Origin of the sequence: Paraglaciecola algarum (assembly GCF_021532655.1) — a bacterium.
Classification (GTDB): Bacteria; Pseudomonadota; Gammaproteobacteria; order Enterobacterales; family Alteromonadaceae; genus Paraglaciecola; species Paraglaciecola algarum.
On record NZ_JAKGAS010000002.1, the window covers coordinates 173014 to 230684 of the forward strand.

At 38.9% G+C, this 57671-nt stretch carries 43 protein-coding genes (2 of these 43 only partly in view); 29 read left to right on the forward strand and 14 right to left on the reverse strand.

The window, feature by feature from the left end; all coding sequences use genetic code 11:
- On the forward strand, positions 1–90 hold the 3' end of the coding sequence (locus L0668_RS04295; RefSeq protein WP_235310846.1) for a M16 family metallopeptidase. The gene continues 2802 nt to the left of window position 1, outside the view; the window shows 90 of its 2892 coding nt (coding positions 2803–2892); its start codon lies beyond the left edge, outside the window; the stop codon is at positions 88–90.
- 97 nt (positions 91–187) lie between these two features.
- On the opposite strand, the gene L0668_RS04300 is transcribed toward L0668_RS04295, so the two are convergent.
- The gene (locus tag L0668_RS04300; protein WP_235310847.1) at positions 188–1384 is read right to left on the reverse strand and encodes an aldo/keto reductase; all 1197 of its coding nucleotides are present in this window, start codon (positions 1382–1384) and stop codon (positions 188–190) included.
- A gap of 355 nt (positions 1385–1739) precedes the next feature.
- Here L0668_RS04300 and dusA point away from each other — a divergent pair, with 355 nt between their 5' ends.
- The 13 genes from dusA to L0668_RS04365 all read left to right on the forward strand — a co-directional run bounded on the left by dusA (position 1740) and on the right by L0668_RS04365 (position 14792).
- Positions 1740–2768 carry a tRNA dihydrouridine(20/20a) synthase DusA gene (gene dusA, locus L0668_RS04305; RefSeq protein ID WP_235310848.1) on the forward strand — a complete coding sequence of 343 codons (1029 nt, stop codon included), beginning with the start codon at positions 1740–1742 and terminating at the stop codon, positions 2766–2768.
- 591 nt (positions 2769–3359) lie between these two features.
- A complete protein-coding gene (locus L0668_RS04310) occupies positions 3360–3641 on the forward strand; it encodes a hypothetical protein (protein WP_235310849.1) in 282 nt (93 codons plus the stop codon).
- Between the two features lie 11 nt (positions 3642–3652).
- Complete coding sequence (locus L0668_RS04315) at positions 3653–3805, forward strand: hypothetical protein (RefSeq protein ID WP_235310850.1); 153 nt, start codon at positions 3653–3655, stop codon at positions 3803–3805.
- Between the two features lie 431 nt (positions 3806–4236).
- Entirely contained in the window at positions 4237–4896 is a 660-nt protein-coding gene (gene pspA / locus L0668_RS04320) for a phage shock protein PspA (RefSeq protein ID WP_235310851.1), read from the forward strand.
- A gap of 87 nt (positions 4897–4983) precedes the next feature.
- Positions 4984–5184, forward strand: a complete 201-nt coding sequence (locus L0668_RS04325; RefSeq protein ID WP_235310852.1) for a PspC domain-containing protein — start codon at positions 4984–4986, stop codon at positions 5182–5184.
- A 48-nt stretch (positions 5185–5232) separates the two neighbouring features.
- On the forward strand, positions 5233–5565 hold the full coding sequence (locus L0668_RS04330; RefSeq protein WP_235310853.1) for a hypothetical protein: 333 nt from the start codon (positions 5233–5235) through the stop codon (positions 5563–5565).
- Between the two features lie 107 nt (positions 5566–5672).
- A complete protein-coding gene (locus L0668_RS04335; protein WP_235310854.1) occupies positions 5673–6122 on the forward strand; it encodes a copper chaperone PCu(A)C in 450 nt (149 codons plus the stop codon).
- 9 nt (positions 6123–6131) lie between these two features.
- On the forward strand, positions 6132–7124 hold the full coding sequence (locus L0668_RS04340; protein WP_235310855.1) for a DUF2333 family protein: 993 nt from the start codon (positions 6132–6134) through the stop codon (positions 7122–7124).
- Between the two features lie 3 nt (positions 7125–7127).
- On the forward strand, positions 7128–7886 hold the full coding sequence (locus L0668_RS04345; protein ID WP_235310856.1) for a TIGR04219 family outer membrane beta-barrel protein: 759 nt from the start codon (positions 7128–7130) through the stop codon (positions 7884–7886).
- A gap of 98 nt (positions 7887–7984) precedes the next feature.
- Positions 7985–9805, forward strand: coding sequence for an assimilatory sulfite reductase (NADPH) flavoprotein subunit (locus L0668_RS04350; protein ID WP_235310857.1), 1821 nt, complete (start codon positions 7985–7987; stop codon positions 9803–9805).
- Positions 9805–11532, forward strand: coding sequence for an assimilatory sulfite reductase (NADPH) hemoprotein subunit (cysI, locus tag L0668_RS04355; protein WP_235310858.1), 1728 nt, complete (start codon positions 9805–9807; stop codon positions 11530–11532). The genes L0668_RS04350 and cysI overlap by 1 nt, the downstream gene beginning before the upstream one ends.
- A complete protein-coding gene (locus tag L0668_RS04360; RefSeq protein ID WP_235310859.1) occupies positions 11510–12256 on the forward strand; it encodes a phosphoadenylyl-sulfate reductase in 747 nt (248 codons plus the stop codon). Before cysI ends, L0668_RS04360 begins: the two co-directional genes overlap by 23 nt.
- A 298-nt stretch (positions 12257–12554) precedes the next feature.
- Positions 12555–14792: a bifunctional diguanylate cyclase/phosphodiesterase gene (locus L0668_RS04365; RefSeq protein ID WP_235310860.1), complete on the forward strand. Its 2238-nt coding sequence runs from the start codon at positions 12555–12557 to the stop codon at positions 14790–14792.
- A gap of 58 nt (positions 14793–14850) precedes the next feature.
- Here L0668_RS04365 and L0668_RS04370 read toward each other — a convergent pair whose 3' ends face one another.
- Together L0668_RS04370 and L0668_RS04375 are read right to left on the reverse strand one after the other, a co-directional pair.
- Positions 14851–16383, reverse strand: coding sequence for a methyl-accepting chemotaxis protein (locus L0668_RS04370; protein WP_235310861.1), 1533 nt, complete (start codon positions 16381–16383; stop codon positions 14851–14853).
- Between the two features lie 212 nt (positions 16384–16595).
- Positions 16596–17249: a YitT family protein gene (locus L0668_RS04375; protein ID WP_235310862.1), complete on the reverse strand. Its 654-nt coding sequence runs from the start codon at positions 17247–17249 to the stop codon at positions 16596–16598.
- A 406-nt stretch (positions 17250–17655) separates the two neighbouring features.
- Here L0668_RS04375 and L0668_RS04380 point away from each other — a divergent pair, with 406 nt between their 5' ends.
- From L0668_RS04380 to L0668_RS04410, 7 genes are all read left to right on the forward strand, one after another.
- A complete protein-coding gene (locus tag L0668_RS04380; RefSeq protein ID WP_235310863.1) occupies positions 17656–21345 on the forward strand; it encodes a DUF1592 domain-containing protein in 3690 nt (1229 codons plus the stop codon).
- 10 nt (positions 21346–21355) lie between these two features.
- Positions 21356–22723, forward strand: a complete 1368-nt coding sequence (locus L0668_RS04385; RefSeq protein WP_235310864.1) for a DUF1552 domain-containing protein — start codon at positions 21356–21358, stop codon at positions 22721–22723.
- A 36-nt stretch (positions 22724–22759) separates the two neighbouring features.
- Positions 22760–24079 (forward strand): L-fucose:H+ symporter permease, encoded by a 1320-nt coding sequence (gene fucP, locus L0668_RS04390; RefSeq protein WP_235310865.1) that lies wholly within the window; start codon positions 22760–22762, stop codon positions 24077–24079.
- A gap of 35 nt (positions 24080–24114) precedes the next feature.
- Positions 24115–24639 carry a sigma-70 family RNA polymerase sigma factor gene (locus tag L0668_RS04395; RefSeq protein WP_235310866.1) on the forward strand — a complete coding sequence of 175 codons (525 nt, stop codon included), beginning with the start codon at positions 24115–24117 and terminating at the stop codon, positions 24637–24639.
- Positions 24629–26308 (forward strand): LamG domain-containing protein, encoded by a 1680-nt coding sequence (locus L0668_RS04400; RefSeq protein ID WP_235310867.1) that lies wholly within the window; start codon positions 24629–24631, stop codon positions 26306–26308. Before L0668_RS04395 ends, L0668_RS04400 begins: the two co-directional genes overlap by 11 nt.
- Before the next feature lie 104 nt (positions 26309–26412).
- Entirely contained in the window at positions 26413–29295 is a 2883-nt protein-coding gene (locus L0668_RS04405) for a M16 family metallopeptidase (protein WP_235310868.1), read from the forward strand.
- Positions 29296–29427: 132 nt separating this feature from the next.
- Complete coding sequence (locus L0668_RS04410) at positions 29428–29652, forward strand: hypothetical protein (protein WP_235310869.1); 225 nt, start codon at positions 29428–29430, stop codon at positions 29650–29652.
- Between the two features lies 1 nt (position 29653).
- On the opposite strand, the gene L0668_RS04415 is transcribed toward L0668_RS04410, so the two are convergent.
- The 3 genes from L0668_RS04415 to fadB all read right to left on the reverse strand — a co-directional run bounded on the left by L0668_RS04415 (position 29654) and on the right by fadB (position 35015).
- Positions 29654–31591 carry a putative bifunctional diguanylate cyclase/phosphodiesterase gene (locus tag L0668_RS04415; RefSeq protein ID WP_235310870.1) on the reverse strand — a complete coding sequence of 646 codons (1938 nt, stop codon included), beginning with the start codon at positions 31589–31591 and terminating at the stop codon, positions 29654–29656.
- 91 nt (positions 31592–31682) lie between these two features.
- Positions 31683–32846, reverse strand: coding sequence for an acetyl-CoA C-acyltransferase FadA (fadA, locus tag L0668_RS04420; RefSeq protein ID WP_235310871.1), 1164 nt, complete (start codon positions 32844–32846; stop codon positions 31683–31685).
- Between the two features lie 15 nt (positions 32847–32861).
- Positions 32862–35015, reverse strand: coding sequence for a fatty acid oxidation complex subunit alpha FadB (gene fadB, locus L0668_RS04425; RefSeq protein WP_235310872.1), 2154 nt, complete (start codon positions 35013–35015; stop codon positions 32862–32864).
- Between the two features lie 285 nt (positions 35016–35300).
- On the opposite strand from fadB, the gene L0668_RS04430 reads away from it, so the two are divergent.
- The 6 genes from L0668_RS04430 (at position 35301) to L0668_RS04455 (ending at position 43917) form a co-directional block, all read left to right on the forward strand.
- Positions 35301–37211: a lytic transglycosylase domain-containing protein gene (locus L0668_RS04430; protein WP_235310873.1), complete on the forward strand. Its 1911-nt coding sequence runs from the start codon at positions 35301–35303 to the stop codon at positions 37209–37211.
- A 75-nt stretch (positions 37212–37286) separates the two neighbouring features.
- Positions 37287–38606, forward strand: coding sequence for a Xaa-Pro dipeptidase (pepQ, locus tag L0668_RS04435; protein ID WP_235310874.1), 1320 nt, complete (start codon positions 37287–37289; stop codon positions 38604–38606).
- 187 nt (positions 38607–38793) lie between these two features.
- On the forward strand, positions 38794–41094 hold the full coding sequence (locus tag L0668_RS04440; RefSeq protein WP_235310875.1) for a carbohydrate binding family 9 domain-containing protein: 2301 nt from the start codon (positions 38794–38796) through the stop codon (positions 41092–41094).
- A gap of 118 nt (positions 41095–41212) precedes the next feature.
- Positions 41213–42148, forward strand: a complete 936-nt coding sequence (locus L0668_RS04445) for an SPFH domain-containing protein (protein WP_235310876.1) — start codon at positions 41213–41215, stop codon at positions 42146–42148.
- A gap of 3 nt (positions 42149–42151) precedes the next feature.
- The gene (locus L0668_RS04450) at positions 42152–42607 is read left to right on the forward strand and encodes an NfeD family protein (RefSeq protein WP_235310877.1); all 456 of its coding nucleotides are present in this window, start codon (positions 42152–42154) and stop codon (positions 42605–42607) included.
- A gap of 170 nt (positions 42608–42777) precedes the next feature.
- Positions 42778–43917, forward strand: coding sequence for a hypothetical protein (locus L0668_RS04455; RefSeq protein ID WP_235310878.1), 1140 nt, complete (start codon positions 42778–42780; stop codon positions 43915–43917).
- A gap of 37 nt (positions 43918–43954) precedes the next feature.
- On the opposite strand, the gene pmbA is transcribed toward L0668_RS04455, so the two are convergent.
- Positions 43955–45280 (reverse strand): metalloprotease PmbA, encoded by a 1326-nt coding sequence (gene pmbA / locus L0668_RS04460; RefSeq protein ID WP_235311214.1) that lies wholly within the window; start codon positions 45278–45280, stop codon positions 43955–43957.
- Between the two features lie 119 nt (positions 45281–45399).
- Here pmbA and yjgA point away from each other — a divergent pair, with 119 nt between their 5' ends.
- Positions 45400–45939, forward strand: coding sequence for a ribosome biogenesis factor YjgA (yjgA, locus tag L0668_RS04465; RefSeq protein ID WP_235310879.1), 540 nt, complete (start codon positions 45400–45402; stop codon positions 45937–45939).
- 5 nt (positions 45940–45944) lie between these two features.
- Complete coding sequence (locus L0668_RS04470; protein WP_235310880.1) at positions 45945–48392, forward strand: Ig-like domain-containing protein; 2448 nt, start codon at positions 45945–45947, stop codon at positions 48390–48392.
- Positions 48393–48497: 105 nt separating this feature from the next.
- Here the strand turns inward: L0668_RS04470 and tldD are convergent, their stop codons facing one another.
- The 7 genes in view from tldD to mreC are tightly spaced (at most 44 nt apart) and all read right to left on the reverse strand, a layout consistent with a single transcriptional unit that may run on beyond the window.
- On the reverse strand, positions 48498–49940 hold the full coding sequence (gene tldD / locus L0668_RS04475; RefSeq protein ID WP_235310881.1) for a metalloprotease TldD: 1443 nt from the start codon (positions 49938–49940) through the stop codon (positions 48498–48500).
- Entirely contained in the window at positions 49933–50760 is an 828-nt protein-coding gene (locus L0668_RS04480) for a carbon-nitrogen hydrolase family protein (protein WP_235310882.1), read from the reverse strand. The genes tldD and L0668_RS04480 overlap by 8 nt, the downstream gene beginning before the upstream one ends.
- On the reverse strand, positions 50753–54682 hold the full coding sequence (locus L0668_RS04485; protein WP_235310883.1) for a YhdP family protein: 3930 nt from the start codon (positions 54680–54682) through the stop codon (positions 50753–50755). Before L0668_RS04485 ends, L0668_RS04480 begins: the two co-directional genes overlap by 8 nt.
- 44 nt (positions 54683–54726) lie before the next feature.
- Positions 54727–56190 carry a ribonuclease G gene (gene rng / locus L0668_RS04490; protein ID WP_235310884.1) on the reverse strand — a complete coding sequence of 488 codons (1464 nt, stop codon included), beginning with the start codon at positions 56188–56190 and terminating at the stop codon, positions 54727–54729.
- Positions 56180–56749: a Maf family protein gene (locus L0668_RS04495; protein WP_235310885.1), complete on the reverse strand. Its 570-nt coding sequence runs from the start codon at positions 56747–56749 to the stop codon at positions 56180–56182. The genes rng and L0668_RS04495 overlap by 11 nt, the downstream gene beginning before the upstream one ends.
- A gap of 2 nt (positions 56750–56751) precedes the next feature.
- Positions 56752–57228 carry a rod shape-determining protein MreD gene (gene mreD, locus L0668_RS04500; protein WP_235310886.1) on the reverse strand — a complete coding sequence of 159 codons (477 nt, stop codon included), beginning with the start codon at positions 57226–57228 and terminating at the stop codon, positions 56752–56754.
- A protein-coding gene (gene mreC, locus L0668_RS04505; RefSeq protein WP_235310887.1) for a rod shape-determining protein MreC crosses the window boundary here: on the reverse strand, positions 57228–57671 show its 3' portion. It continues 414 nt past the right edge of the window; the window shows 444 of its 858 coding nt (coding positions 415–858); the start codon falls outside the window, past its right edge; its stop codon occupies positions 57228–57230. The genes mreD and mreC overlap by 1 nt, the downstream gene beginning before the upstream one ends.

A 57671-nucleotide genomic window follows, 5' to 3' on the forward strand; every position in this document is an offset into this window, starting at 1 on the left:
GTAGTGGGAGATAAAGCAAAAGTATTCGATAGTCTTAAACCATTGTTTAAAAACATCGTTGAATTAGATCCTGAAGGAAATCCTCTATAAAGTTGGTCGAATAGTCCCAAAGATTTAAAGCCAGTGCACAACATGCACTGGTTTTTTAGTGTCTATATGGTAATTATTTACTGGAATTAGTATTAACTTAAACTGTCAGTGTTTCTGCTTTTTTGCCCATGATTTTAATGTTGTCTGCAAACATCTCTACGGTTTCCATTTGAGCGACACAGCAGGATAAGTTTGCGTTTTGTAAGGCCCATAAGTAGGATTTAGCAAATTTAGATAAGCTCGGATCTGGGAGCGTAGTGTTGAGTTTTTTTAACCTCCAACTGTCTTCATTCTTCCATTCTGGTTGGTCTTCCATCCATAAGAGTCTTGCTACTTTCATGGCCACCATACCTAGTCCAGCTTCTTTAGCTTTATATATCAGATTTTCTAGCGCCGCATGATTTGCAATATTGTAAGCAAACATAGTCGCGTCATAATACCCAACCTCAATGGCTTTGGATAAATTACCTGCCACATCATTATGAAATGAAACTGCGGAAGCGCGAATTAACCCTTTTTGTTTAAACTCAGAGAATAACTCTTTAAGCACTTCATCATCCATCATTTCGGGCATAGCAATGCCATGTGGGCAGTGTAAAACGTCTACATAATCCGTTTTCAGGCGTTTTAATCCACTTTCTAATAACCCATAAGTGTGTTTTTTAATCTTAGACTTCCATTCTGATTTGAAACCATATTCTTGCTTAAGCACATGGTAATAATAGGCTTCAAAGACCTGCTTACTTTGCCCATCCCAAAAGTCCATGTGGTAACCAGGTTTTAATACACCTCGGTATTCAATCATTTGATCCGCTTTTTTTCTTAATGCGTCTTTTTTGCCTTGTGGCAGACCTTTGTCAATATCCCTAAGAACGCTATGTAAATAACCACCATAATGACTTAATTTGGTCGACAAAAATATTTTTTCACGAATACCTTTTTGGGCTATGTAGTTACCTAAGTTTGATTCGACTTGCCCTTGAGTGTAGGCAGCTGCGGTATCTAAGTAATTGACTCCTCGTTCAATTCCATAGTCCAGCACTGGGTAAAAAGATTCGTTTTTATAAGGATAGGTACCCACTACTAACTCGGATACCATCATTCCAGTTTTGCCTAACATGCGGTAGTGAGCGCCCGACTGTTTATTTCGCCACTCTGGTTGAATAGCAGGTATAGGCGATTTTTTATTCTGCGGTTCTGATGCAGAAAGTAATCCGGGGGATAGAGCTAAGCCAACCGAAGCTGCAGCAGTCTTTTTAAAAAAGTCTCTTCGAGAATTGTCTTGGTTTGCCATGGCTTGATTCCTCATCTTTACAGCTGCAGTTATATTACGCTCAATCCTATTCTTTGAATACTGTTTATTGTAAATAATGTGTAATTTCGGGTTGATCATACAAGCTGTCAGAGGGTAGATTTTCATTTTGCCAAAGTATTGTTCTCATTGATCACCAAATCATTAAGAGATACTTTTAGTTGAGCCAAGATTTATATATAGCCTATAGCCAAAATATGTCCGAAATACTATAGATTAGAGGCTGTTTATCATTGGTGTATGTTGTCATTAAGGCTAATTTCATCCTGGTTGGTATTGAAATTTAAAATCAGCTAAAATGCGCGCCTTTTCTAATCAGCAAATATTAAGGCTACAGATGGCTTCACCAATTAATCGCACTATTTCTGTCGCGCCTATGCTCGATTGGACAGATAAACATTGTCGTTATTTTTTGCGACAAATATCCCAACATACTTTGTTATACACAGAAATGGTCACTACAGGTGCGATTATTTTTGGTAAAGGTGATTACCTTGCTTATAACGATGCCGAACATCCTGTTGCTTTACAGTTAGGTGGTTCTGATCCTACTGACATGGCTAGGTGTGCCGTAAAGGCGCAAGAGTATGGTTATGACGAAGTGAACATAAACGTTGGTTGTCCATCTGATCGGGTACAAAACGGTCGTTTTGGTGCGTGTTTAATGGCTGAGCCTGAAACCGTCGCTCAATGTATAAAAGCCATGCAGGCTGAAGTGGATATTCCGGTAACAGTGAAATCAAGAATTGGTATTGACGATATGGACGAATACCGGGACTTAACCAATTTTATTGATGTGGTGGCCGATGCTGGTTGTGAGATTTTTACCGTGCATGCCCGTAAGGCTTGGCTTAAAGGTTTAAGCCCCAAACAAAATCGTGATGTACCGCCTTTGATGTACGACAGGGTGTATCAGTTAAAGCAAGAATTTGCTGATCTACACATTAGCATCAATGGTGGGGTAAAAACCTTAGATGACACAGCAAATCACCTTCAACACTTAGATGGTGTAATGATTGGCCGCGAGGTTTACAGCAATCCATATATTTTAGCTGAAGTTGATCAGCGTTTTTATCAAGGTACTACATCCACTGCCACTAGGCCTGCAAAAACTCGCGTTGAAATCGTTCAAGCTATGTTGCCTTACATTGAACAACAAATTGAACTAGGTGCACGACCATGGCATGTAGCTAGGCATATGTTGGGGTTGTTTCAAGGTCAACCTGGTGGGCGTATTTGGCGCCGGTATCTAAGCCAGAATGGCACTAAGCGGGACGCAGGTATTGAACTATTAACTGATGCCTTGGATACGTTATTGGAAGCACAAGCTCAAGCAACAAAATTTCAATCTGAGATGTTGCCTTAAAAGGGCGGTATCTATAAATAATACCAATCCACCTTAATATGTGAGCGCTCAGAATGTATCCAGCGGATTTTGATTAAGGCGTCGCTGTGCAGTAATGGTTGTTCCCTTTCAAATAGCGAGAACCAGCTCTTTTTTAAAAAATAGGCGCAAAAGTCGCTGGGGCATTCCTATCAGGCGAGTTTTAAAAGGGTTTGCTCTGTGTTGCATGACCTCGAAAGAGAACTAGTTGTCTTCTAATAAAGAGCTATCAATCATGCGCCTTGATTAAACCCTTTTAAACTCTCGCTGAGTGACTACATATTAAGGTGGATTGGTATAAACTCCCTCATAATTACTGCTTAATTCCTAAGATCCTGCTTGGTATAAATTCTCATTGGTAAATTTGACCACAGGTTGGTTAAAAAAGCCACTTTGTTGGGTTTGTACTAAATGTAATATTTATATTTCTCAAAATGAAAGAATAAAAACCTAATAAAATCAACTGCATATAGGTTTTTTAAGAGTTGGCACAACTATAGCAATGGATACTGCGTATTAACAAATAACTGCCAAAATGGTTTGGCAGCACACACAAAACACAAGGAATATATTATGTTTGCTAAATCTAAAATCGCCGCCGTTGCTTTAACTTTTGGTCTTGTTGCCAGCACTAGCGCTCAAGCTGTGGATGTTTCATTAGAAACTTATGTGACCAAATTAGTTAATCAGGCTATGACAGTTGCTCAACAAGAATTGCAAAATAGCTTAACTGAATCAGTGGTTAATACGGCTCAGAAAGTGAATTTAACTGAAGGTAAAGTGGTTAAAACTCGGGTAACTATCACTGACATAAAACAGAATAAAGTTGAGGTAGCTAAAGTATCAGCTGAATAAGGAGGTGGTGTATGTTTTATCAATCATCTTTGTTAGTTTTATTACTTATGCCAGTCATGACCTATTTAGCCGGTGCCCTTGCTTTTAGTGCGTTTCAATCAATACGCAAAAAGCCAGCACCAGCTGGTTATGCAAATTCTATTCGTTATCGAAACGGTCTCTAATTGTTGTATTGACCGTTTTTTGTTTTATCTGTTGTTACATTCTCTTCTACACATCAAATTATTATCAAGCCTTTAACCGTTGGGTTTCTTACACCCTTTTTACTTCATGATTTCACTCAAACTTTTCTATTATTTTTTATGCTTCTAGCCATGATGCTATTTGTGAATTCTCTTTAAACTGCTTGGATTTGTTTCACTTATCCGTCTTCTTTGGCGCTTTTTATTAATATCCATATTTAGGTTAAATTCACCAATACAGTGGTTAATTTCACTAAGTGGTCAATTTGGTGGAAATCAAGGAAGTATAAAATAACCTTATAAAACAGTGTTTTAAGCTTGTTTTTGAAGTTGGCACACGACTTGTAATAGTTCTGGTAGTGCTGGAATAGCCCAGCAGTAAAACTCATTAATAATCTTTTGGAGGAATCAAAATGGGTATGTTTTCAAGAATGTCGGACATAGTACAAGCAAACATTAATGCGATTTTAGATAAGGCCGAAGATCCAGTTAAAGTGGTTAAGCTTCTAATTCAAGAAATGGAAGAAACTTTGGTTGAATTACGTTCAGTCGCCGCTTCTAACCTTGCTGAAAAACGTCATGTTGAACGTCAAGTTTCTAAGCTGCAGCAACAAGTTAAGGATTGGCAATCAAAAGCGACCTTAGCTATGGAGAAAGACAGGGAAGACCTAGCTAAAGCGGCACTAGTTGAAAAACACGCTTGCCAGCAAAAGTTAACTTCGCTTACTGAAGAAATGGCATTAGTCGATGAGTCATTATCTAAGTTGCAAGCCGATACAGGTAAACTTCAAGATAAGTTGGTTGAAGCAAGAGCTAAACAAAAATCGTTAATCATTAGAGAGCGTTCAGCGTCAGTACGTATGACAGCTAAAAATAAAACTCACTCAATAAAAATTGATGATGCCATTGTTAAGTTCGAGCAATACGAACGTCGAATTGATGATTTAGAAGCCCAAGTTGATGCCTATGACTTAGTTAATGAGTCCCAAGGTTTAGATGCTCAGTTCAAAGAACTAGAAAATGAAAGTTTAATTGAACAAGAGTTAGAAGCATTGCGTAAAAAAGTGGCTTAGATCCACTAGTTGCTAGTGGCATGAGCTTTAGTCACTAGCGACTCTTTTTTGTAATGATTATTGAATCGGATTTCTAAGGAGAATTCTATGAGACGTTATGTTGAAGTAAATAGATTATATAAAGATGCTACTCACCGTAAAATTTCCGGCGTATGTAGTGGTTTAGCCAGACATTGGGATGTACCAAGATTAGTAGTGCGAATTGCCGCTGTTGTATGTTTGATCGCGCTACCTGTGGTAACTGCCGTGGCTTATGTCACCGCGACTCTGTTATTACCCAATAGATAACTATGATTCATTTATCGAACCAAAGGATCTGAAACAAAGGAAAAACTCATGTTTAAGAATTTAATCTTGGCCATTTTGATAGCGATAGTACTGACTTCATGTTTTGGACACATAGCCACCCAATGGTTTGATTGGAGCATGTCTTTGGCTGATCAAGATATTGAGCCGCTAATTGCAATTTTGGCTGTAACAGGAGTAGTGGTTATGTTAGTTATTATTGGTTTTATTGTAGCCATTAGTATATTTGGTGCGGTACTTTTAGGTTTATTCGCTGCTGCCGTGGGATTGTTTATTGCAGGAATAAGTGTGTTCTGGCCTGCTATTTTATTTGCGTTAGTGGTTTATATGTTGGTTAAGGATAGAAAAGAGCCTGCTTATTAATATTGGTAATTAATTGACCAATTAGCGCAATATAATAGAGTGTTCTAGTAGTAAGTTTTTGAAATTTGCTGAATAATCACCTAAAGAATTTTATTGATTGAGTGATTATGTTCCGCATTGCAATATTAGTGTTAAGTTTATGCTGTAGTCTTTTATACGCTTCTGTATCTCAAGCTGAGTTGTTAGTGACCCAAGCGACTGTAAGGTTATTGCCTCCTGGCGTGCCTAATACCTCGGCATATTTTACCATTGAAAATACATCACAGCAGGCTGTATATTTAACTGGCGCAGAAGCTAATTTTGTCGATAAAGCAGAGATACATAATCACGTTCATGATAACGGAATGATGAAAATGCAACAACAAGCTGAGGTGAAAATCGAGGCGGGGAAAATTGTAAAATTTGCCCCGGGAGGATTGCACCTAATGTTATTTGGATTAAAACAAACATTAAGCGAAAATCAGCTGCTAGAATTGTCTATACACACAAAAAGTGGACAGAAAATTAGTTTCCAAGCTCATGTAAAGCCACCTATGGCTCACAAACATCATCATTAAGAGATTAAAATGAAACAGTATATTACGCCTAAATGGCTTATTGGTTACATTAGTATATTTATCGTATTTTTGTGGATATTGTCGTTTATTTGGAGTTTTGAGCCAGATACCTTTGAACCTTTTGCTGTAGCGAATCAGCAGGCAACTCAAAATCAAGAGCAGGTTGTAGCCGGTTACACTATTACCACGAGTTTAATTACCGTAGCCGAAACCTTATTGAATAAGTCTGGGGGGTATTTGTCGAATGATGTTTTACCACCGAGTGTGATGATGGATAATATGCCAAGTTGGGAGTTTGGTGCATTAGAAATGACTCGGGACTTAGCCCTAGCTATGCGTAAAGACTTTAGTCGCTCACAAAGTCAATCCTTAGAAAATCCATTTTTAACCAAAGCGCAACCTCAGTTTAATATCGATAGTTTAAGTTGGTTGTTACCTTCAGCAGAATCAAAATACCAAGAAGGCATTGATAACCTGATTGCCTATAGAAGTAGTCTGTCTAATCCTAGTCAGCAACAGGGGCAATTTTATGCCCGGGCTGATAATTTACGAGATTGGTTAAAACAAGTTGAAAAACGCATGGGGAGTTTATCTCAACGTTTAAGTACAAGTGTTGGCCAAGATCGTTTAGACACCAGTTTGGCTGGCGACGCCCAAGCCCATCAATCAACACCTAGCGCCAAGGTATTAAGTGATAAAACTAGCTGGTGGAAATTAGACGACAACTTTTATGAAGCAAGAGGAGCAAGTTGGGCCTTATTGCATTTCTTGAAAGGAGTGGAAGTTGATTTCTCCGACGTACTCGACAAGAAAAACGCTCAAGTTAGCCTACAACAAATTATACGTGAATTAGAAGCCACGCAGGAATCTTTGTGGAGCCCTATGGTCTTGAATGGCAGCGGCTTTGGTATGTTAGCTAATCACTCGTTAGTGATGGCAAACTATATTTCCCGTGCAAATGCTGCTCTAATCGAATTAAGTGAATTGTTAAATCAAGGATAAACAATGAAAAAAACAGCGATTACTTTAGGGATTATCACATTATGTGCCAGTTTCTCTAGCCAAGCAGATACCTTATTAGGTTTGTATGCCGGTGCACAAGGTTGGAATATGGAAGCTGATGGTGGTTTTTCAGAAGATGGCAATAACCAAACATTTGATTTTGACCAAAAAGCTAAGTCGAATATCTATGCCGCCTTCGAACATCCTATTCCGCTTATTCCCAATCTTAAAGTGCAAAAAACAGATATGGATACCCAAGGTGAAACGACGTTAAATAGTAACTACACCTTTGGTGGCAAGTTGTTTACTGCAAATTCAGACGCTACAGCTGATGTCATGCTTAGTAGTACTGACATTATTTTATATTATGAATTTTTTGATAATGACCTAATTAGTTTTGATTTTGGTATTAACGCCAAATACCTTGAAGGGGAGTTATTAGTCACGGACAAAGATGATCCTAGTTTAACTGGATTTGAAAAGTTTTCTGGTCCTGTACCTATGCTGTATTCAAAACTACAATTTGGCTTACCATTTACGGGTTTTGGTGTGTTTGCTGAAGGTAGTTTTTTGAGTATCGACGACCACTCATTAACAGATTATCAGGCTGCCATTACTTATAGTTTGATGGAAAATTTAGCTTTAGACGTGACATTTCAGTTGGGATATCGAGCCGTTAGCTTAGAGCTAGAAGATTTAGATAATATTTACTCCGATTTAGAATTTAAAGGAGCATTTGCTGGAATCGAAGTGCATTTTTAATTTCATCTGATTTGGTTATAAAAAAGTATCTTTTATTCTTTCCGGTTATGGACATAGAACGTTAATCTATAGTGGTATTAATAACGGTTAGCAATTCTATGTCTTCATCTACAAACCAAAACTTAGGGCTTACCGCTGGATTAAATGAATCTCAGTGGGCTCAAATAAATCAGGCTACTAGTGCCTTAAATTCACAACAACTTACTTGGTTAAGTGGTTACTTAGCTGGATTGGCGCAGTCTGCACAAGGCAGTCAAGCTGGTCAAATTACAGCTACACCTCAAGCCACTGCTTCGGCAAGTCAGTCATTAACTATTTTGTACGGCTCACAAACCGGTAATGCAAAATCAGTAGCTGAAGAATATAAAGCCAAGTTAGACGGCTTAAATATTCCAGCCAAGTTAGTCAATATGGCTGATTATAAAGCTAAGCAGATTAAAGCTGAAAGTCACGTGGTAATAGTGGTCAGTACTCATGGTGAAGGCGAAGCGCCAGACGATGCGGCTGAATTCCATAGTTTCTTAGGTGGTAAAAAAGCGCCTAAACTAGCTGACTTAAAGTTTTCAGTATTAGGTTTAGGTGACAGTAGTTATGAATTTTTCTGTCAAACAGCTAAAGATTTTGACGAGCGTTTAGAAAAGTTAGGTGCTACTCGAATTTTAGATCGTGTTGATTGCGATGTGGATTATGACTCTGATGCCTCTGCCTGGGCCGATAATGTTACCGCAAAAGTAGTAGAAACCTTGAGTACAGGTGTTGGTCAAGCTACTCCTGTTGCTGCGGCGGGTACTACTACAGGTAGCACTCACTATACTAAAAAAGCGCCTTTTACGGCATCATTAATTGAAAGCCAAAAAATTACTGGTCGTGATTCAGTTAAAGATATTCGCCATATTGAAATCTCGCTGGAAGATTCTGGTATCCAATATCGCCCTGGTGATGCATTAGGTGTGTGGTTTAAAAATGATGTGCAATTAGTTGATGAATTATTGGCTTCTTTGAAAATTTCCGCAGATACAACTGTTGAACTATCTGGCAAAAGTTACACTATTAAAGATGCACTAATTGAAAAGTTAGAATTAACCCAAAGTTACCCTACTTTTGCCAAAGCCTATGCTGAATTTGCCAAAAACGCTGAATTAACGGCTTTATTAGAAGATAAAGCAGCATTAAGAGAGTTTTTAGCGGTACGTCAAATTATTGATATTGTGCGCCAATATCCAGCCGAAATAACTGCTCAGCAATTTGTTGATGCTCTAAGAGGTTTAACACCTAGATTATATTCTATCGCTTCGAGTCAAGATGAAGTGGAAGACGAAGTGCACCTTACTGTTGCTTTGGTTGAATTTGAGGCCCATGGTGAATCTCACCAAGGTGGTGCGTCAAGCTTCTTATCCACTCGTTTGAATGAAGGCGGTGAAGTCAAAGTGTTCGTCGAACATAATGATAACTTCCGTTTACCGGAAGATGGTAACACTCCAGTAATTATGATTGGTCCGGGCACAGGTATTGCCCCTTTCCGTGCTTTTATGCAACAAAGAGAAGCTGACGAGTCAGAAGGTAAAAACTGGCTGTTTTTTGGTAATCCTAATTACACTCAAGATTTCTTATATCAAACAGAATGGCAACGTTTTGTTAAAGAAGGTGTCGTTGATAAAGTTACCTTAGCTTTCTCTCGTGACCAAGAGCAAAAAATCTATGTTCAACATCGTATGCTTGAACAAGGTGCTGAATTATATAAATGGCTAGAAGACGGTGCTCACCTTTATGTATGTGGCGATGCAAATCATATGGCAAAAGACGTACAAGATGCATTAGTTCAAATTGCTATTGAACATGGTGGCAAAACTGCAGAACAAGCCGAGCAATATATTAATGACTTGCGCCGGGCAAAACGTTATCAGAAGGATGTGTACTAATGAGCACTGACAACAAAAATTTTATCGTAGAAGGCAAATTAGCTGACAACGAACGTTTAAAAACCGAAAGTAATTTTTTACGTGGCACCATAGCTGAAGATTTAAAAGATGATTTAACCGGTGCATTTGTTGGTGATAATTTCCAACTAATCCGCTTTCACGGTATGTATCAACAAGATGATCGTGATATTCGTGCTGAGCGAGCTAAACAAAAGCTTGAGCCATTACAAAATGTAATGTTACGAGCTCGTTTACCAGGCGGAATTATTACTACCGACCAATGGTTAGCGATTGATAAGTTTGCTGAAGAAAAGTCTATTTATGGCAGTATTCGTTTAACTACCCGTCAAACTTTTCAGTTTCATGGTGTATTAAAACCTAACGTTAAGCCTATGCACCAAATGCTGAATTCGGTAGGCATGGACTCAATTGCCACAGCTGGTGACGTAAATAGAAACGTTTTGTGTACTTCGAACCCAGTTGAGTCAGAAGTGCATCAAGAAGCTTATGAGTGGGCGAAAAAGATCAGTGAACATTTACTGCCTAAAACTCGTGCCTATGCCGAAATCTGGTTAGATGAAAAGAAAGCAGAAAGTACTGAAGAGCCAATATTAGGTAGTACTTACTTACCCCGTAAGTTCAAAACTACCGTGGTTATTCCTCCACATAACGACATTGACGTGCATGCTAACGACTTAAACTTTGTGGCTATTGCGGAAAATGGCAAGTTAATTGGATTTAATGTTCTAGTGGGTGGTGGCTTGGCCATGACTCATGGTGATACAGCTACTTTCCCACGTAAAGCCGATGACTTTGGTTTTATTAGTTTAGAACATACCCTAGCTGTGGCAGCTGCGGTTGTGAGCACTCAACGTGACTGGGGTAATCGAGTTAACCGTAAGAATGCTAAAACTAAATATACCCTTGAACGAGTTGGTGTTGAAAACTTTAAAGCTGAAGTAGAAAAACGTTCTGGCGCTGTATTTGCTGACAGTAAACCTTATGAATTTACTAGCCGTGGTGACCGAATTGGATGGGTTGAAGGGATCGATGGTAAACATCACCTTACTTTGTTCATCGAAAACGGCCGAATTTTAGATTTTCCAGGTAAAACGCTTAAAACAGGTTGTGCTGAAATTGCAAGAATTCACCCCGGTGATATGCGTATGACGGCTAATCAGAATTTGATCATTGCTGGTGTACCTACAGAGCTTAAAGATAAAATTGAATCAATTGCTCGTGAACATGGTTTGATTGCCGATGACGTGAGCCCACAACGCATGGACTCTATGGCTTGTGTAGCCTTGCCTACTTGCCCATTAGCTATGGCTGAAGCAGAACGTTATTTGCCAAACGCAGTAACTGAGATAGAAGGTTTGTTGGCTAAACATAACTTGGCGAATGAAAGTATTATCTACCGTGTTACTGGTTGTCCAAATGGTTGTGGCCGTGCAATGTTGGCTGAAGTTGGATTGGTTGGTAAAGGACCTGGAAAGTACAATTTCCACTTAGGTGGTGATCGTCAAGGTCTGCGAATTCCTCGGATGTACAAAGAAAACATCAGTGAGCAGCAGATCATGCAAGAGTTAGATGTGTTAATTGGGCGTTGGGCTAAAGAGCGCAATACAGATGAAGCATTTGGCGACTTCTTGATCAGAGCTGAAGTGGTAAAACCGGTTGTTGATTCAGCCAAGGATTTTCACGATGAATCACAAGTTCCAGCTTAATCAAGCGCTAGGTCGAGAGTTTCCCTCGACCGCAGCGTTAAATGAGCTGAATCAAAATTTAGAGTCTCAAACTCCTGAGCAAAGAGTTGAGTGGGCATTACAAAACTTGCCAGCTAACTTTATGTTGTCGTCGAGTTTTGGCGCTCAAGCTGCGGTTATGCTGCATCTAGTGACTCAACAATATCCTGATATTCCAGTGGTATTGACTGATACAGGCTATTTGTTTGATGAAACTTATCAATTTATTGATGAATTAACTGATCGCCTAAAGCTTAATTTACAGGTTTATCGTTCTACCATTTCTCCTGCTTGGCAAGAAGCCAAAATGGGTAAAATGTGGGAACAAGGACTTGAAGGCATTGAAAAATATAATACTTTAAACAAAGTTGAACCAATGCAAGCTGCGCTTAAAGATTTAGACGTCAAAACTTGGTTTGCTGGTTTACGCCGCAGTCAATCAGATATGCGTGAAAATTTGCCTGTAGTGCAGCAGCTTAAAAATCAAATTAAGGTTTATCCAATCATTAATTGGTCCAATAGAGATGTGCATATGTATCTCAAAAAACACAATTTACCTTATCATCCTTTATGGGAGAAAGGTTATGTGTCTATTGGTGATTGGCATAGTACCCGATCATTAGAAGAAGGTATGAATGAACAAGACACGCGCTTTTCTGGCTTAAAAAGAGAGTGTGGCTTACACGAATTTGGAGACGGAATTTAACTTCTTATTCTGAGCGTATATCCAGTATACGCTCAGTTTACGTGTTGTTGTGGCAAGCTACCTTTTGAATTCACTCCCCAATTCTCCGGTTTTTATTACAAATGTTATTAAGTTTTGTGAGCTATCATTTACTCTAAATACCTTTAGTTAAATAATCGTGTGTTAAGCTCATTATTAGGTGTGACGCAGGTAATTAAACATGGTAATTTTAATTGACTTTACTGTTATTTAAAGTCACCTTTTTAAATTGCTAATATTAGGTTAAAGTAAACTTGTTACTGATGTTCATGGAAGCTAAATGAGTTCAAATAATTACGACAACGATGAGCTAATTTTCCTACCCGAGGAAAGTCAATCGGAAACCGAGACTGCCTGCTCGCAAGGAGTGTGGAATGTCTTGGTTGTTGATGATGATGAAGAAATCCATTCTGTAACAAGGCTCGCTCTTTCTGACTTAATTGTTGCAGACAAAAGATTGCACTTTATCCATGTGCATTCTGGCGCGGAAGCATTAAACGTTATTGAAAAAATGAACTCATCTATTGCCATTATCTTACTCGATGTGGTGATGGAAACTGATGATGCAGGTTTAATGGTTGCTCGCACCATGCGCGAAGAGTTAAACATTCTTGAGCCTAGAATAATATTACGTACTGGCCAACCAGGTTATGCTCCAGAAGAGCAAGTCATTAAAGATTACGACATCAATGACTACAAAACTAAAACCGAACTTACCAGAGGTAAACTGGTTACTACAATCATCGCTTCCATTCGTTCATACCAACAAATATTGTCTATCAATCAAAGCCGTATAGGTTTACAAAAAATTATTGCTTCGGCGGCTAATTTGATGGAAGAACATTCAGTTAAAAACTTTTGTGAAGGCGTCGTCACCCAAATAAGCTCGCTAATCGGTTTAGAGGCCGGTGGTGTGGTATGCGCCAAAGCGGGTTCAGTATTGGATATTGATGATGATGAAGTTTACGTTTTAGGGGCGGCTGGTGAGTTTGCAGTTTATATCAATAAGAAGCTAGAAAATTTACACAACGTGAAGATCGTTAAGTTTGTAAATAGTTGTCTTAAACTTAAACAGCACATTTTTGAAAGTGAATTTACCGTACTTTATTTAAAAAGTTCAGATTATGAAGCTGCTGTATATTTGCAAATTGGCAATAAGATTAGTGAAATTGATAAGCAACTATTAGAAGTGTTTTTATCAAGTGTATCTGTGGGATATGAAAACGTTAATTTGTTCCATCAATTACGTACTGCAGCCTTTAGAGATTGGTTAACTAAACTGCCAAACCGTAGTGAATTCATCAATATGCTAGATGAAACTAGTAAGGTCAATTTACAAAACAAAGATCTAGTTGTGGCGCTGGTTGATATTAATCATTTCGCTGATATCAATGATGGCTTAGGACAAGATGCGGGTAATAGTACCTTATTAGCGGTAACTAAACGTTTAGAAAATACCTTCGAAGATAAGATCAGCATGGCTAGGATCGGCGCAGACATCTTCGGTTTAATTGGCTCTGAAACCTATATTAACCCTGAAACTATTAATCAGTTATTTGTCATGCCATTCAAGGCTGGTGAACATACCTTGCCTTTAACTGCTTCATTTGGTTTCTCTCGATTGAACAGCAAAAACCAATCTGGAATTGAAATCTTAAAGCAGAGTAATATTGCTTTAAATCGAGCTAAAAAGAATCTTAAAACTAACTTCGAATACTATGAACCCGAGATGGAGCAAGAAACCACTTGGCGTCTTGAGATGATTCGAAAGTTAGCGATTGATTTTGAGAGCAGAAAACTTCAGTTATGGTATCAGCCTCAAGTTGATTTAGTCACTGAGCAAATTGTGGGCATGGAGGCTTTATTACGCTGGCCCACTGAAGATGGTGGATTCGTATCCCCAGCTGTATTTGTGCCATTAGCTGAGTATTCAGGTCTAATTATTGATATTGGCGCTTGGGTTATCGAAGAATCTTGTAAAAAGCTCGCAGAGCTTAATCAGCAAGGTTTTTCAGGCCTACGGATGGCAATTAACATTTCTATGCCGCAATTTAGGGATCCTAATTTTATCGAGTCGGTAAAAAATATTATTACTGACAATGGGATTGAACCGGATCGTATTGAGTTAGAAATAACCGAAAGTGTAGTGATGGACGAACCACAAATAGTAGTAGAAGCTCTACAAGAATTAAAATCATTTGGTGTTAAAGTGGCTATAGATGATTTTGGAACTGGATTTTCGTCAATGAGCTATTTACAAAAATTACCATTAGATAGACTCAAAGTAGATCGTAGTTTTGTGAATGAAATTACCCCAGGAAAATCAGCTTTTATAGTGGAAACGATAGTGACTTTGGGCAATAAACTAGGTCTTTCTACTATCGCAGAAGGTGTTGAAAAGCGCGAGCAAGCTAGTTATATGCTCAAGCTTGGTTGTGATGAAGCTCAAGGTTACCTATTTGCTAAGCCCATGCCGTTCGAGCAATTATTAGAGTTTTTAAGCGAACAAACTAATTAACTTGTTGGTAAACTCACTCAAGTGGTAAAGCTTAATAGGTTAACCACTTGAGTTATACTTATCTAATCTTCAATTCATTGGTTGAAGAGTCCACGTGTTTGTATATGTTGGCTAGCTCCTTGGAGGCTGCTTCCATTACCTTAGCTTCTAACTGTGACTGCTCACTTTGTTGGTCAATACTAGCTAAGGACTGATTAATTGCGTCAGTTTGTAATAGTTGTTCACTCATTTCCTTCTCAATTACATTATGTAAATCACTAATTTGACTAATGGCTTGATGCAAAGAATTGATAAATTCTTGTGATTGTTTAGTAGCTGCTAAGCTGACTTCGGCCTGCTCTTTACCACCTGTCATAGCTAATACAGCTTTGTCTGCTTCTTTTTGTAGCTTAGCGATATTCTCTGAAATTTGTTGGGTAGATTGCTGAGTTTTAGTGGCTAAACTGCGTACTTCATCCGCAACCACAGCAAACCCTCGACCAGATTCTCCTGCTCTTGCTGCTTCTATTGCTGCGTTAAGCGCCAATAAATTTGTTTGTTCGGCTATACCGTTAATTACGTTTACAACATTACCTATATTGTCTGTATCTGCTTTTAAGGTGGTAATAATATTTGAGGCGTGGTTGGTGGCATTAAGCATGTTATGGCTAGTGGCTAAATTATTTTTAAACATAGTCTGCCCTTCATTTGCCAATGAAGTGCAATCCCCAGCTAATACGTTAGCTTCAGAGATAGCTAGATTTACCGAGTCGTTAGAGTCAGATAACTTTTGCATGTTCACCGCAAGTTTAGTGGTTTCGTTAACTTGATTTATTAGGCCTATTTTCACTTTTTCAAAAGCACCAAACAAACTTTCGATTATGTTTCCTAGGCGTTTCACATCGGTAATGATTTCCCGTAGTACTCGGCTGAGTCCGGTTTGTATGCGGATGAAATTTTCAGCTACTTGGCCAATTTCATCTTGACTACGAATTTTAATCTGGCCAGTTAGATCACCTGAAGCTATCTGATGTGAAGCTTTGGTGACTTTCTTTAAAGGCGAGATTACTTTTTTGTTTATAAACCAACTAATACCTATAAGTATCAATATGATGACTAAAAGGGTTATGATTTGTGTGTAGAAAAAAGCGGTATTTGCTTGTTTTTCGGTTTCAACCTTGAGGCCTAAGATATGTTTATTTACGGCTTCGACAGCTAACGTTAAACTTTCTGTTGGCGCTCTGTCTATCCCCTTTACACTTTTATCTGCTACTTTTATGTCTTTATCAGCAGCAATAAATGCATCGTACCCCGCTCGATATGCCTTAATCATAGGTAAATATTCTTTAGCGAACAATTCTAAATGCGTTCTAGCAGGGTGGTTTTTATCGATGGTCTGCAATGTGTGATGGTATTTTTGAGGTATTAACTCTGCCGTTTTATTGAATCGTCCCCAGTATTTTTCAAGTTGTTTGGGATCGTGTCCACGGATCAAGGTGTTTTTCCATTCCTGCACTTGAGTCTTAAAGGTGACATTTAAATCAGATACTTCTGACATAGTAATCGCTTCTTTATTGACGGTTGCAGCGTATTCTTTCATTACTGTATTCATAGATGCAAAACCCATAAATACAGTTATTAAAATGATAGAAAGGGCACAGATTAAGAGTAATAAAAGTTTGGTTCTGATGTGTGCTCGAATTACTTGCATAGTGGACCCCTAATTGTCATTCACGCGAAGAAGAAAAACCGCGTAATAGTAGATGACATTTTTGTTACGGTAAGATGACGGTATCTAGAATAAAGTTACTTTTTGATAAAAACTTAATTGATCTGAGGCTGTTTAACTTTAAGCTTTTCATTTCTGTCTGTGTTGGTTAGGTAAGCTTGATAACGTCCCGGTTTGTGATTAACCGCAATTAGTAAATTTAAGGTGATAGCACCAGCCACGGATAGCAGCACTAAGGGCCAGTCAAACATAAATAACGAACAACTTAAAATAATACAATCAATTAACAAACCAAAATTTCCTGCTCGAATCTCAAATCGATTTTGTAGGTACAGGGCCAGTATGCCTAATCCTCCCATGCTCGATTTATGTCTGAACATGATTAGCATGCCTACACTAATTAACATACCGCCAGCCAAGGCTGAAAAAAACGGGTGAATCTCACTGATTGTGATGACCTTATGTATATTTTCAGTCATAACTGATACCAAGGCGACGGTAATGAAAGTGTTGATGGTGAAACGTTTACTAAGTCGAGTCCAAGCTATGTAATAAAAAGGTAAGTTAACGATAAAGAAACATACACCGAAGCCTAAATCAGTAATGTAATCACCTATCAGAGCAATGCCTGCCGTGCCCCCAGTTAATAGTTGATGAGATTCAAATATTACTATGCCAAGGGAAGTCAGCACGCCGGCACAAAACAGCGCCAAAATGTCTTCGTAAAACTTGTGAGATGGAAAATTCATAGAAATGCTCGCCAATAGGGATGACTCGATCGGCAAATAGCCAATTCATAGTTTAAGGTGGAACCTGTTCGGCGCGAATTTTACACAAGCGTTTGAAATTTGTTAGTAAGACTAGGATTTAAAATCACAGAGTAAGTCAGTGGTTAGTAAATAAATGTTTACAGGGTAAAACGCACTTTTTGAGTATTAATAATACTTAATTAGTGTCATCTTCTAAACCCACTAGATTATTTTACATTTTATGAATTTATTTCACATTTTATGAATTCATTTCACATTTTATGAATTCATTTCACATTTTATGAAACAATAATTTAACAAGAGACAATTTATTAAGTAGATGTTGCTATTTTTGTAAGAAATAACAGCAGGTGAATATGTTTGCTTTTTTAGTTGTGGGGTTTGTGTGTTTAACAATAATTTCTTTAAACCATTTATGCTGTTATTGATTTTAGCGCTTTGCTTGATATGCGGAGCGTACTTCGCCCCCATAGATGAAATTGCTGGGGACGGAATTTTACGCTTTTTTGGGCGATTTCATGTGTTGGTGTTACATTTTCCTGTCACTCTTTTATTACTCGCACCAATTTTATCCTTGGCTAGTAAATTCTCCCAATTTAAACAGCTAAGTGCTGCAGTTAAACCTATATGGTGGTTAGGTGCTCTAAGTGCAGTAGTCACTGTCACTATGGGATTATTACTGGCCTCAAATGAAGGTTACGCTTATACAGAAGTGCAACAGCATATGGTGGCAGGAGTCAGCGTGGCATTATTGGCACTGTATTGCACTGGCTTGGTTACTTTCGGTTCAACTTCACTTTTAAGTAAAGTGCACTACGCTTCTGCCAGTGCATTACTGACCGCCACTTTATTTATTGCCGCTCATGAAGGTGGGAACCTTGTGCATGGAGATACTTACCTCACGCGTTATTCCCCTGAACCTTTTCGTACTTGGCTAAGTCCAGAAGAAAAAGACTTAGATATAGCTCAAATAGATGATACTCATTATCTAGAAACTGTTCGTCCATTATTGACCGAATATTGTTTTGGTTGTCATGGGCCTGATACGCAAAAAGCTAATGTTAGATTAGATATTCTTAATCCCGATTATATAAACGGTGCGGATGCCGAGCACTGGCATGCGGCTTTGGATATGATCAATTCGGCAGAAATGCCACCTAAAAAGAAAAAGCAACCAAGTGATCAAGAAAGGCGCATTTTAGTTGATTGGATGACTCAAGGTATCCAATTAGCTAAAGCGGCTAAAAGAAACGAAAGTAAGCAAGTATTACGTCGTTTAACGAAAGAACAATACACCAATACCTTGCAGGATTTACTTGGTATCGAAGTAGATTTTGGTCGTGAATTGCCCGACGACCCATTGTCTGAACTTGGGTTTAGCAATAATGGTGAATTATTACAAAGCTCTACATTACATTTAGAAACCTTTGAAAAAGTCGCTCGCAGTGCTTTGGATAAAGTCATAGTAGGTGAGGAAAAACCTAAAATACATCATTACCGTATGCATTTTGGCGAAAACCTAGGAGTCAATGAGCCTCACTCCAAATCAGCTGGATACATGGATGTGCCTCTGGAAAAAGAAGATTTTTATGTAGAGCTATTAAATGTAGATGGGCTAACTGAATCGCCAGAACAAGCAATAAAAAAATATTTTAGTGCCAGTCTGCGCGGCTCGGAAATAAAACGCTTTAAAGTTCAACAAAAAGGTATCGATTTATATTCGGCTATGCCTCATCAAGAAGTCACAGAAGCTGGGAAATATGGTACTTGGAATGGTCCTTCACCAAATCTATCTATGCAGATAAAAGATCAATTTCCTACTTCAGGTGATTTTGTTGTTCGAGTAAAAGCCTCGCAAAAACAAGACTTTGTTAAATCAGTTAATTCAGTGGCGCCACTAAAAAATAGTGAGCTACAATTTTCTTTGAACCCAGATGGTTCGCCAAACATTAATAAAGATAGTCAAGTGCAACTAGATACGGCGCGTATCTCCAAAAAAACTGGATTAGTTTTCAGTGACCAAAATCCAAGGTTATTGGTAAGTGAAAACTTGACTAAAAAAATACACTTACAATCCACATTATTAACTAAAGATGAATCTCAGCAATTTTATCAAATTGATCTCGTGCACCCAGAAATAGCTTTTGGTAAACAAGTCGAACTAGAGATTAAAATTGATAAGTTACCTGCCTTTAAAACAACTTTACAGCCAACAGGTCAAGCCAAACCGGGTGAGCCTGTTATTTCAAGTCTTGCTTCTGCTCATTTATCTGAGGTGTGGCATCAAATAGAAATCAAAGCTAAAAGTGATTTTCCAGGGTATAGCGATATAGTGGTGACTCTATTACCAGAGGATCATCTAGTTGCGAAAAATCATCCAGAAAGCACTTTTTTTAATCAGGTGGGCCAAACAAACCTTCCGGTTTTGTTACCTTATTTAGGTACCAGAACTGACGATGGTATGGACTACAAAAATTTTGCAAAAGGCGCCATAGTAAGTGGTGAAGATAAACTATATACCTTTAAAGGAAGATTAGAAAACCTGCCTATTCCTAACCATGGTACTCAAGGCGATCATATTACTAGCAGTAGCTTGAAAGTAGGCGTATGGAATGACGATAAAATCAAGCATAGTGCACAAAAAGGCTCAAGTATTAATGTTGAGTATATTGAATTTGAAGCTCCTTATTTTGCTCAGTGGCCTACCCTTGAACATCAAAACATATTCTTCCCTACCGACAACCAAGATGAAGAGTATGCAAAAAATGTAATTACAAAATTTGCTACTAAAGCATTTAGAAGGCCTGTGTCTGATGATGACATTGCGCCTTATTTTGAATTGTGGCAAAACTTAAAAGCTGAGTTTCCTAGATTTGAAGATGGCATTAAAGAAACTTTAGTGGCTATTTTATGCTCCCCAAGGTTTTTATATTTGGTAGAGCCCCAAGCTGAGCAACTTGCGCAGGCTGAAAAACTTGCAAAAACACAGAGTGAAGCTTGGTATTCAAAGGTGTTAGATGTTTTATCTATAGGGGATGCGCATGCCAGTGAGAACACACCAGCATCCATTGATCAGTTTTCGTTGGCTAACAGATTGTCATATTTTTTATGGAATAGTGCACCCGATCAGGAGTTGTTAGCTTTAGCACAAAAAGGTGAATTGACAGCAAACGTTAATAATCAAGTATTACGTATGTTGCGAAATGATAAAAAGCTACAACAGTTTACTAAAGTATTTACCAGCCAGTGGTTGCGCTTAGATAGGCAGCAAGGACAAACGGTTAATGTATCTGAGTACCCAGATTACACTCGTTTTGTAAAACAAGATATGCAGTTAGAAACAGTTCAATTTTTCCAGCATCTATTACAGGAAAATAGAAGTGTACTTAATGTCATTGATTCTGATTTTGTGATCTTGAATCAAAATTTAGCTGAGTTTTATGGAATTGAAGGTGTAGTGGGTCCTGAATTTCGTCCTGTGAACACCTCCGGCAATCAAGCAAGAGGTGGATTGTTGGCCCAAGGTGCATTTTTAACTGGGCATGCAGATGGTACTCATAGTCACCCAGTGAAAAGAGCTGTTTGGGTTAAATCAAAAATACTAGGTGACGAACCCCCTCCTCCTCCGCCTAATGTACCCGAGCTTGATCCAGAAACTCCAGGCTTTGAAAAGTTAACCCTTAAACAGCAACTTGAGTTACACAGAGACAAAGAGTCTTGTCGAGATTGCCACGCTAAAATCGATCCTTACGGTGTGGTATTTGAAGGTTTCGATGCCGTTGGGCGCTCTCGAACTGAATATAAAGGCCTGCCAATAGACGTGAAATCTATCCTTCCAAATGGTACAGAAATTAATGGGATGAGCGATTTAAAACAATATTTACTTAAAGAAGAGTCAGACAAGGTTGTGTTATCAGTGATTAAACACTTGTTTGGTTATGCACTCGGTCGAGAAATCGGTTTTAGTGATGATGAAGAGTTAGAGCAAATTTTACAGCAGGTAAAAGCTGAAGATTTCCGTATGCAAAGTTTATTGTTAGCTATTATTAATAGCCCGTCTTTTAATCAAATATAAGGAGCAAGTAATGAATACTATTCGACCATTTCGATTGCCACGCCGCAGTTTTTTAAAAGGTTTAGGCGTAGCTGCTTGTTTACCTTATATGGAATGTATGGCTAATGATAAACCTAAGTTAGGTCAGCGCTCAACGCCAGCTAAACGCCTTGCTTATTTGTATACTCCTAATGGTGTTTCTGTTCCAGGGGAAGATTCTGACTTTAAAGAATGGAATTGGTTTCCTTCTGGTGAAGGGAGGAACTATAAGACCACTAAGGTATTAGAGCCCTTAAATGCATATAGAGATGATATATCCATTATTGGTGGATTAAGTCATCCTAGATCTCGCAGTTTGTTAGGGCATATTGCCGGGGATACTTTTTTAACTGGCGGTGATGTGCGCACCGAATATAAAAACAATATTTCTGTTGACCAATTTGCTGCGCAAATCAAAAAACAGGGGACTAGATATCCGTCTTTAGTTTTGTCTGCTGACGGCGGTATAGGTTTTAAATCCAGAGTCTCGACCTTATCATTCGACAATGGCGGACAAGCTATTCCCTCAGAGCATAATCACAGGAATATATTTGAGCGTTACTTTTCATTGAATGGTAAAAGCGCCAGTGTTGAAAGGCGTCGGAGCTTAGTTCGTCAGAAAAAAATGGTGGATTTGATATTAGAAGATTCCAAACGACTACAAAAGAGATTGGGCGTAAACGACAGGCATAAATTGGAAGAGCACTTATCTTCATTAAATAGCTTAGAAGAGCAAATTCAGCGTAATGAAGCTTGGCTGGACGTGCCGTTAAAAAATGTCAGTACAGATCACCTAGATTTGTTAGTGGATGCTAAAGTTGATCCTCAAGCTTACATTCGTTCTATGTATGATTTAATTGTATTGGCCTTCCAACTTGATTTAACCGAAGTGGTTTCTTATATGGTGTCTCGTGAAGATGGTATGGGATTAGGCGATGCATATCCTATTCTTGGTCTAGGTTTGACCAAAGGCCATCACGCTATCAGCCATGATAAAAGTGAAGGGCATTGGAAAGAATGGGGCCAATACGATCAGTGGATGGTGAGTCATTTCGCCTACTTTATAGAGCGAATGAAAAACACTAATGATGAATTTGGTTCTCTTTTGGATAACACTCAAATACTCTACGGTAGTGCTTGCAGTAACACTCATAATGCAAGAAATTATCCTTTGATATTAGCGGGTGGCAAAAACATGGGATTACAACATGGTAGTTATCATAAATTTACTAACGAGACACCTATGAGCAACCTGTTTGTTAATCAGTTAAAGTCAGCTGGTGTCATGACTGATAAATTTTCAGATAGCAATGATCACATGGCCGGATTAGAAAAATTGTTTAACGGCGTTAACGCGTAAGATTCAACTAATAATTATAATAACTAAGGAAATTTAATGTCTACAGAATCACCTGCTATATCTGAAAATATAACTGATAGCCCTGTTGCTAAAGCCCCCATTATTCAAAAAGGTTTATTGTTACCTTTTATTTTAATTACCGCTTGTTTTGCCTTGTGGGGCGCAGCGAACAATATGACAGACTTGTTGGTGCCAGCTTTCCAAAAGGTGTTAAGCATGAGCCAGTTGCAGTCCTCTTTTATTCAATCCGCTTTTTATGGTGCCTACTTTGTTATGGCTCTTCCTGCGGCATTTTTAATTCAAAAATATAGCTATAAAAATGGCGTGTTAATTGGCTTAACTGTATATGCAGCTGGGGCGATTCTTTGTTACCCAGCTAGTCAAGCCATGAGCTTTGAGTTTTTCTTATTAGCGTTTTATGTGTTTGCTTCTGGTTGCGCTATTCTAGAAACCGTTGCTGCACCTTACATTATGTCTATGGGGCCAGAAGAAACAGGCACTCAACGGATTAACCTAGCACAAGCTTTTAATCCTATCGGTGTGTTGATGGGGGTATTTTTGGGTAAAGAGGTGATTTTAAAAGGACTGAACACTGCTTCTGAAACCGAACGTGCTGCTATGACCACAGATCAATTATTGATGATCCAATCTCAAGAGTTATCTAATGTAGTGACCGCCTATATTATAGTTGCAGTAGTTGCATTTATATTGGCTGCTTTTATTTTTATTACCCGCTTTCCAGCTGGAAAATCTAGCGATAAGTTTGGCGAATTAAAGCAGTCTTTTAATCGCTTAAAGAAAAATGCTAAATGGAAATTTGCTATAGTTGCCCAGTTTTTCTATGTGGGCTGTCAAATTGGTGTTTGGACATACGCAATTAAATATATAATGGATAACCATGCTGGTGTAAGCACAGAAGCACAAGCTGGTGAGTATGTATTTTATGGCCTGTGTGTTTACACTGCGTTTCGTTTTATTTGTACTGCTCTTATGAGTGTTATTTGTCCAACTAAACTTTTGTCGATTATGGCCAGTTTAGCCATACTTTTAATTAGTGTCGCCATTTTTGTAGGTGGCGAAACTGGTACCTATGCACTACTTGCTTGCTTCTCGTGTATGTCATTAATGTTTCCAACTATTTACGGTTTGGGATTAACTGGTGTAGGTGAAGATAGAAAATTAGGTGGTTCGTTTATCATCATGGCTATATTAGGTGGTGCGATCTTAGTACCGCTGCAAGGTTGGATTATTGATACCACTGGCAATGTGAACACTAGTTACATCTTACCTTTGGTTTGTTTTAGCATAGTACTTATTTTTAGCTTTTTTGTGCGTAAACAAGACTCAGCAGCCTAATCTAAAGTCGCTATGTTAGTGGATAATAAGGATTTATGAGTCAGCAAAATGCCTTGTTTGTGGCTTTTATTCGCCAATACCAGGCTCGTTTACGCGCATTTATTAGAGGAATGGGCGTAGCGAGCCATGCTGTGGATGATATAGCCCAAGAGACATTCTTAACTGCGTATAAAAAGCTCAACGAGTTTGAGCAAGACAAAGACTTTGGTAATTGGTTATATGGCATTGCGCGCAATATTCTGCGTAATGAGTTACGTAAAGACGCTCGGCATAGTCGTATTATGGATGAAAAATTAAGTTATTATTTGTTAGAGGAGTTTGAGTTGGACTATGAACCCTCTGATCAACAAGGAGAAGAAATAACAGCTTTAAAAGAGTGCATCAAAACCCTTCCTGATAAAAGCAAAAACTTGATTGAGAAAAAATATTCAGATGAATGGAAAACCCCCTCATTAACCGCACATTTTAGTATGTCTGATACCGCGGTACGTTTAGCGTTAATGCGTATTCGAAGGAAGCTTAAAACATGTATGGATTATAGGCTGCAATATGACCAGTAATGTTGAGAATCATAAGCGATTCTCTACACTCCTTGAGTTGTTAATTGAGGGCACAGCAAGCCCTGAACAAATCTCTGAACTTATCGACTTTGCCAAGCAAGACAGAGAGCTAAAGTATATTTTACGCACCCAGCTTGAAACCGATAACATGCTACTGCAAGCATTATCACCCAAAGAGAATACCAGTCAATTTATTGAGCAAATTGTTACCCAGTCTAAAGATATACAGGCGCATAAAGATTTTGAGCAAAAAGTTCTAGGTGCATTACCTAAAGCTAGCTCAGTGAGTGAGTCTAACGGTAGTGACAAATATGCTTGGATAATATCCGGTTTGAGTATAGCTTTCTGTATTATTGTGTCAGTCTTAGCTCTCAATCAAATTTGGATTTTTGCCAATAAACCCAACAATCAAACTTTGGTAAGTACAGAAATTCAAGATCAGGGGGTGGCCATAGTTGTTAACGCTGTAGGATTAGATAACTCTGACCTGTTTGTGATAGGTAAATCCGTTCCGCCAGGGAAAATCGAAATTAAAAGTGGGTTTTTAGAACTAGAGTTTTACCATGGCGCCCAACTCAAAATTGCAGGGCCTGCAGAAGTTGACTTAGTCAGTGCCAAACAAATAAGTCTACTACAAGGTAAAGTCATGACTCAGGTGCCCACAGTGGCAAAAGGCTTTATTACAAAAATTCCGAATCATGAGGTGAAGGACTTTGGCAGGTCAATTGGTATTCAAGTTGATACTCAGGGAAACTCACAAGTACATGTATTTGACGGTTCAATCGAAGTGATTAGTGAAAACGGTGATAGGCAAAGGTTTGCAACCGGTGATGCTGTTAATTTTTCTGCTAAAAATAAAGATGATTGGAAGGCTAATTTAACTGCGTCAAATCAATTTGACGAGTTTTCTGGAATAGATGATTTAACTCATATCGCCATTAGTGAAAAATACCAGCAGTGGTTAGACATGAAGCAGCACATGCTACTAGATAAGCACCTTATCGCCTATTATGATTTTGAACCGATAAAGGGGCGACCTCGTTTGTTAAAAAATTTGAAAGAGCCAAAAAATCAAAGTCACGGGGCAATTGTAGGCGCCAAATGGAGTAAAGGGCCATGGTTAGGTAAAAGTGCATTAGAGTTTAAACGCGCTGCTGATAGGGTTCGAATTGAAATAGATGAAAAATTAAATAACTTTACTTTAGCGGCTTGGGTGAAAATCGATAGCCTTGACAGAACTTTTAACTCACTTTTGCTAACAGATGGATTTAAACCAGGAGACCTGCATTGGCAAATAGGTAATTTTAATCCTGTTAAAAAATTTGGCACTATCGTTTTAGGCTTATCTACCACCTATAGTAAAAATAGAAACTACCAAGCGGCTCCGTTTTTCACGCCTGCAGAATCTGGTACTTGGTATCATCTTGCGGTGACGGTTGATCAAGAAAATGTTAATACTTATGTGAACGGAAAGCTTTTTAGATCGAATTTGCTGACTGAAAAATCTGACTACTGGAAAATAGGAAAGGCCTCTATTGCTAATTGGGATAGCATGAATTTGGGCTCACCTCTTAGAAACCTAAATGGAAGTATGGCCGAGTTAATCATATTATCTAGAGCACTAAAAGAGAGCGAAATAAATGCTTTGGCTCTAAACGAAAAAATTTAGCTACTGACATTAATAACCACTCCTCTCTAAAGTTAGTATAAACTATGTCAATTAGTATACTCCCTTGGCTGGGAAATCTTCTCTTCAGGAAATGGAAACCTAGAATGATAAAAAAAGTAGTTAAACCGTCTCTGTATTTAATTTCGTCAATATCAATTATTTCTCTTTTATTTACCGCTTGCCAATCTAGCCCTACAAGTACCAAAGAAGTCGTTCAGGAAGAAACGGTCAAGAAGCCGTTTTCAGGGGCGTTACCTGTATCTCCTAGGTTGGTTAAAGGTAAGTTAGATAATGGCATTGAATACATAATTCAGAAAAATACCAAGCCAGAAATGCGTGCTGAAATCAGGCTGGTAGTTAATATAGGCTCCTTAGCGGAGGATGAAAATCAACTAGGATTCGCTCATTTTGCTGAACATATGGCCTTTAATGGCACCCAAGATTTTGAAAAACAACAAATAGTTGAATATGTGGAATCCATCGGCATGAAGTTTGGGGCTCACTTAAATGCCCATACTAGTTTTGACGAAACTGTTTATAAATTACAAATACCTACTGATGACCAAGAAATTATCGAAACAGGCTTTCATATTCTAGAAAACTGGGCTCACAAAATTAGCTTTGAACCTGAGGAAATAGATAAAGAACGTGGGGTAGTCATAGAGGAGTTACGTGCTCGAAAGGGTGCGGGGCAGCGAATTTTTAATAAGCAATTACCTGTATTGTATAAAGGCTCAAGACACGCGGTTCGTCTACCTATAGGTAAACAAGAGATCCTAGAACACGGCAAACATGAGGATTTAATTCGGTTTTACAAAGATTGGTATCGCCCTGATTTAATGTCTGTGTTGGTAGTGGGAGACATTGAAACTGAACATGCCCTTGAGTTGATAGAAAAATATTTTAGTCAAATAAAACCAGTAGAGAATGCCCGTACTAAACAAAATTATCCAATACCAGATAACTCTACTCCACTAATTAGTGTGGAAACCGATCCCGAACTAACACGTAGTACAGTGTCTTTAACTATTAAACAGCCATTGTTTAATGCCCAAAATTACCAGGATTTAAAACAACAAATTGGCCATTCTTTGTTTACTGGCATGTTAAATAACCGAATAAGAGAGGCGGTATTAAAACCGGATTCTTCATTAATTGCTGGTGGCAGCAGCTTTTCTCGTTTATTCAGTAGTAATTCCACCTTCAACTTAGGGGCGTTAGTTAAACCTGAACAGTCAAAACAAGCCATGTCGTTTTTGTTAGCTGAATATAACCGAGTACGACAAAACGGTTTTACTGCAACCGAGCTGGCTCGTCAAAAATCTAGTATGTTGCGTTCAGCAGAAAAAGGCGCCAAGGAAATAGATAAAACTCAATCAAAAGGTTTGATTTCCAGATACGTAGGTCATTTTTTAAGACAAACACCGATAATGGACAACGAGCAATATTTTGTTGCTTACCAACACTTTTTACCGCTAATTAGCTTAGATGATATTAACCAGTTAGCGGCTAAATGGTGGAGTGATAATAATCGTTTAGTGTCTATTTCTGCACCACAAAAAATCGCCCAAAGCCTGCCGACTGAGCAGCAAATTTTGGCCTTATGGCAGCAAAGTACTGAACAAAAACTGGCTGCATACCAAGACGAAAAAGTAGCAGATTCACTAATGTCAACTACGCCTAAAGCGGGCAGTGTAGTTGATAAACATTTTGATGATAATTTAGCTGCTCACATTTGGACGTTAAGCAATGGTGCAAAAGTTATCTTGAAGCAAACTGATTTCAAAGAAGACGAAATTCTTTTTTCAGCCAGTAGTGAAGGGGGTAATTCTTTACTAGATACTGACACATATCTAAATACCTTACTTACTACACATATAGCCAGTGCTATGGGTATAGGTGATTTAAATTCTATCCAGTTAGGTAAATATATGAAGGGCAAACGGTTTGGCATATCAGCTCAAATTGACCAATATAAGCAATCGTTGTCAGGCACCAGTTCGGTTGAAGATTTGCCTAAGTTTATGCAAATGTTGTATTTGAAATTTCAACGACCAAGAGTGGATAAACCCGCATTTGATACGCTAATTTCAAGAGCTAGCCCTTACTATAAGAATCGCCTTGATACGCCGAATGGTGTGTTTTCTGAAGCACTTAGAGTGGCGCAATATAGTAATAATCCTCGTTCGGTAAAAATGGATGACAAAGTGATTCAAAGTCAAAGCTTTGAACAATCTTTAGATTTTTACCAAGAGCGTTTTGCCAATGCCGGTGATTTTAATTTTGCCTTTGTGGGTAATCTCGACTTAGACAAAATGGAAGAATTGTTGAGTACATATGTGGCTAGCCTGCCAAACACCGACAAAGCAGAGTCTTGGAAAAAAATGCCTGATTTGCGTACTAAAGGCCAGTTAAAAGTGAACGTTGAAAAAGGCTTGGAACCTAAAGCCACTGTGGTACTGAATTATTATGGCTCCAAACCATGGAGTTATACACAAAATACAGCATTTAATAGTTTAAAATCAGTGCTTAGTACGGTTTTACGTGAGCGTATTCGAGAAGAAAAATCCGGGGTATACGGCGTTCGAGTGGGCGGCGGCTTTTCACGTTATGACGACTCTCATAGTATCAGTATCTCTTTTACCTGTAATCCCGAAAGAGTTGATGAACTAGTTAAAGAAACTCAATTAGTTATTCAGGAGTTTAAAACTCAAACCCAAGATAAAAAATATTTAGAAAACTACAAAAAACAGCGATTAAAAAGTAACGAGACTCAAATCAAACAGAATGGTTTTTGGCGAGGTTATTTGTTAGCGAGCCTGTCTGAAACTCAGGAGTTTCAGACCTACCAACAAGCTTTAGCGTTAGTTGATGAAATGACAGAAGCAAAGTTACAAGTGGCTGCCAATAACTTTTTGAATGAGCAAGACACATTGATTGCTACCTTATTGCCTGAAGAACTGGCAGCAGTCGAATTAGAAGATTAAATAAAACTACTAGTCCATATCGCTAAATGACAGCGCATCAATATGGGGTGGTATGATTTGAATAATGAGTGGTTTTGCAGTGTTAATTCCATACGGCTACACTCATATGGACATATAAAATTTGAGGATATTATGAATAAAGAACTAAAAGGAATGTGTTTGTTTTTAGGGGTAATCGGATTAGGTTATGCTGCTTTATTGCTGTCGATTATGTTATTTACGGGTGTAAAAATATTTAAATCTGTTGTATTCATCTTCACGTTTTCATCGTTTTTAGTGAGTCTGGGATTAACTGCCCAAGTGAAACAAAGGATCGTGCAACTGGTAAAAAGTAAAATATCTGGCAGTCGAATTTGACCTAAGGCTCGTCGAATTTAAAGTATTCAAAAGGTGCAGGGCGATAAAAGTGGTAGCCCTGCATGTTTCTACATCCGAGTTCTAATAATAAATCCTTCTGTTCTTTTGATTCTACACCTTCAACTGTACAGCGCACTTCAAAACTAGAACACAATTCTAAGATCGTTTTCACTACTCCTCTGCTGCGTGCGTCCTGTTGAATATTTTGTACAAAACTACGGTCAATTTTTAACGTATCAAACGCAAGTTTGTGAATATAACTCAAACTTGAATAACCCGATCCAAAGTCATCTAAAGCGATTAAGAAGCCTTGTTGTTGTAATTCTTTGGTAATATTTGAACAGTGTTCCAAGTCACTCATCATAGTTGTTTCAGTGATTTCAAACTGTACTCTGTTTGTTGGAATTTGATATTTATCTAAAATGGAACCTAGCTGAGCTAGGGTGGCTCTATTGATCACATCATGAACCGACAAATTAAAAGACAAATAAATCCTTTCAGGCCAAGCTTTTAAATCTTGAATGGCTTGTTCAAATAAATAAAGAGTAATCTCAGTTACCATGCCCATTTTTTCAGCTGTGACAATAAATTGTTCAGGTGAAATTTGTCCCAACTCTGGATGAAACCATCTAGCTAAAGATTCAAAACCGAGTATTTCGCCGTTTTGTCCATCCACTATGGGTTGATAATAAATTTTAATTTGCTGTTTTTTAACACTTTGTCCAAGAGCTAATTCAATCAGTGATTTTTTACGAATGATTTGTTCGTGCTTTTCAGAAAATATAATGGAGCTACCTCTAGCGTTGTTTTTGGCTTCATACAGAGCAAAGTCAGCGCGATCCATTAATTTTTCTGCGGTATTTCCAGCATCAGGGTATATGGCAAATCCGCAAGAGCCAGAAATTTGTACTAATCCCGTGCGCATCTTAAATGGGACTTGTAGCGCTTCTGTTATTTTTTTACCCAATTTTTGAATTTGATCGTGGTCATTGGCAAAGTCTAAAACAATGGCAAATTCATCACCACCGATGCGGGCTAACATGGCTTCGTTGTTTAGCAGTTTTTTAAGCCTGTGACTCACTTCTGTTAATACCCTGTCGCCAGCCGCATGGCCGTGGATGTCATTGACAGGCTTAAAACCGTCTAAATCAATTAGCCCCACTATAAAATTTTTATGGCTTAATTTTTCTAATAGCTTTTGGTTTAAAAAAGTAGCAAAACTTCGTCTATTGGCTAATTTGGTTAATCCATCCTGATTAGCTAATAATTCATTTTGGATATTTAAATTTTTGGTATGTCTGTGCTGTTGTTCGAGTTGTTGTTTAGCATTAATAACAGAGGAAAAGGCGCGGTAGTAGCTTTGGGTGATCATCACTAATACAAATACAACTAGGGTAAAGTTAGTAGCGATGGCGACAAAAACGGGATGACCCGAATAAACGAAAAATGCTACGAAAGGTAGACCCACAGCGAATGAGATAGACCATGCTGCTGCGGGTAAATGAATCAGGCAGACAATAATCCCAATTACGGTAATCGAAATGTAATAAATAACATGGGTTTGTAATGCAAAATCCCCGTACTGATATAAAGTGTAACTCCAAGCCGAGAAAAATAGACTCATTAATATGGCAAATAAAACAGTCATTCTAATTTGGTGTTTTGCCTGTTTTAGGGTAAATTCATGATGCCTAAAGCCGTACCAACGTATAGCTCTGCTAATGCAGCCAATAGACAGCAAAGCGGCAACATAAATGGTTAAGTAGTCTGGTGCCACACCGTAATGGGTGTAGGCTAAAGAAAGTGAATTGACGAGTAAAATGGAATAAAGCAGAGGGACTTTTTTAATTAATTCATTAAATTGTGCGAAAACAATTTGGGAGCTCCTTTCTCCACCATATGCTAATTTATATATAGATTTAATAGTTTTGATAAACACTCCACTGCTCTTAATTAAATAAGGTGTAAAGCATTAACAGTAATGGTATCAAAGCTCTATTAGAGAGCTTTGATACCCAATAAAAGCGAACCTACACCCGTTCAAATACTGTTGCAATACCTTGGCCTAGACCTATACACATAGTTGCTAATCCTAACGACTTATCATTTTCTTCCATGAGGTTTATCAGTGTAGTAGATATTCTAGAGCCTGAACATCCAAGAGGATGACCTAATGCGATCGCCCCACCATTTAGATTGACTTTTTCATCATAGTTATCCAGCCAACCTAATTGTTTAATGCAAGATAATGCTTGGGCGGCAAAAGCTTCGTTAAACTCGGCCAGTTCGATATCGTCCATGGTCAAACCTGCACGTTTAAGGGCTTTTTGTGTTGCTGGTACTGGACCGTATCCCATAATCGCTGCATCACAACCAGCAACTGCCATAGCGCGAATTTTAGCTCTTGGAGTTAAACCTAGGGCTTTAGCTTTGTCGGCAGACATGATTAACATAGCTGATGCACCGTCAGATAAGGCTGACGAAGTGCCAGCTGTAACCGAGCCATTTACTGGATCAAAAACCGGTCTTAGAGCCGCCATCGTCTCTATGGTTGAGTCAGGGCGGATCACTTCATCTGTCTTGATAAGTTTTAATACACCGTCAGCATCGTGACCTAAGGTTGGGGCAATTTCATTGTTCCATCGGCCTTCTAATGTAGCTTTATGCGCCCTTTGATGTGAACGAGCGCCAAACTCATCCTGCATTTCACGGCTAATACCATTTTGACGACCTAACAACTCAGCAGTCATGCCCATCATGCCCGATGCTCTAGCAGTGAACTTAGCTAATCCAGGATGAAAATCCACGTTGAAATTCATAGGCACATGGCCCATATGTTCAACGCCGCCAATCATATATACATCACCGCGACCCGTCATAATACCGCTGGTGGCATCGTGCAAAGCCTGCATAGATGAGCCACATAAACGATTCACAGTAACGGCGCTGGTTGATCGAGGAATGCTGGTTAACAGCTGTGCGTTTCTAGCAACATTGAAGCCTTGCTCCTTGGTTTGTTGTACACAGCCCCAAATAATATCTTCGATTTCACTGGGGTCTAAATTCGGATTACGCACTAATAACTGTGTCATTAAATGGGCTGATAGATCTTCCGCACGAACGTTGCGAAAAATACCTGCTTTAGAGCGGCCCATAGGCGTGCGTATACAATCAACTACTACTACTTCTTTCATAATATTCTCCTAGGCCTATTGGGCGAAATATGATTGGTTCGATGCAGCCATTTCGCGCACACCATCAGAAATTTGATAAATAGGACCTAAATCAGCATATTTATCTGCTAATTTAACAAAATTGTTTAAGCCCATAGTTTCGATGTAACGGAAAATCCCGCCTTTAAATGGAGGGAAACCTAAGCCATACAACAAGGCCATGTCGGCTTCCGCGGCACTGTCCACTATGCCTTCTTCTAAACAACGGATCGCTTCGTTGGCCATCGGGATCATTAAGCGAGCTATGATTTGTTCTTTATCAAACTCTTGTTTATCGGCGCAGTGTTCAGACATAAGTGCATAGGCCTCATCAGCAGCCACTTTGGCCGGACGGCCTCGTTTATCTAAACTGTGATTATAAAAACCTTTAGCATTTTTTTGTCCATAACGCTGTGCTTGATAGAGTAAAGTCACGGGATCATTTTTAATTTTTTGCATACGTTCAGGTATGCCTTCTGCCATTACGCTAGATGCGTGGTCAGCTGTATCTAAACCTACAACGTCGAGCAAATAGGCTGGTCCCATTGGCCAGCCAAAGACTTTTTCCATCACTTTATCTACAGCCACAAAATCAGCCCCATCAATTAATAGTTGGCTAAATCCTGCAAAATAAGGGAATAAAATACGATTAACTAAAAAACCAGGGCAGTCATTGACTACTATAGGCGTTTTACCCATTTTTAAGGTTGCAGCGACGACTGCTGAAATGGTTGCTTCTGAGGTTTTTTCACCACGAATGATTTCTACTAATGGCATGCGGTGCACAGGATTAAAAAAGTGCATACCGCAAAAACGTTCTGGTTTTTTCAAATTCAGAGCAAGTTGATTAATCGAGATAGTTGAGGTGTTTGAACAAATTATTGCATCGTCAGATACATGTTGTTCGGTTTCTGCTAATACCAAACCTTTTATTTTGGGGTTTTCGACTACAGCTTCAATTACTAAATCGACATTGTTAATCGAGGTGTAATCCAAAGTTGGGGTGATATTGTTTAAGGTTGCTGCCATTTTTTTAGCATCAACCTTACCTTTATGCATGCCTTTAGTTAAGATTTTGGCAGCTTCAGCTAAACCAAGATCTAATGCAGCTTGGTTGATATCTTTCATGATTACCGGCGTGCCTTTAACTGCCGATTGATAGGCAATGCCCCCGCCCATTATGCCAGCGCCTAACACGGCTGTTTGGTTTACAACTTTAGTTGCGGCTTTGGCTTGTTTTTTACCTTTACTTTTTACTAATTGATCAGCCAAGAAAATACCAACTTGGGCCTTAGCTTCATCAGTTTTAGCAAGGGTAGCAAAACCTTGGTTTTCTAATGCCAATGCTGCATCTCGATCCAGCCCCGCTGCTTTAGATACTGTGTTTACCATCATGTGGGGAGCTGGGTAATGTTTACCTGCTTGAGCTGCTACCATAGCTTTAGCAGTAGAAAAGCTCATCATGGCTTCATTGGCATTAAGTTGAAGTGGTGAGGTTTTCTGTAAGCGGCGAGCTTGCCAGTCAAATTCTCCATCTATGGCGTCATGCAGCATACTGGTTGCTGAGTGTATTAAATTTTTAGGCTCAACTACAGCATCAGCAGCGCCTACAGCTAATGATTTATCGGCTTTGCAATCTCTGCCAGTAGTCATCCATTCAAGGGCATTATCTGCGCCAATCAATCTAGGTAAGCGAACTGTTCCGCCAAATCCAGGCATAATACCGAGTTTAACTTCTGGCAAACCTAAACTTGCAGTGGTATCTAGAATACGGAAATCACAGGCTAAAGCCATTTCACAGCCACCACCTAATGCAAAGCCATTGACTGCTGCTATGGTAGGGAAAGGTAAATCTTCAAAACGGTTAAATACTTGGGAGGTTTTGGCTACCCAAGTCACTATGTCTTGCTCTGGCATATCAAACAAAGCGGTAAACTCGGTGATATCTGCGCCCACAATAAATGTAGGTTTGGCTGAGCGCACTATTAAACCTTTAACATTTGAATTTGATACTAGTTCTTCGATAGCTTGAGCTAACTCATTGACAGTGAGTTGATCAAACTTATTCACTGAACCGGGGGCATCAAAAACTAATTCTGCAATGCCATCTTGCAACAATTTAACGCTGAGGCTGCTGCCTTCATATATCATTATCTTCTCCTGTGACATTTGCTCTAATTTGCTAGAAGTTTCAACTTAAAAATAAAGTCTGTATCAGTATTGTTAATCTTATTGATTGAGTGAAGCAATTTTTTAACATCTGATATCAAGACCCTTATTATGTGCATAATTTGTTTTTTTGCAACTGGTCATTCCAGTTGTTGCGTGAATTTAGTTAAATAGATACCCATAATATTTGTTATATGGGTTATCTTTAGTCTCATCTTTTACTCTTTGGAATTGGTTATTATTCGTCAGTTATTTTGGGTTGCAATCTTGTTAATTTCACATCCACTCTCCTGCTTGAGTGTGAGTGCTGCCGTGTCCCTTGAGCAGCAGCGTAAAATATTTGGAGATGCTGAAGTCATAGCGCATAACCCCAAAAGTAAAACTTACAAAAGGCTAATGACGCAGTTAGAGGGGTATCCATTACGTCCTTACATTGAATTAAAAACATTAACTAAATATCCATATATGGCAAATAGAGAGTTAATTGAGAATTTTCTGTCTGAACATAAATATTCACCATTAGATTGGCCATTACGCAAAAAGTGGCTGAGTTATCTTGCTAAACAAAAACAGCCGGCTTTGTTTGAGCATTTTTATCGCGACATTGGTGATACAGGGCTCAATTGCATACATGCTGAAAATCTATTAAAAAATCCCAAAACGGTAGAACAAGGCTTGGTGTTAGCAGAGCAATATTGGGTAGTAGGAAAATCTCAACCTAAAGAGTGCGATCCTTTATTCAAGAAATGGAAAAATGCTGGAAGGCGCACACCGGAAGCTGTCTGGAAAAGATTATCTTTAGCGGCTGATGGTGGTAATCATACCCTTATCCCTTATTTAAAAACCTTATTACCAAGTGAGCAAAAATACCTCGCCGATTTGTGGTTAAAGGTACGCCGTTCTCCAAGTCAGGTGAGTCGTGTTTCTAATTTCCCTAGAAAAATAAAGCATTTAGAGCAAGAAATACTGGCTTATGGACTGAAACGCTTGGTGTGGCATGATCGAGATTTAGCACTACGAAGCTGGGAAAAGTTATCCAAACGGTATGAATTTAGTAACGAACAACAGCAAGCTATTGCGCATCGTTTTGCAATTTCTCTGGCCTTGATTAATCATGAAAAAGCAGGTTTCTGGTTAGAAAAAGCCAGTCAATTTGCACCAGATAATGAATTAGCTCGGTGGCATTTGGCCCATTTATTAAGGCAACTAAACTGGCAAAATGCCCTAAATATGATTAATTCTGTACCTGAAGAGGTTGCTTCTGATAATTTGTTTCAATATTGGAAGGCCCGTTCTTACGAGCAGCTGAACGCCAACGAATTGGCTGCAACAGAATTCCAAGCGTTGTCACAACAACGCCATTATTACGGATTTTTGGCCAGTGGTCAGTTGTCACAATTGGCTAATCTAAATGATAAGCCATTAAAACCTTCAGCTCGAGAGTTACAAGCTATCGCTGATCACCCAGCAGCCCAACGTGCTATGGAGTTTAGGCAACTCGGCAGACAAGTTAATGCCAGAAGAGAATGGAATTTTTTGCAAACTCAATTGAGTCAAGAACAAAAAGTCACGGCCGCTGTATTTGCGAATGAAAAAGGTTGGTATGACCAAGCCATTTTTGGCTTTTCTAAAGCGGGATATTTAGATGATTTAGCTAGGCGTTTCCCTATGCCATTTGACGTGCATTTGGAATTTAATGCCAAGAAAAATAATATCGATTTAGCTTGGGCGTTCGCTATTGTGCGCAGAGAGAGCTCATTTATGCCAGACGCTGCTTCTGGAGTAGGAGCATTAGGTTTGATGCAAGTTATGCCTGGCACGGCGCGTTATTTGGTCAAGAAAAAAGTACCTCGTTCTACTTTGTTCAATCCTGAGGAAAATGTCGCTTTGGGTACCCGTTATATGCGTTATCTATTAGATAAAATGCACGATAACCCTATTTTAGCTACTGCTTCATATAATGCAGGCTGGCGTAGAGTGAGAAAATGGCTACCGGAATCTGAACCTATGCCAATTGATTTGTGGATAGAAACCATTCCCTATAAAGAGACTCGAAATTACGTTAAAGCTGTATTGGCTTATAAACAGATTTATAGTCAACATTTAGGTGGTGTTGATAATTCCTTTAAAGAGCTTGCCAAGATGAAAATTAGTCCCAAAGGTCAACTTCGCTTGTAAGGTAAGTCTGTATACAGACATATAGCTTGTGATAGTCTAACTTCTTAAGATTAGATTTCAGTTTTAGAGTTAAACATGTCAAAAGTATCAATAAGTTATCCACAACATATTAGCGAACTACAAACACGCACTCGCGAAGCGCTGCAACGGGAATCCATTGACGGGTTAATCATCCACTCGGGCCAGAGTAAACGAATGTTTTTGGATGACAATAATTATCCGTTTTCCGTTAATCCTCAATTCAAGGCTTGGTTACCCGTAGTAGATAATCCAAATTGTTGGTTGATCGTGAATGGGGTAGATAAACCAAAATTAATTTTTTATAGACCAAAAGATTTTTGGCACAAAGTACCTGATGAGCCTAATGATTTTTGGGCGGAACAATTTGATATTATTTTGCTTACTCACGCTGACGCCGTAGAAAAACACTTGCCCTTTGATAAAAGTAAGTACGCTTATATTGGAGAGTATATTGAAGTAGCAAAAGCTTTAGGTTTTGAGTTAGTCAATCCAGACCGTGTAATGCATTATCTTCATTATCAAAGAGCCTACAAAACAGATTATGAACTAGATTGCATGCGAGAAGCTAACCGTATTGCAGTTGATGGGCACAGGGCGGCAAAAATTGCTTTTGAACAGGGGTTAAGTGAGTTTGATATTAACTTGGCTTACTTATGTGCTGTGCGACAAGGAGACAATCAAGTCCCTTACAATAATATTGTTGCGTTGAACCAAAACTCATCGATATTGCACTACACCGAATTAGATACACATACACCATCTGAAAGCCGCTCATTTTTAATAGACGCGGGTGCTGCTTTTCATGGTTATGCTGCAGATATCACTAGAACCTACTGTCATCAACAAGGGGTGTTTTCTGAGTTAATTCAGGCATTGCACCAAGTGACTTTAAGCTTAGTCGAGCAATTAAAACCGAGCGTGGCATATTCTCAAATTCATATTCAAGCCTATCAACAAATAGCACAAATATTAGAAAACTTTGGTTTTATAAATTTAGATGCACAAGGTGCGGTTGAAAAAGGCATAGTGAGTACCTTTTTTCCTCATGGTATTGGTCACTTCTTAGGGTTACAAGTGCATGATGTTGCAGGTCATGTTTCTGATGATAGGGGGACTCCTCAACCTCCACCCAGTCAGCACCCGTTTTTACGTACTACACGCACAGTTGAAGCAAAACAAGTATTCACTATTGAGCCTGGTTTGTATTTTATTGATAGTTTATTAGGTGATCTAAAAGCAAGTGAAAACTCTAAATATATCAATTGGGATCAGGTTGATACTATGCGACCTTTTGGTGGGATCCGCATAGAAGACAATATCATAGTGCATAGAGATAAAAACGAAAATATGACTAGGGAATTAGGTCTAAATTAACGTGAAAAAGCTCGCGCTTTCCAACGCCAGTATATTCAATAGCTTTTTATTGTTTGTCTGTCTGTTGTTGGGCAGTGGGCTATTTAGTTGATTAAGCTCTAGGTACTTTATTTACCCGCACTTTAGGTTATGCTGTCTATCCTAAATACCACAACAACAAATTTGCACATTACTGGAACATTAAGCTGTGTTACGAATTTTTATATTCTTTTGGGTTAATTTTATTTTTTGTTCTGCTGTGTTCGCCCAATCCTCTTGGCCAATGAATGTTCCGAATTCAACCAAAGGTATTGTGTTAGATGGTGACTTAAATGAAGTGCAATGGCAGCAAGCTAAAAAGTTTGAATTGAAATACGTGACGTCTCCGTTTGAAAACACTGAGCCGCCAGTGGTAACTATTGTGCGTATGTTTGAAGACGGCAAAACTTTGTTTGTTTCATTTGAAGCAAAAGATCCTGATATTTCGCAGCTTCGCACTTTTTATCGAGATAGAGATAAAGTCTGGAGTCATGATTTAGTTGGCTTAAAGCTTGATCCATTTAATGACAGCCGAATTGCCTACGAGTTTTTTGTTAATCCTTTTGGTGTGCAAGCAGACGCTGTTGAAAACGAAATGACCGGGAATGAGAGTGATAACTGGGATGCTGTATGGCGCTCAGCGGCCAAAATTTTAGATGATGGTTACCAAGTAGAAATTGCTATTCCATTACAAATCATGAATTTTGAAGAAAGTAAAAATGTTAAAACTTGGGGGGCTGAATTTGTGCGCTTTTATCCAAGGCAAGACAGATTGCGTATTTCAAATATTCCCAAAGATAGAAATAACAGCTGCACCTTGTGTCAGTTAGGTGAAATATCTGGATTTAAAAATAGCAAGCAGGGTAAAAGTCTCACATTTGTGCCTACCTTAGTTTTAGGCAAAGGCCGAAATAGGGATATTTACGATACAGGTGACTGGGAAAACGGCAACAACCAAGAAGTAGGCCTTGATGTGAAATGGGGCATCACCCCCGAAGTATCTTTACAGGCAACCCTTAATCCAGATTTTTCTCAAGTGGAGTCGGATGTTGCTCAGTTGAGTATTAATAATACCTTCGCCCTCTATTTTGACGAAAAACGTCCATTTTTTTTAGAAAACTCGAATTATTTCACCAGTAATTTTGATTTAGTACACACACGAAATATGAATGCGCCAGATTACGGTGTGAAGGTAACAGGCCGAGTTGATCAACATACGTTTGGGCTGTTTGTGGCGAATGATGAAAATACCAGTTTTATTGTGCCAGGCAATTTAGGCTCTAGTATTGCCCAACTCGATCAGGAGTCAATTAATGTAGCTGCTCGTTATCGTCACGATTTATCTGACAAGCTTTCACTAGGCTGGACTAGCACCTTGCGAGATGCTGATTCATATCACAATTATGTAAATGGCCTAGATGTTAAGTACCAAATCAGTGATAAAGATGTATTTGCAGCGCAATTGTTATCGTCTGATACTCAGTACCCTATTGAGTTATATAAAGAGTTTTGTGATAACCAATGCTCAGATAGAAACGATTTAAACGAAACCGCTTTACGTCTACAAAAAGAAGGTAGCTTTAGCGATAAGGCGTATCGATTGGCTTACTACCACGAAGAGCGTGATTGGTTTACTGAAGCCATATATGAATCAGTTGGCGAAGGTTTTCGTCGGGATTTGGGCTTTGGTACTCGTGTCGACAGAAATAGAATGATTTTGGGTGGAGGTTATAATTGGTATAGCGATCACTCTTGGTGGCAAAGAGTTAGAGTGTCTGGTGATTGGGATATTTCTCACAATGATGCTAATGAAATTTTGGAAAAAGAGGCTGAAATATATTTAAGTATTCACGGCAATTATCAGTCGTACTTTGAATTAGGCCAATTGCAAAGAGAAAGTGTTGGCCTGCGTCATGACCCTAGCCTGTTATCTGTTCAAAACAACACAACCTTATTTACAGAAAATCAATCTAGTATGTATTTTGAATCTCGGCCAGTTTCATATTTGTATTTTAGTCTGTCGGCTTCATATGGTGATCAAATTGATTTTGATAATAATCGTTTAGGTAAACAATTAGCACTGAGCCCTATAGTGACTTTAGATGTAGGGAGCCATTTACAACTCAGCTTAAGACATACTTATAAAAAATTAGATATTCAAACTGATAATTTATTTACCGCTAATCTGACTGATATACGAATTACTTATCAATTTGATCAACGACAGTTTTTAAGGTTTATTTTGATAGGCGCAGATATTCAGCGAAACCAAGATCTTTATATCAACTATGACGTGGATAAAGAATATAAAAGCTTAGGAACACAACTTTTATATTCATATAAACTCAATCCATTAACTAAATTTTTTGTGGGTTATTCAGATTCAGCGGAACAATATGAATTGATTCAACGCCTAACCAAAAATGAACAATCAGTATTTATGAAGTTTAGTTATGCTTGGATGAACTGATTTATGCCGATTGGCATTAATTGCTAGCTGAGAAATGCTCTGCATCTTGAAAAGTACAAAATTTACCCACACATATACGATAGTTAAAAAGTAATTTCATGTAAAAAGGAAGTAGATTATGGAAGTATTACTCGATTATATTTTTACCGCTCAGGCATTTATTTTAGTACTAGTTATAGTGCTATTAAAAAGCTCAATCAAATTTGTACCGCAAAATCGTGCTTATGTGATTGAACGATTTGGTAAGTATCAGTCTACCAAAGAAGCGGGTTTAAATTTTATAATGCCGATCATTGATCGCGTTTCGGCCGATCGTTCTTTAAAAGAACAAGCTGTAGATGTGCCAGAACAAAGTGCCATAACTAAAGATAATATTTCGTTGCATGTAGATGGTGTCTTGTATTTCAGAGTGTTAGATCCAGTTAAAGCAACCTATGGTGTGGATGATTATGTATTTGCGGTGACCCAGTTAGCTCAAACTACTATGCGTTCTGAATTAGGTAAAATGGAGTTGGATAAAACATTTGAAGAACGAGATCAACTCAACACCAATATAGTGGCCGCAATTAATGAGGCTGCCAGTCCTTGGGGGATTCAGGTTTTACGGTATGAAATAAAAGACATAGTGCCACCGCATTCAGTGATGGAAGCAATGGAAGCGCAAATGAAAGCTGAGCGAGTAAAACGGGCACAAATTTTAGAATCTGAAGGTGATCGTCAAGCTGCGATTAACCGAGCTGAAGGCGAAAAAGCCTCAGTGGTTTTGGCTGCTGAAGCAGATAAGTCAGAGCAAGTATTACGTGCTGAAGGTGAAGCAAAAGCTATTGTTGCTGTAGCAACCGCTCAAGCCGAAGCATTAAGGCAAGTAGGTGAAGCGGCTGCAACAAGTGAAGGTCAAAAGGCCATCCAGCTAGACTTAGCCACTAAAGCAATTGAGGCCAAACAAGCTATAGCTAAGGAGTCTTCTGTAGTTTTATTGCCAGATGGTGGAACAGAAGCAGCTAGTGTGGTCGCTCAGGCTATGACCATAATTAATCAATTAAATAAGGGATAACCTATGGATTGGGCATACAATAACTTAGCAGAAAGTTTGCTCATTTTAGGCATTCTTTTATTGGTAATTGAAATTCTGGTGTTGGGATTTTCTACTTTTGTGCTGTTTTTTGTAGGTTTGGCAGCCATAGTGACTTCTGCTTTTTTATTTATCGAAATCATTCCTAACACGCTACTTAGTGCTTGTTTAAGTACAGGTATCATAACCGCATTGTTAGCTACAGTGTTGTGGAAACCTTTGAAAAACTCGCAAAACAAAGTCGATAAAACCAAAGCTAAAAGTGATCTTATTGGCCATAGTTTTGTGTTAACCGAAGATGTCTCTCCAGAATATTCTCCGAGTTATCGTTATTCAGGTATCGAGTGGAAACTTGAATCGGCTAATCCAATATCAGTAGGTACTAGCGTGGTAGTGATTGATGTTTCAGTAGGTAAATTTACAATTGAAGCCAAAATCTAGACTGCAATAAAACTTGGGTGCTTAAAAAGTATAAGTTGGGAGGTGAATCAAGCGAGATAAAAACGCTCATTACTCTTATGCAAAATGGTATTAATAGTCTTAGACCATTGACTATCACTCGCTTTTAAAGATATTAATAGTTGCACAAATAGCTCAATCTAAGGCTCGCCATGATCAAACATAGACCACTATTTAAGTACATTAAAAATCATGATGCACTCTTTACTGAACTCGCCATCATTCGAAATGGGTATGTTAAAAGTTTGGGTTTAGTGGATAGTACTTACCATAAAATTCCGAAATTCGTTGCCAATGATGGTAGCCGGTTAACCATAGAGCCTGAACGCAGTATTGTGGTTGAAAATTTTCGAACCTTTAAAGGTGTTAAAGACATCTTAGGGCACGAAATTTCTGGGTTTTATATTATTAATAATAGCGATATCGGTTTTCGATACCCCACTGCTGCCATCGCTGGATTAGATGCCCCTTTTATTAAACGTTTTCGTTCTGAATACTTTCATCAAGACAATGAAGAGCGAAATATCTGCCGGCCTATTAATTTGTCTTACGGCATTAAAAGTCGAGGTAAAGCTGACAATAGGCAAGAATACGAAATTTGGGTGCCTGATGAAGCTTTAGAGCATGATACTAGCCCTTTATTTATTGATAAATACGGAGAAGATTTACCTGAGGATATTCGGCAGTTTGCCACTGAACCAGCAGTTGTACATGGCTGGATGGGAGTAAAGCGAGCCGCCTTTGAAGGCATATATATTAATAAACGTAATATTGGTGATTTGGCAATTGTAGTTGGTTTATCGGTGGATGCTTATAACATAGGTGCTAACCCTGACCTGTCATTTTCTAATCAAGTGGGCAGTTCAATTGCTGTACATAATGCCGAATTAGAATGGGAAATTATGGGATATTACGCGCCACAAGGAGTACACATTGAACATGACCAAATCTGGCAAGCCATAAATTATACGATTGAAGCGGTTAGTCAGCCAATCCAAGACGTCTATGTCAATTCAATTATTCCTTGTAACGAAAGTAAAACCGAACGAATTCTGAGTACAATTCAAGGTTTAGGTGTGACTGAACGGCAGATATTGGATTGGAATTTAAAGCCATCAGAGTTTTTGCAAACCAGCACTCCTGATCGAAAAAAGGCCCATGATCCTTCTCGAAGTGTTAATTTACTCGGTCGGTTAAATCGTTTGTTTTATCAAGAGAATCATAAATTACCATCGTTAAATTACATACACGAACTGATAGCCGCCCCAAGTCCTAAAGGTTCAAGAGGCTAGCCGTTTAGATTGATAAACAAAAGTACAAGTGCTGATATTAATCACCAGCAACTTGCATACTTTCAATTAGCACTGAGCCAGTTTGTACACTGCCTCGTGTTTCTGGCACAGCGCCTATGGCGACAATATTCTTCAACATATCTTTTAAATTACCGGCTATGGTAATTTCATGTACTGGATATTGGATTTCGCCATTTTCTACCCAAAACCCCGCTGCACCACGAGAATAATCGCCGGTGACTATATTCACACCTTGACCCATTAATTCGGTTACTAACAACCCTGTGCCTAATTTTTGCAACATGGCTTGATCTGATTCACCTGTATTTTTAATAAACCAGTTGTGGATCCCGCCAGCATGACCTGTGGTTTGCATCTTAAGTTTACGTGCAGAATAACTGGTTAATAAGTACTGATTTAATATACCGTCTGTGACTATTTCTCTGTCTTGGGTGATAACCCCTTCATGATCAAACGGAGAGCTCGCCAAGCCTGACAAAATATGTGGTCGTTCAGAAATATCAAACCAATTAGGCAGCACTTGTTTACCTAAATGATCTAATAAAAATGAAGATTGACGATACAAACTGCCACCACTAATTGCATTAATAAAATGTCCAAATAATCCCGAGGCGACTTCTCTATGAAATAAAACCGGTACTTTACAGGTTTTGACTTTTTGCGCGCCTAATCTATCTAAGGTAAATTGGGCGGCATCTCGACCAATTTGTTCTGGGCTGTCTAACAATGTGGCGTTGCGATTAACTGAATAGGCATAGTCTCGCTGCATATCACCGTCTTGTTCACCAATTACCACACAACTTAAACTGTAACGACTGCTATTGTATCCAGCGTTAAATCCGTGACTATTGCCGTAAACTTTAGTGCCTATATTGGCATTATAAGAGGCTCCATCTGAGTTACTAATTCTAGGATCGACATTTAAAGCACTGGTTTCGGCGGCAATAACTTGCTTAATGGCTAATTCAGTATCAAGTTCGATCGGGTGGTAAAGAGCTAAATCAGGGTAGTCATATGCCATGAGAGATTTATCAGCTAAGCCAGAACAATCATCTTCACTGGTGTATTTAGCGATTTCGATGGCTTTTTCAACAGTTAACTTTAAGGCCGCTGGTGATAAGTCGGCGGTAGATGCGCTACCTTTTTTCTTGCCATGGTAAACAGTAATACCTAATCCACCATCATTGGTAAATTCTACGGTTTCGACTTCTTTCAAGCGAGAGGATACAGCTATGCCTTGTACTTTAGACATGCTGGCTTCCGCTTGTGTCGCGCCTTTTTGTTTAGCTAGTGTTAATACGTCTTCTACTATGTTTTGAATTTCAGATAATTGTTGCTGCATAAATCCTTCGTGTTCTAACACTTGTTGGAGCCCAGAATCGTGCTTTGGCCAAATGTGTATAGTTTATTGATGCTTTCAAGGTTACAATCTTGTATTAGTGTATCACTAAAGATAATGACATGGTTGATCCAAGAAAAAACATTGATGTGGAAGAAGACTTCGACATAGAAGAAGACACAGAATTCCTGAGTAAAACTCAAATAAAAGCCCAAGCCAATGAACTACAAAAATTGGGTACTTCCTTGGTAGATTTAGGCGCGTCTGAATTGGCAAAAATACCGTTAGATGCTGAGTTACTCGATGCGGTAATGCTGGCAAGACGAATTCTACGTAAAAAAGAAGGTTATAGGCGCCAGTTGCAATTGATTGGTAAATTAATGCGTAGCAGAGACGTAGTGCCAATTGAACAAGCTCTATTAAACATTAAATCTGCCCATAAAAAAGCTAATAATGCATTTCATAGAATTGAAGAGTTACGAGATGAGATGATTGCTCAAGGTGATCAAAAAATCGAAGACACCTTAGTTGAAGAGCCATTGTTAGATAGGCAAAAACTTCGCCAACTAGTACGTCAGGCCAAAAAACAACAAGCAGAAAATAAGCCGCCTAAAGCCTCACGAGAGTTATTTAAATATTTGAAAGAAGTTATTATTGGATAATTAACATGCAGCTGACTAATACCTCATTTTCTTCATTGTTATTTGTTATTCTTTTTTTAGTGAGTTGTGGCGGTGGAGTATCGGGAGAAAATGGATCCGATCCTTTTGGAAATGGTGGTAATACTGATAGTGAAATACTCAATTACACCCTGACTTTGGAAACTTTTGATGAGCAATGTTTAACTACAGTACAGAGCTATATCGCCGGACAAAATGTCTGCATACAAGCCAGCCTATTGTTAGACGGCACCCCAGTGTCAGGGGAAATCATTACCTTTAACAGCGCATTAGGTTCTCTATCAACTGCAAGTAAATTGACAAACGCACAAGGCATAGCTCAAATTACTCTTATTGGTGAAAGTACAGAAGTAGGTGCAGCCGTTTTAAGTGCAAGTTTTGGTGAGCTAAGTGTAGAGCAAAATTATGAATACCTAAGCAACAGTTCTGCTTTAGAATCAATAGCAATAATTCAAATTGGTATGTTAAATAACGGTGAAGCCGTCAACCGTTTTCAAGCAGAAACCGAAGTTCAATTGCAAACTCAAGTTGTTGATATAAACCAATCTCCCCTTTCTGGTGTGGTTGTTACCTTCAACGCTCAACGAGGCACCTTAAATACCGATTCAGCATTAACTGATGCCCATGGTATTGCCCAAGTCACGCTATCAGCTGCAAACGAAGATATCGGTGCTGCTGTCGCCACTGCATCAGCCATGGTAAATGATATCGATTTAGCCAGTTCGTTGAATTATGAAGTACAAGCCGCGGGTGCAATTAGCGAGCAAGTGATCCGCTTAGGACACTTCGATGACAATGGTGCATTTATTGAAAATCAACTTGGGGTTAGTGCCAGTGCGCTAGATACTGCAAGCAATGTAGAAATTAGCGCAGGCGGAACTTTAGGTTTAACCATTGCGTTAGTCGATGAAAATGATCAACGTATTCTAACTCAAACTCCAGTCACCTTTACCTCTAACTGTGTAGCGGATGGTTTTGCCAATATAGACACCGTTGTTAATTCTATAAATGGCGTTGCAAATGCAACATTTGAAGATTTAAGTTGTGCAGGTGGTAATGGCAACATAGATGTCATAGTTGCATCAGTGGTCGTTAATAATGCCACCTTGAGTGTATCTCAAACTATCAATATTCAAGCTGAGTCTATCGGTTCGCTGTCTTTTGTATCGGCTGAACCAAGCACTTTAGTTTTGCGTGGTACAGGCGGTCAAAATAGCTTTTCTGTATCTACGTTGATATTCCAAGTTAACGGAGCCTTGGGTAATCCATTAGCTCAACAAGAAGTTTCCTTTGGCCTTAATACACAAACTGGTGGTCTTCACCTTTCTTCTGAATCAGGTTTCACCAACTCGCAGGGGCAAGTAAGTACAAGAGTTACTGCCGGTAACGTTCCTACTTCGGTGCGAGTCACGGCTAAAGCCCAAACAGAGTCAGGTAGTACTATTATTACTCAATCAGATTTATTGTCTGTCAATACTGGGTTACCTGATCAAAATAGTATTACGCTTTCAGCAGACAATTTGAACCCAGAAGCTTTTAACATCAATGAACAACAGGTCAATTTAGTGGCAAGGTTATCGGATACCTTTAACAATCCAGTTCCAGATGGAACGACAATTAATTTTACGGCAGAGGGCGGTTCAATAGATGGTAGTTGTAATACTATTGCAGGTGCTTGTTCTGTAACTTGGACCAGTGCGCAACCTACGGTTCCCGATCACCGAATTACCATATTAGCTACTGCTATCGGCCATGAAACTTTATTTGATGGCAATGGAAACAATATTTATGATGATACTGATGGAATAGGATTTAACGACAGTACTGATAACGGTTTATCGACTAGTTTATATGGCAACACAGGCTTCGTTGATATTAGTGAAGCTTGGCGCGATGATGATGAAGATCGTGTAAAAGATTCTGGCGAAATTTTCCTGGATTATAATGCTAACGGAGTCTTTGATGGGCCTGATACTCTGTTTAATGGACCACATTGTACAGGCAATAGTTGCGGTACAGGTGAAGCAAATACCATGCATGTTCGCCGAGCACTTATTTTAGTAACCTCAAGCTCTGAAGCTCAAATTGATATTACTAATAAGAGTAATGCAATTTTAGCCAGTAATTATCAAGATACAGTTTCAATTGCTAGCATTGAACGAGGAGAAGCTCGCTCATACACATTAGTATTTGCGGATACGGCACGTCAGCCTATTCCAAGTGGTTCTAACATTGTTGTGTCATCTAGTGCTGGCTTATTATCTGGGCAAATAAACTTCGAGATGCAGAGTACAAATGTGAATTCTGAAGCGAGTGCGACCTTTATTTTAACAAATAATCTAGTAGGCACATCTACTCAAGCTGCGGTCTCTGTCACTATTACCACGCCTAGCGGAATTGAATCTTCAGTTAGTATGCTAGTTCCACTAAATTAGTTTTTGCAAAATGATATATAACAGTGAGTTGATGAAAAAATAGCCCAGTAAACCAATTGGCTCACTGGGGTTTAATACATACCTAAGTTTAAGCTTAGTCTCAAATTAAGCTGTTCCACCTACGGTTAACTCATCTACTTTAAGGGTGGGTTGGCCTACGCCCACCGGTACACTTTGTCCATCTTTACCGCACACTCCAACTCCATTATCTAAAGCCAAGTCGTTGCCTATCATGGATATTTTTTGCATGGCTTCAGGACCATTACCAATTAAAGTGGCACCTTTGATTGGCGCAGTAATTTTGCCTTTTTCGATTAAATAAGCTTCTGATGTAGAGAATACAAATTTACCTGAAGTGATATCAACTTGTCCGCCACCAAAATTAGGCGCATAAATGCCTTTGTCAATTGAAGCAATAATTTCTTCTGGTTCGTATTCTCCACCTAACATATAGGTGTTGGTCATACGGGGCATAGGCAAGTGAGCATATGACTCTCGTCGACCATTTCCAGTGGCTGCAACGCCCATCAAACGCGCATTCATTTTGTCCTGCATGTAACCTTTTAATACGCCATCTTCAATCAGCACATTATATTGAGTTGGGGTACCTTCGTCGTCCACACTCAATGAGCCGCGTCTATTGGCTAGTGTGCCATCATCTACCACTGTACATCCTTTGGCAGCCACTTGTTCGCCGATACGGCCACTGAAGGTAGAGGCGCCTTTACGGTTAAAGTCGCCTTCTAAACCATGGCCTACGGCTTCGTGTAATAATACGCCAGGCCAACCGCTACCTAAAACAACCGGCATTTGTCCGGCTGGAGCTGGAATAGCTTGCATATTAATCCGTGCCATATGGATCGCTTCATCAGCTATTTGTTGATAACGAGGGCTACCATCGTCTTGAGCCTTAAAATAATCGTATGCATAACGGCCTCCGGCCCCAGAACTGCCTCTTTCTCGACGTCCATCTTGTTCCATCAGCACTGAGCAATTAAGCCTAATCAATGGACGTACGTCGGTACAAAAAGTACCGTCAGTGGCGGCAATCAGTATTTCTTCATAAACACCACTGATACTGATGATAACTTGAGTTAAAGCGGGTTCTTGTTTACGTATGTATTCATCAACTAAACGCAATAGGGCTATTTTTTCTTGATCTTGCATAGCTAAGATTGGGTTGTCCGAAGAGTAGCGGCTATGAGCGGTGCTAGCTTGTAGTGGCGTGATTTTATGTTTGCCGCCAGCCGCAGAAATACTACGAGAAGCTTTAGCTGCCTTTATTAATGCATCGGGAGAAATGTCGTCGGAATAGGCGAAACCTGTTTTTTCACCATTTACTGCTCGAACACCTACCCCTCGCTCAATGTTATAGCTACCTTCTTTGATAATGCCGTCTTCTAATACCCAAGTTTCATGTTGGCTAGATTGAAAATATAAATCAGCGTAATCGGTGTCGTGGGCATAAATGCTTTCTAATGCTGACTCTAAAGTTGAACGACTAAGATCAGACGCGGTCAGTAAATTTTCTTCTACCAAGTTAGACAAGTTGACTCCTGAATTTGTTATGTTGATGAACAGGCATGTTAGCGCGAATTTTGCTTATTAAGGCGTGGTCAATCTGAGTGCAAATGGTGCCTGTTTCTTGTGGCAACTCAGCTAAAGTTTGTCCCCATGGAGATATGATACATGAGTGACCGTATGTTTGCCGCTGATTTACATGTTTACCTGTTTGGTTAGCAGCCACTAAATAGCATTGATTTTCAATCGCCCTAGCATTTAATAAATGCTGCCAATGGGCTTGGCCGGTTTTTTGAGTAAAGGCTGCAGGCAACGCCAATACGTCTAGTGGGGCAATCTGGCTCATAGCGGTAAACATAGCCGCGAATCGAATGTCGTAACAAACAGCCAGTCCCAAATTACCGAATGGTGTGTCTACTACGACCAACTTATTACCCGCTTGGGTATAACTAGATTCTAGATAAGTACCTGTATTGTCGCTGATTTGTACATCAAATAAATGGATCTTTTGATACTCTTCAAGCGCTGCACCTTGGTTATTAAATAATAAGCAAGAAGCTGTATATTTATCAGGAATGTCGCACAATATTGGAAAACTGCCAGCGACTATCCACACATCATATTGTTTAGCTAATTCCGCAATGCGGTTTTGAACGGGGCCACTATTTTTATCTTCAGCCACTTGTAAAATTGTGTACTCATTGCCACCAAAACAAGCGAAACATTCTGGTAACACTACAAGACAAGGCCTTTGTGGTGGCAATTTTTGTAATTCTTGCTCGACAAATTGGAGGTTTTCAGTGACATCTGGTGTGGAAGTCATTTGAATGGCGACAATATTAGCCATTAATAGGCTCCTGTGCTGGAACCTGTAAGTTGACAGGTTCAATTAATTTACTATCTACTGGGAATAAATCAGGTTCACCTTGCGGCTCGGGAGTAGGCTTTGTTTTGGCTGGTAAGCTTATTTCTTTACTGTCTCGGCCTAATTCTTTTAATTGTGGATCATCTAAGGTGCCGGTTAAGGAAAATTTAATATTAGAAATCACTTTTGCTGAGGTTAAAACTTGATCTATGGCCAGTGCTGCTAATGCGGTAGCTGGGTTCACCATCCAGGCAACGATAACTGGCAAACTCGATGTTACTTTGGGGGCAAATTCAATTTGGTAATTTAATTGTTGTGCTGTTAAGTCTGTGTATCCACGCATGGTTATTTCACCCGCCCCTCCGTCTACAATTGTGTCTTGGGTATCGGCTACGCCATTTTGAAGTTGAAAACTGCCGTCAATTTTGTTGTAAAAGAATCCCTTGGCAAATACGTCTCTAAAATCTAAGGTGAGTTTTCTAACTAAGGACTCTAAGCTTAGTAAACTAAAAATTCTTGAACCTTTATCGGTTACTTCGGTTAAGTACCCATCACTTAGACGCCAGTCAATTTGCCCGTTGAGTGATTCAAAATTAAACTCGTAGGGTGCTCGTTGCCAGCTAATATCAAAACTTGCTGCGGCTTCAGAGTCTTTTATACCTGAGTTAAAATTAAATCCTTTTAGAAATGCACCAAAATCAGTGCTAGAAAAGTCACCTTTTAATCGAGTGCTACTTTTATTTTTTACTAAGAACCAATCTCCCTCACCGTTAAATAAGCCGTAATCATTTTTTAATCTAATCTTGTTGATACGCATGCCAGTGGCTGCTCTAGTTAAACTAAAATCTACTTTTCCGAGATCGTGATCTAAATAACGACAACGAGCGCATGAAAAGTTTATAGGCGGCAAGGAATCTAGATCTGCTGAAAATTGATTGTTATTTTCAGCTTTATTTTTTGGGGGGGCAGGTGTTTCGTCTGTTTGCCATTTTGCCAATTGAATAAAGTCAGCATTGATATTTACACCTTTGTTAAGCCACTCTTTGTATATGGCTATTTCCATTCTGGCTTGTTTAGCATTGATATCTAGCAACCAAGAGTCACTGGTATTTTTTGCTACAACATCTAAGTCGGTTAATTTTTGCGAAGCGACAATTGCATTATCAGCGCTAATAAATATTCTTTTCGGCGCTTCTAATAATGGTTTCTTATCTTGAGAAGTAACACTTTCAGGTAAATCGCTAATTAAGCTATTGATGGTACGATACCATTGGCCAGTATCGATATTAGGTAACTTTGCTGAAACACTGAAACCCAGTCCCATACCGACTATATCTGAATCTCCTATTGCCAGATGGGCACGAGAAAACTGCATATCTTGATGAGGGAGATTACCATTAAATTCAATTTTATCGCCGAGTTTAATATTAATTGATGAAGCTTGTTGATTACCCTGAATAGTTGAGCTGAGATACATTAATTCTTGTGCTGTTTTGGCAAAAGGTGTTGGTAAATTAGAGGCTAAATTTTTTAACTCACTGTTGATTGCTGCTGAGTATATGTAACCATCCTTGATTAAAGTTAAGTCAACTTGGCCATCCCACTGACTATGCCCATTTAAATAAGGTAGGAGGTTAGAGTAATAATCTTCAAGTAGAGGTGTTATTTGCCAATCTCCACTTAAATTTATCTTGGCTTGGTATCCTTGTTCCTGCTGGGCGCCATCGAATGATATCAATACAGGCTGTTTTAGTAACATGGCTTGCATATCACTAAACTTGACCAGGTCGTTATTAAATTCAGCAACGCCATTTGCTTGCTCTAGGCTTATATCAAGACTTGGAATCTTGACTTGGTTACTAGACAAGTAGGCTTTGCCTTTAGCAACCACCTGATTACCCGAAAGTGGAATATGTAAATTTAGCTCAGTTTCTATTGGCCCACTAATTTGTACCTGTTGTAAAGTGTGACCTAAGGTATCAGCCAAATTAGATTCTAACATTAGGTCTGTGACCTCTTGTCCTAATGCTTTAGCTTTTGCATCTATATTTAAAATGGCATTGTTTGCTAATTTAGGAATTTTCGCTGACATGTTTATTAGGTCTACGTCTAATAATTTTCCTTGTTGACTTGTCATATACAGACTTTGATTTTCAAACAATAAATCAATGTCTAGTTCGGTGAGTGCTGGCCACTGAGGAGCAAATTTTAACTGGCCTTGTTTAATCTTGACATTGGCTTGAAATACTCCCTGATTTTGAGCAAATGGAAAGGCATTTAGTTTTCCATGCCATAACAGATTGGCCGCTGATATTTGGCCACCAAGCAATGACTCAATTAGATAAGCCCGTGTTTGTTCACCCATTAAATTTGTAGGATATAAGTTATCTAAGCTGGCCACATCCAACTTTTCAATTTTTGCACTGAAAGTGAGGTATTGATCTTGGCTATCATAAAATAAGTGTGGGGAAAAAGTGAGTGGGTCGCTTTTAAACAGGGCATTGTCAGTGGTAACTGTGAAGTTTTTATCTGAGCTACTTAGGTATAAATCAGTAAAGAATCTCTGGTATGGGATGTCTTCAGGTAATATTTGGTTTATGGATAAGATGCCGGCTTTGCTTTTTAAAGACAATAAGCCATTGTCTTTATGCCAATTTATTTCAGCATCAATACCTTGCATGCCAGGTAAATAAGACGTTTGCTGCCAGCCTATATCCGAGATGGTTGCATTTATTGTGATTTCACCTGACTCGTTACGATTCAGCAACAAAGATGTTAGCTCTGCTTCAGGTTGTAGCGCGCTAATGCTTGCCAAGTTTTGTTGATTTAATACTAATGGTAACAAGTCTATAAGTGGCGATAGCTTGATTTTTTTATCCTGTTGTAACAGCAAGTCACCTGATTTTGATATTTTAGCCAACCAATCACTGTTGATTACCCTATCGTTAATTTGTAAATTCAAGTTATCTAAGTTAAAGAGCCAGTCTTGTTGTTTAGGGCTAGCACTAATTTGGCCATCTATAATTTCTGCTTTTATTTCACCATTTTTGTCGCCATTTCGGGTATTCCAAGCAAAACGACTGTTGGATAAATCGAGTTGAACTGAATCTACTTTGTTGTTTCCAATTGCAGCCCACATCACAAAACTACCACGACTTTCCACTAGTTCATGGGAGGTAACTAACCATTGTTCGACCCATGGGGACAAATCAACCTCTTCACCCTTAGCGTAAAAAGTACCATTTAAAGTTTGTAAATCACCATGCAAATCTAAAATAAATGAAGATGAGTTTTTGGCTATTTCTTCGATTTGTAATTGACCCACACCTTGGTGATGTTGGTCTTTGTTAACCCAAGATACTTGGTCAATCAGTACCACTTGCTGGTCTTGGGGGGTGTTCAAAATAATTTTACTGTCACTAATCGAAAACAACTGCAATTGTTGTAAAAACAGTTTTTCAAGTGCTTCAACGATTGGATATTCTGACTCATCTTGTCCTAGAGAGGTTAACTCCAGTGTCAGCTCTAATCCTTCTAGGTCAAACTTATTGGCTTGAATTTGTTTAGCCAAGACAGATTGCCAAAAATCTACTTCAATTGAGGTTTCATTGATTTTTAGTTTTACTGGAGATGAACCTGTTTGAGCTAATTCTAAATCTTCTAATACTATTGCCGGCCCTACCCCTTGCCATTTAGCTGTGATAGTACCGATATAAATATCTGCCCCAACTTGTTGCGACAACCATTGTTCTAAATAGTGTTTTTGATCATTCATGTAAGGCAGAGAATAACGCACTACACTCAGAGCAACGGCGATCACAACTAAACTCAGGGCAATAAATGTCCAGAGCTTTTTGACCACATAGGCGACATAAAATGACGCTGACTTTGACTCTTTTTTCACGTTTTCTTCTACTTTTTATATAAATCGAATGATCTACATCACTGTTACATCATAACCACGTCAAACTTATCTTGGCTGTATAAGGCTTCTGTATGTACATTAATTTGTTTGGTTACGAATATTTCCAACTCAGCTAACATGTGAGATTCTTCGCCAAGCAAAGCTTCCACCACTGCTGGCGAGGCGTACACCACAAATTTATCTGCGTCGTAAGCTCGATTGACTCGCACAATTTCACGCATTATTTCGAAACATACTGTTTCGACTGTTTTAACCGAGCCTCTACCCTTACATACTGGGCACTCTCCACATAATACATGTTCTAAACTTTCACGGGTGCGCTTACGTGTCATCTCTATTAAACCAAGAGCAGTAAAGCCATGAATATTAATTTTAGCTCTGTCTTTACTCGTGGCTACTTCTAAACTGTGCATTACACGGCGTTTATGATCTTCCTCGGACATGTCGATGAAATCAATTAAGATCATGCCACCTAAATTACGTAATCTTAGTTGCCTTGCAATGGCTTGGGTCGCTTCAATATTGGTATTGAATATAGTTTCTTCTAGGTTTCTATGACCAACAAAAGCGCCCGTATTGATATCAATTGTGGTCATAGCTTCGGTTTGATCTATGATTAAATATCCACCTGACTTTAAATCTACACGCCTTTCTAAAGACCGTTGTGCTTCATTTTCAACGTCGTACAAGTCAAAAATAGGTCTATCGCCCGGGTAATACTCTAATAAACCATTTAATTCTGGGGCATATTCTTTAGTAAAATGCTGTAATTCATTAAATGACAATTTAGAATCAATTCGAATTCTATCTAACTCTGTCCCAACAAAATCACGTAACACCCTTCTAGCTAAAGGTAAATCTTCATACAAAATATGAGACTTATTCTTCATTCGTGAACGAATTTTCTGCCATAAGCGACGTAAAAAATCTGCATCTTGAGTGAGCTCTTGGGATTTAACCCCTTCAGCAGCGGTACGTAGAATAAACCCCCCGTGTTCGCTACAAAATTCTTGCACCAGCCCTTTTAACCGTTCTCGTTCTTCTTCGTCTTCGATTCTTTGAGAAACACCTACGTGTTCTACACTTGGCATAAAGACCAAGTAGCGTGAAGGGATAGTAATATCGGTAGTCAAACGGGCGCCTTTGGTGCCTATCTGATCTTTTACTACTTGTACTACTATGTTTTGACCATCGCGGACTAGCTCTCGAATATCGCGTTTTTCAAGGTGGCTAGAAGAGACTTCTTCTTCAATTTCACTGTGTACTGCAATATCAGAGGCATGTAAAAATGCGGCCTTATCTAAGCCAATATCCACAAAAGCAGCTTGCATGCCAGGGAGAACTCGACTGACTTTTCCTCGATAAATATTCCCAACTAAGCCACGTTTGGTGTGTCTTTCAATATGGATCTCTTGCAAAATTCCATTTTCAATAAGTGCAACCCGTGATTCTGAAGGGGTAACATTTATTAATAATTCAGCACTCATTGATCACCCCATTTTCTGTTAAAAGCAATTTTGTTTCATATAAGGGTAACCCAACTACTGCGCTATAGCTGCCTTTAATGTGTTTCACAAATTGTCCGCCTAGCCCTTGAATACCATAACTACCGGCTTTGTCTTGAGGCTCACCAGTTTGCCAATACCAATCGATTAACTTAGAACTTAGAGCGCCAAAAGTAACTAGAGTTTCAACTATAACGGAATTTTGTTGCTCGCCATTTGTAATGCATACCGCTGTTATGACTGTATGTGTGGAGTCTGACAAGGTTTTTAACATACGTTGAGAGTCAGCTTGATCATTCGGTTTACCCAAAATTTCACCTTTTGCTAGCACGATAGTATCAGCGCCCAATACCCAGTCGTTTTTTGCTGAGTTTTGCCAACCAAGTTTAGATTTCTCGGATGCCATTCTTAGTACGTAGTCTAGTGGATTTTCAGTAGGTAGAGGGGTTTCATTTATATTGGCTGAACTTTGACTAAACTTAATGCCCAACTGAGATAAAAGTTCAGCTCTACGAGGAGATTGTGACGCTAGAATCAGCATATCTAGTGTAATCTTAGTTGGCGACGTACTTTGCGCAATAACCAAAATAACCAAGGCCACATAACAACTGAGCTGGCAACTGGCCATAAATAATCAAACAGAAAATAAATGTCAGTGATTAAATGTTGTAACCAAAACACCACCAAATTATATAAAGCGTTTAAAATACCAATGATAATTGACTGCTGCCAAACCGAATAGTTACGTAATCGTTGATAATTTGCGGCCAGAACATAAATACTGAGACATAAAGCAAAACTATGCACACCCATACTGGTGCCAAGTAAAATATCTAAAATCAAACCGGTAAAAAATGCGACGCCCACGTTCACTCGGTTAGGTAGGGCTAAAACCCAATAACTTAAGACCAACATTACCCAATCTGGACGATATAAATCAACAATTGCTGGCATGGGCATAATTTGTAATACAAGCGCAACAATAATGCTTAAAGCAATAGAATAATTTCGTAGGCTCATTATTGTGGGTCCTCAAGCAAAACTTCATCTTTTGCCTGTTGATTGGGCCATAGCACCAGTAAGTATTTTAGGCGATCAAGTTGTGCAACTGGAGTCACTAATACTTGGGCAAATGGGCGGCTTTCATCTCTAACGATTGAACTAATAGTAGCGACTGGATAACCTTCAGGAAACACGTTTCCTAGGCCGGAAGATAACAATAAATCACCTACTTGTAGTTCGTTACTGTGAGGTACATGAGGAATAAATAACTCACGTAAACTTCCAGATCCTGCAACAATCAAGCGTACATTATTTCGTGCCACTCTAACTGGGATAGCATGAGTAACATCAGCTATAAGTAATACTCGACTATTGGTGGAGCTCACTTGTTGAATTTGACCGACTATGCCTTTGTCATCTAATACAGGTTGACCTTCAAATACACCGTGTATAGCACCTTT

Bases quoted from the DNA above. Each gene is read 5' to 3' on its own strand.
- L0668_RS04470 (WP_235310880.1), top strand. From the start codon at position 45,945: ATGCAGCTGACTAATACCTCATTTTCTTCATTGTTATTTGTTATTCTT.
- L0668_RS04410 (WP_235310869.1), top strand. From the start codon at position 29,428: ATGAATAAAGAACTAAAAGGAATGTGTTTGTTTTTAGGGGTAATCGGA.
- L0668_RS04405 (WP_235310868.1), top strand. From the start codon at position 26,413: ATGATAAAAAAAGTAGTTAAACCGTCTCTGTATTTAATTTCGTCAATA.
- L0668_RS04330 (WP_235310853.1), top strand. From the start codon at position 5,233: ATGTTTAAGAATTTAATCTTGGCCATTTTGATAGCGATAGTACTGACT.
- L0668_RS04300 (WP_235310847.1), bottom strand. From the start codon at position 1,384: ATGGCAAACCAAGACAATTCTCGAAGAGACTTTTTTAAAAAGACTGCT.
- L0668_RS04395 (WP_235310866.1), top strand. From the start codon at position 24,115: ATGAGTCAGCAAAATGCCTTGTTTGTGGCTTTTATTCGCCAATACCAG.
- yjgA (WP_235310879.1), top strand. From the start codon at position 45,400: ATGGTTGATCCAAGAAAAAACATTGATGTGGAAGAAGACTTCGACATA.
- L0668_RS04480 (WP_235310882.1), bottom strand. From the start codon at position 50,760: ATGGCTAATATTGTCGCCATTCAAATGACTTCCACACCAGATGTCACT.
- L0668_RS04310 (WP_235310849.1), top strand. From the start codon at position 3,360: ATGTTTGCTAAATCTAAAATCGCCGCCGTTGCTTTAACTTTTGGTCTT.
- L0668_RS04365 (WP_235310860.1), top strand. From the start codon at position 12,555: ATGAGTTCAAATAATTACGACAACGATGAGCTAATTTTCCTACCCGAG.
- L0668_RS04340 (WP_235310855.1), top strand. From the start codon at position 6,132: ATGAAACAGTATATTACGCCTAAATGGCTTATTGGTTACATTAGTATA.
- L0668_RS04495 (WP_235310885.1), bottom strand. From the start codon at position 56,749: ATGCTGATTCTAGCGTCACAATCTCCTCGTAGAGCTGAACTTTTATCT.
- pspA (WP_235310851.1), top strand. From the start codon at position 4,237: ATGGGTATGTTTTCAAGAATGTCGGACATAGTACAAGCAAACATTAAT.
- dusA (WP_235310848.1), top strand. From the start codon at position 1,740: ATGGCTTCACCAATTAATCGCACTATTTCTGTCGCGCCTATGCTCGAT.
- rng (WP_235310884.1), bottom strand. From the start codon at position 56,190: ATGAGTGCTGAATTATTAATAAATGTTACCCCTTCAGAATCACGGGTT.
- L0668_RS04375 (WP_235310862.1), bottom strand. From the start codon at position 17,249: ATGAATTTTCCATCTCACAAGTTTTACGAAGACATTTTGGCGCTGTTT.
- fucP (WP_235310865.1), top strand. From the start codon at position 22,760: ATGTCTACAGAATCACCTGCTATATCTGAAAATATAACTGATAGCCCT.
- fadB (WP_235310872.1), bottom strand. From the start codon at position 35,015: ATGATATATGAAGGCAGCAGCCTCAGCGTTAAATTGTTGCAAGATGGC.
- fadA (WP_235310871.1), bottom strand. From the start codon at position 32,846: ATGAAAGAAGTAGTAGTAGTTGATTGTATACGCACGCCTATGGGCCGC.
- L0668_RS04335 (WP_235310854.1), top strand. From the start codon at position 5,673: ATGTTCCGCATTGCAATATTAGTGTTAAGTTTATGCTGTAGTCTTTTA.
- L0668_RS04385 (WP_235310864.1), top strand. From the start codon at position 21,356: ATGAATACTATTCGACCATTTCGATTGCCACGCCGCAGTTTTTTAAAA.
- pmbA (WP_235311214.1), bottom strand. From the start codon at position 45,280: ATGCAGCAACAATTATCTGAAATTCAAAACATAGTAGAAGACGTATTA.
- L0668_RS04360 (WP_235310859.1), top strand. From the start codon at position 11,510: ATGAATCACAAGTTCCAGCTTAATCAAGCGCTAGGTCGAGAGTTTCCC.
- L0668_RS04315 (WP_235310850.1), top strand. From the start codon at position 3,653: ATGTTTTATCAATCATCTTTGTTAGTTTTATTACTTATGCCAGTCATG.
- cysI (WP_235310858.1), top strand. From the start codon at position 9,805: ATGAGCACTGACAACAAAAATTTTATCGTAGAAGGCAAATTAGCTGAC.
- L0668_RS04345 (WP_235310856.1), top strand. From the start codon at position 7,128: ATGAAAAAAACAGCGATTACTTTAGGGATTATCACATTATGTGCCAGT.
- L0668_RS04350 (WP_235310857.1), top strand. From the start codon at position 7,985: ATGTCTTCATCTACAAACCAAAACTTAGGGCTTACCGCTGGATTAAAT.
- L0668_RS04400 (WP_235310867.1), top strand. From the start codon at position 24,629: ATGACCAGTAATGTTGAGAATCATAAGCGATTCTCTACACTCCTTGAG.
- L0668_RS04370 (WP_235310861.1), bottom strand. From the start codon at position 16,383: ATGAATACAGTAATGAAAGAATACGCTGCAACCGTCAATAAAGAAGCG.
- L0668_RS04450 (WP_235310877.1), top strand. From the start codon at position 42,152: ATGGATTGGGCATACAATAACTTAGCAGAAAGTTTGCTCATTTTAGGC.
- L0668_RS04325 (WP_235310852.1), top strand. From the start codon at position 4,984: ATGAGACGTTATGTTGAAGTAAATAGATTATATAAAGATGCTACTCAC.
- mreD (WP_235310886.1), bottom strand. From the start codon at position 57,228: ATGAGCCTACGAAATTATTCTATTGCTTTAAGCATTATTGTTGCGCTT.
- L0668_RS04455 (WP_235310878.1), top strand. From the start codon at position 42,778: ATGATCAAACATAGACCACTATTTAAGTACATTAAAAATCATGATGCA.
- pepQ (WP_235310874.1), top strand. From the start codon at position 37,287: ATGTCAAAAGTATCAATAAGTTATCCACAACATATTAGCGAACTACAA.
- L0668_RS04445 (WP_235310876.1), top strand. From the start codon at position 41,213: ATGGAAGTATTACTCGATTATATTTTTACCGCTCAGGCATTTATTTTA.